We start from the raw sequence: 44837 nt of genomic DNA, 5'->3' as shown, positions 1-44837 counted from the left end.
GGGCAGGTGGCGGTGCAGAAGCCGCAGTGCACGCACTTGCGCAGGATGGCTTCGGCCTCGGCGCCGTCGGCGCTGCCTGCGTACTCGGGGGCGAGGGTGGTCTGCATGCGCTCAGGCCGGCACGGTGTGCGCGGTGGCTGGCAGGTAGGGCCGCACATGGCCCAGCGCACGCGCGACGTAGTCGTCCTTCTCGCCCACCGGCGCCACGTAGTGCAAGGCGCTGTGCGCTTCGCGCTCGCCTTCGTCTCCGCCGACCAGCCGCGCGATGAGCCACGCGGCCAGGTACTGCGACGCGAGACAGCCGCCGGCAGTGGCGACATTGCCGCGCGCGAAGAAGGGCTGGTTCAGTACCTCGACGCCGGCCTCCTGCACCCAGGGCCTGGTGATGAGGTCGGTGCAGGCCGGCAGCCGGTCGGCGCCCTGGCCCAGCAACCCCAACTTCGCCAGCAGCAGCGTGCCCGAGCACTGCGCGCCGATCAGCTGGCGCGACGGATCGAGCTTCAGCGCGCCGAGGATCGTTGCGTCCTGCGCGATCTCTCGCGTCTTGATGCCGCTGCCGACGATCACCGCGTCGGCCGCGTTCGCGTCGGCGAGCGTGGCCTGGGCCTGCAGTACCACGCCGTTCATCGACGTCACCGTCGGCGTCGGGCAGGCCAGCGACACGCGCCAGCCCGGCCGCTTGACGCGATGGAGGATGCCGAGCGCGACGATCGAGTCCAGCTCGTTGTAGCCGTCGAAGGTGAGGATGGCGATGTGCATGAGGGTCAGAACTCCGGATAGAGCCGGCCGCGATTGAAGATCCCGGCCGGGTCGAACTCGCGCTTGAGCTCGCGGTGGATGCGCATCAGCGGCTCCGGCAGCGGCGCGAACACGCCGGCCGACTTGTCCTTGCCGCGCAACAGCGTCGCATGGCCGCCCGCACGCTGCGTGGCCTCGCGCACCGCGGCCGCCGGCGCGGCGCTGCACCACCAGCGCTGGCCGCCGCCCCACTCGATCAGCTGTTCGCCCGGCAGCTTGATCGCAGGCGCGGTCTGCGGCAGCGACAGGCGCCACAGCGCCACGCCCGAGCCGGACTCGACCGCCGTGCGCGCCTTGGTGAAGAACTCGTCCTCGTGGTCGCGCAGGCCGTCCCAGAACGGCGTCGCCAGCGCGTCGTCGATGCGCTCGCCGCCCAGGCGCGCCAGCGCGGCATCGACTGCGGCCTTGGCACCGCGCAGTCGCAGCAGCAGCATGCCGGCCCACCAGGCGCTGGCGCTGATCGGCAAGGGCTGGCCGCCCCAGGCGTTGAGCTGCTTCAGCGCCGCGGCCTCGTCCAGCTCGAAGCGCAAGGTGGCCGAGGCCGGCTGCAGCGGCAGGACCTTCAGCGACACCTCGAGGATCGCGCCCAGCACGCCCATCGACCCGGCCAGCAGCCGCGAGACGTCGTAGCCGGCGACGTTCTTGATGACCTGGCCGCCGAAGCTGAGCACCTCGCCGCGGCCGCTGAGCAGCGTCGCCCCCAGCACGTGGTCGCGCAGCGAGCCCACCGACGCGCGGCTCGGGCCGCTGAGGCCGGCCGACATCATCCCGCCGACCGTGCCGCGCCCGCCCGGACCTCCAGCAAAGCGCGGCGGCTCGAAGGGCAGGCACTGCCCTTGCTCGGCCAGCGCGGCTTCGAGGTCGGTAATCGGCGTGCCGGCGCGCGCGGTGACCACCAGCTCGGTCGGCTCGTAGCTCGAGATGCCGGCCAGCGGCGTCATGTCCAGCGGCTCGCCCTGGACCGTGCCGCCGTAGAAGGATTTGCTGCCGTGCCCGGCGATGGCGAGCGGCGTGCCGGCGGCCTGCGCGGCGCGGACGCGCTCGACCAGGGCGGCGAGCGCGGGATCGTTCGGTGTCGTCATCGAGAGGGCGCTGCTTCAGAAGCGGGGAAGGTCGGGGAAGGGCAGCAGCCCCTTCTTCACGTGCATCTTCCCGTACTCGGCGCAGCGGTGCAGCGTCGGGATGACCTTGCCGGGGTTCAGCAGGCCGGCGGGGTCGAAGGCGCGCTTGAGGCCCAGCATCTGCTCGCGCTCGGCGGGCGCGAACTGCACGCACATGCTGCTGAGTTTCTCGATGCCGACGCCATGCTCGCCGGTGACGGTGCCGCCGAGCGCGACGCTGGTCTCCAGGATGTCGGCGCCGAAGAGTTCGGCGCGGTGCAGCTGGTCGGGGTCGTTGGCGTCGAACAGGATCAGCGGGTGCAGGTTGCCGTCGCCGGCGTGGAAGACGTTGCAGCAGCGCAGGCCGTACTTCGTCTCCATCTCGCCGATGCGCGTCAGGATCTCGGCCAGCTGGCGGCGCGGGATGGTCGAGTCCATGCACATGTAGTCGGGGCTGATGCGACCGCTGGCCGGGAAGGCGTTCATGCGGCCGGACCAGAACTTCAGGCGCTCGGCCTCGGAGCTGCTGATCGCGAAGCGCGTCGCGCCGGCGCCTTCCATCACCGCGACCATGCGCGCGATCTCCTCTTCCACCTCTTCCGGCGTACCGTCGCTCTCGCAGATCAGGATCGCCGCGGCGTCGAGGTCGTAGCCGGCGTGCACGAAGTCCTCGACCGCGGCGGTCATCGGCTTGTCCATCATCTCCAGGCCCGCCGGGATGATGCCGGCGCCGATCAGCGCGGCGACCGCGTCGCCGGCCTTGCGCAGGTCGTCGAAGCTGGCGAGGATGGCGCGCGCCAGGATGGGCTTGGGCACGAGCTTGACCGTGACCTCGATCGTCACCGCCAGCATGCCCTCCGAGCCGATCACCGCGGCCAGCAGGTCCAGGCCGGGCGCGTCGAGCGCCTCGCTGCCGAACTCGACCGGCGCGCCGTCGATGGCGAAGCCGCGCACGCGCAGCACGTTGTGGATCGTCAGGCCGTATTTCAGGCAGTGCATGCCGCCGGAGTTCTCGGCGACGTTGCCGCCGATGGTGCAGGCGATCTTGCTGCTGGGATCGGGCGCGTAGTACAGGCCGTGCGGAGCGGCGGCCTCGCTGATCGCCGCATTGCGCACGCCGGCCTGGACCACCGCGGTGCGGCTCACGGGGTCGACCTTGAGGATGCGGTTGAACTTGGCGAGCGACAGCGTCACGCCCAGCTCGTGCGGCATCGCACCCCCCGACAGCCCCGTGCCGGCGCCGCGCGCCACCACCGGCACCTGCAGGCGATTGCAGGCCTGCAGCACGGCGCTGACCTGGGCCTCGGTCTCGGGCAGCGCGACCGCGAGCGGCATCGCGCGGTAGGCGGTGAGGCCGTCGCATTCGTAGGGAATGGTGTCCTCGCGCTGCCACAGCAGGGCATGCGCCGGCAGCAGCGGCCGCAGCGCCGCGACCACCTCGGCCTGGCGGCGCTGGCGTTCCTCGCGCGACACGGGGGCATCCGACGCGCGGGCGTCGGCGGGGGCGTTCATGGTGGTCTCCTCGCGGGCCGGTCGCGCCTGCAGGCTGCGCCGGATCGGACGCTAGCTTAAGCGCTGGCAGGCCGGCCGGGCCGTGCGGTGCAGTCAGTGCGGCTTTGACGGCGATGTGCGCAATCGCGCCGCCGGTCCGGGCTCTCAAGTCGATCCGGCTTTGCCGGGCGACTTGAACCCCCGCGGGGGGCGGGCCGGGCTGGGCCGGCCCTGGGGGCGCTCAGGAGGCCGCAGCGGTCTCGCGGTTGGGGCCGGGCGGCGGCGTCGCACCCGGTCGCGGCGCGGGCTGGGGCCCCGGCTTGGGCGGCTTGATGTCGGGCGGCCGCGTCGGCGGCTCGGGCCGGGGGCGCCAGGGGCGGTGCGGCGGCAGGACCACCACCTGGGGCGCCTGCTCGGCCTCGGCGCGGGCGCGCGCGGCGTCGCGTTCGGCCTGCGCCTGCGCGGCCTTGACGCGGGCCAGTTCGAGTTCCTTGTCGCGCTCGCGCTGACGCTCGATCTGGCGCGCGATGCGTTCGCTGACGGCGTCGGACTCGCGCTGCGAGGCGGCACGTCGCGCGGCGGCCTCGGCCGGATCCTCGGGGGTCGTGGCCCAGCGGCGCTCGATCTTCGCGCCGGGCTGGATCTGGTCGCTGAAGATCACGCGGCCGTCGGGCAGGCGCTGCTGGACGATCTCGCGCGCGGGCGGCGGGCCGGAGGGTGGCGCCGACGCCGCGCTGGCGGGGGACGCTGCGGGCGCATCGGCCGCCTGCCCGGCGGGCACGACGGCGAGCGACAGCAACAGCGCGGCCAGGCGATGCATCGCCGCGCTCATACCGGGGTGGTGAACACCGTCAGCACGCCGGTGTAGCCGTAGAGATGGTGATGACCGATCTCGCCGGCGGCGAAGAAGCCGACCAGCGGCACGTCGCCCAGCGCATGCTTCAGCAGCTGCAGCTCGGCCGAGGGCGCGCCGAAGTGCGGGCCGCCGCGGCCGGTGCAGCTGACGTACAGCGCCCCGGCGATCTGGCGACCGCCCACCGGCGGCGGCGGCATGCCGGTGGCGGCCTGGGTCGCCAGCGCGAGCGGTTGCGCGACCAGCGGCAGGTCCTCGGGTTCGAGCGCGGCACGCACCTCGGTGGCGATGCGCACCAGGTCGCGCCGCGCGGCGTCGGTGTCGCGGCGGCAGAAGGCCAGCTGCTGGCCGCGCTCGGCGATGTCGGCGACCGCGATGCCGCGCCGCTGCGGGTCGATGCCGATCAGGTGGCGCACGCGGGTCTCGGTGCCGAAGGCGCCGCGCCGTGCCGGCGTCGCGAACTCGGGGTTCTGTGCCGGCAGGCCGAACTCGGCCGCTTCCTCGTGGTCGCTCAGGCCGACCAGCGTGCTGCGCAGGCGCGGCAGGGCCTCGCGCGGCGCGTGCTCGTCGACGCCCAGGTCACCGAGCAGGCAGTCGAGCGCCGGCTCGCCGTCGAGCGCATAGACGACGTTGCGCTCGACCTCGGTGATGCGCCGCGTCGGCCCGACCGGCTGGCAGCCCTGGGTGACGCGCGAGACGATGGCGACGTCGGCGTCGAAGGCCACGCCCGACAGGCCGCCTTCGAACACGCCGCCGCCCGCGCCGTCGGCGGCGAGCGTCAGCGTGCGTTGGCGTGCCGAGGCCAGGCCGCCGAACAGGTAGCCGCTGCCGACGCGCCGGCTCAGCTCGCCGATCAGGCTGGCGAGCTCGGTCGTCGACGGGTCGGCGTGGACCAGCGCCGTGTGCGGCAGGAAGCCGCGCTCGGCCTGCAGCGGCCGGCGGCCGGAGAAGACGCGGAACTGCTCGCGCGGCAGCTCGGACAGCATCACCGCGAGGCCGGGTTCGTCGAAGTACTCGACGCCGCCGGCGCACACGCCGACGCCCACCGCGCCGACCCAGGCCGTGCCGGGGTAGTGCTGACGCAGCGCGGCCAGCAGCGGCTCGGCCGCGGCGGCATGGGCTTCGCCGAAGTAGCACCAGCCCAGCGTCGGCGCAGGACGGCCGGCGCGTCGCGCGTCGAGATCGGCGGTGACGCGCGCCAGCGCGGTCCGCCAGTCGGGATGCGCTGCGTGGGCGTGGACGAAAGTCTGCATGGAAGGGAAGCTTCTGGCCGCCTTCTTCAGCGGCGGCGGGTGACTCGCTTGGCCGGCGTGCCCTTGCGGGCGGCCTTGGCCTGGGCCGCGGAGCGCGCCACGTTGTTGACGACGCCGCCGGCCACCTCGGCGGCCTTGCGGGCCGGGGCCATGCCGACCTTGATGGTCTGCTCGGCGGCGTTGAAGCTCTGCTTGACCAGGTTGCCGGCCAGCTGCCTGGCCGAGTCGGAGGCGGCGTCCTTCATGGCCGTCGCGGCGAGCTGCGTGAACTGCTTGGTGAGCGCGCCCCACCACTGCGTCGGGTCGACGACGCCGGGCGGCGGCAGCGCGGCGGCCTTGGACTTCGCGCTGCGCGCCGCGGCCTGCTTCTTCGCGGGGGCGGGCGTCGCGGGCGCGGGTGCGGCGGCCACTTCGTCGGGCATCTTGATGCGCAGCGACTCGCGCAGGTCGGCGACCTGCACGTTCATCGTCTTCAGCGTCGACAGCGTCATGCGCTGCACCTCGAGCGCCTGGATCGTCGCGCCCAGCATGCGCGCGTTCTGCTCCAGCCAGAACTGCACGGTGCGCAGTTCCTCGATGCGCTTCTCCAGCTCCTCGGGGTTGAGCGTCGGCGCGACCCACTGGCCGATGTTGGGCAGCACCGACCCGGCGTTCTTGACCAGGCCTTGCAGGAAGTCGAAGCCGGGAACCATCTTCGCGAAGTCGGGCGCGCTGGCGGTCATGGGAGTCTCCTCGTTGCTTTTATGGAAGGGCGATGACAGAGAGCGGAGCCATTGTGCGGCGGGGCGTGCCGCTTGTGGGCGGCGGTTACGCCGTTCACGGGGCGAACGTGACGCGTTCCACCCGGTAGCCGCGCGCGCCCAGCAAAGCCGGCAATCCTTGGGGTCCGATGAAGTGCAGGCTGCCCACGCCGACCAGGATCGGGCCGGACTCGCGGTGCAGGGCGTCGATGCGCTCGACCATCGCGAGGTTGCGTTCGTCGAGCAGCCGGCGCATCAGTTCCCGATCGGCCTCGCTGCCCATGCACTCGCACCACTGCGGATAGCTTTCCAGCGCGGCCAGGTCGCCGTCGGCCCAGACCTGCGCGACGCGCCGCAGCATCGGGCGCGCCCGGCCGCTGTCCAGTTCGTCCAGCGTCTGTTCGACGAAGCGCTCGACGCCGTCCGGCCCGTCGCCCTTCAGCGCCGTGAGCTGCAGGTCCAGGTTCTCGAGCGCGACGACGCGCTTGCCGGCCGCGTGGCCGAACGCGGCCAGCATCGCGTCGATCGCGTAGGCCGGATCGAGGCCGTCGCGCCGGCCCGCCAGCGCGCCCAGCGTGGCCGCCTGCAGCATCGCCGGCATGCCGTCCAGCGCGCCGGCCGGCAGGCATTCGGCGGCGAGGCGCTGCGCCAGCCGCCGCCGCAGCGGCGCGGGCAGCGCCGGCTCGCGGACCGGCGGGGGTTCGCGGAGTTGCTGGTGCAGGGCGGGATCGGTCAGGTCGATCTCGAGCGCGACGACGCGCGCTTCGCTCAGCGCCGCCGCGAGCCGCGGCCCGGGCAGGGCCCAGGCCAGGCGCGCGACGTGCACCGTGCCGTAGAGCCAGGAGCGCCGGCCGTCGCGCTCGACGCGCCACAGGAAGCCGCGGTCTCGGGCGGCGGCGCGGGCCGCGGCCAGGTCCTGCGCGGTCGGCAGCGTGGCGACCGGCGGGCAGTCCGCCTCGGCCGCGCGCAAGGGCGCGGCCAGCAGGGGCAGCGCTGCGAGCAGCAGGCTGCGGATGAACGACGAGATCAGGCGGCGACCCATGGCCGCACCAGCTTACGCCGGCTCAGCGTCCGGTGGCCGGCTCGATGCGCAAGACCCCGCCCTGCTGCTGCCAGCGCAGCTTGCCCAGCACGTCCATGCCGAGCAGGGGGTTGTCGCCGAGCGCCGGCAGCACGACCAGCGGCAGGCGCTCGACGCGCACGCCGCCGTCCAGCACGAGGTCGGCGCGCGCCACCTCGCCGCGCACCACGCCGCCGGCGGTGCTGGACTGCACGCTGCCGATCGCCTCGAGCCCGAGCTCGCGCGCCAGCGCCGTCGAGATCGCGGTCGTCGTCGCGCCGGTGTCGACCAGGAAGTCGACGTTGCGGCCGTTCAGGCGCGCCGGCCAGTGGTAGTGCCCGTCGGGGCCGCGGCGGATCTCGATCGTGCCGCCGTCGTGCGAGAAGCGCGACTTCTGCTGCTGCGCCTCGAGCGTGCGGAACCCCAGGAAGACGGCGATGCCGACCAGCAGCCAGACGGTGGCGATCTTGAGCGTGCGCGGGAACTCGCTCACCGCGGGCTCAGCGGGCGTGCACGGCCACGGTCTGCTCGATCGCGCCGAACACGCTCTGGCCGTCGGCACCCTTCATGTCGATGCGGATGCTGTCGCCGGCCTTCATGAAGGCGGTCTGCGGGCTGCCGCCCTCGATGGTCTCGATCGCGCGCTTCTCGGCGATGCAGCTGTAGCCGTGGGTCCAGTCCTTGTTGCTGACGGTGCCGCTTCCGACGATGCTCCCGGCGCGCAGGTTGCGCGTCTTGCCGACGTGCGCGATCAGCTGGCCGAAGTGGAAGGTCATCTCGGGGCCGGCCTCGCACAGGCCGACACGCCGGCCGTTCCACACCGACTCCAGGCTCAGGTGCAGGCGCCCGCCTTTCCAGGCGCCGCCCAGCTCGTCGGGCGTCACCGCGACCGGGCTGAAGGCGGTGGCCGGCTTGCTCTGGAGGAAGCCGAAGCCCTTGGCCAGCTCGGCCGGGATCAGGTTGCGCAGGCTCCAGTCGTTGGCCAGCATCACGAGGCGGATCGCGTCGATCGCGGCCTCGGGCGTCACGCCCATCGCGACGTCGCCGGTGACGACCGCGACCTCGGCCTCGAAGTCGATGCCCCAGTCTTCCGACAGGAAGGACGCCGTGTCGCGCGGGCCCAGGAAGTCGTCGCTGCCGCCCTGGTACATCAGCGGGTCGGTGTAGAAGCTTTCGGGCACCTCGGCGTTGCGCGCCTTGCGCACCAGCTCGACGTGGTTGATGTAGGCCGAGCCGTCGGCCCACTGGCAGGCGCGCGGCAGCGGCGCCATGCACATCGCGGGGTCGAAGGGGAAGGCATGGCGTGCCTTGCCGCCGTTGAGCGTCTCGTACAGGTCCTGGAGCTGCGGCGCGACGAAGTTCCAGTCGTCCAGCGCCTGTTGCAGGCGGGTCGCGATGCCGGTGGCATGGTGCGCGGTGGACAGGTCGCGCGAGACGACGACCAGCTGGCCGTCGCGCGAGCCATCCTTGTAGGTGGCGAGTTTCATGGTGGGGGCTTGCCGCAGCGCGCGGTCCGCGCGGCGGGGATTCGCTACAGTGAATCGAGGCCAGGATTGTAGATTTGCCCCCATGACCCCGCGTTCTCCCCTCGCACCCGCGCCGCTGCGGCGTCGCGCCGGTCTCGCGCTGCTGGCGCTGGCTGCCGTGGTGGCGCTGCTGCACGGCTGGGTGATCGACGGCGTGGCGCGCGCAGCGCCTCCCGCGGCCGCCACCCGGCCGCCGGCGGCGGTGATGCTGGCCGCGCTGCGGCCCGAGACCGTCGCTATGACGCAGACAGCTGCCGAGCCCGAGCGCAGCGAGCCGGCAGCGGTCGAGCCGCCGCCTGTCGCACCGCCCAGGCCCCGTGTGGCACCACGACCGCTGCCGGCGCTGCCCCCGACCGAGACTCCGGCCATGCCGAGCGACGCCGCACCGACGCCCGCAGTGCCCGCCGAGCCTGCCGCACCGACACCCGCCACGCTGCCCGCCGAGACCGAGCCGCCGCTCATCCTGCTTGCGGCCGCCGCGACGGCCGCCCCGGCCGCCGCCGGAGTGCCGCCGCCGATCTACCGCACGCGCATTCCCGCGGCGGCCCAGGTCAGCTACCGCCTCAGCCGCGGCGCGCTGGCCGGCACCGGCGAGCTGGACTGGCGGCCCGAGAAGGGCGGCTACAGCCTCAAGCTCGAAGGCCGTCTGCCGCTGATCGGCACCCTCATCACGCAGACCAGCCGCGGCGGCTTCGACGCGGCGGGCCTGGCGCCCGAGCGCTACACCGACCGCCGCCTGAAGCGCGGCGAGCAGGCCGCCAACTTCGAGCGCGCCAGCGGCCGCATCAGCTTCTCGGGCCAGAACCCCGAGCTGCCGCTGTCGCCCGGGGTGCAGGACCGCCTGAGCGTGATGCTGCAGCTGGCGGCGATCGTCAACGCCTGGAGCAAGCCGCCGGCGGCCGGCGAGCACCTGCGCATCGAGGTGGTCGGCGCGCGCGGCGACTCGCACCAGTGGTCGCTGCGCTTCGAGGGGCCGCAGGCCATCGACACGCCCGACGGCCGCGTGGCGGCGCTGCGCTTCCTGCGCGAACCCGAGAACCCGCAGGACACGCGGGCCGAGTTCTGGCTCGACCCGGCGCGCCAGCACCTGCCGGTGAAGGTGGTGCTGACTGACGGCAAGGGCGAGCCGCTCGAACTGCTGCGCATGAAGTGAGTCGAACGCCCTGGGTGCCCGGGACGGGCTGGCTTGAAACCTGCAAGCCGGCCCTCAACTGGGCTTCGAAGGGGAAACCATGCAGATGCTCTACAACTCCGCGAACTTCGCGGTCGTGCAGTTCGAGGTCGCGACCGGCGAGACCGGACGCGCCGACACGCCGCCGCTGACCCGCGGCGGCTACGAGATCGTCGACAAGTTCGCCCGCAAGGAGATCTTCATCGAAGGCGCGCTCGCGGCCAGCTTCCGCGAGGGCGTCGACGCGCTGATCGAGACCTCGCCCTCCGAGGAAGAGATCGACGCCTACGTCGGCCGCTACGCCGCGCTGATGCAGCAGCCGTTGACACTGCACTGAGCGGCCGCGCAGAGGGGCCCCGGGCCCGCCCGGGGATCGAAGCCCGGCGAAGTGCAGCGTCGCACGACGCCACGGCGGCGGCATCCGATCGTCCAGTCGCGAGGGCACTGCACTGAGCGGCTCCGGGCTTGTCCCGGAGATTCGTGCGGATACCACCTCTCGCCGGCAGGGCTTGCCGCGACGGCTGGCCTGGGTCAAGATGAATCGTCACCCTGATCCCAGCCGGAAGCCGATCCATGGCGAGGAGTCCTGCCGAGTCGCGTCCCCTGCTGTCCCCCGGCCTCGCCGAAGCGCCGGTGCTGGACCGGCTGTGCTCGCAGTTCGTGCTGACGCTGGCGCTGCGCCACCTGGGGCGCTTCAACCTGCGGCGCGACTGGAATGCGCTGCTGTCGCTCACCGGCCGCCACCTGGTCTGGCCGCCCAGCGTGCTGCGGCGGCTGCGCGACTACCTCGCCACGCGGGTGCGCCAGCACGAGGCCTGGAACGGCCACGACGCGCTGGGCGACGCGGCCTTCGTGGCGCGCTTCGGTGCCTGGCGCGGGCCCTATGAGGAAGGCACGCTGTTCTTCTACATCGACGAGTACCTGAAGGACGCGCCCAAGGACCTGCTGGCGGTGCTGGGCGCCACCTGCGAGTGGCTGCAGCGCAGCGTCAAGAAGGAATCGACGCTGGTGCAGAAGAACATCGACGCGCTGGCCGGGCTGCTGCAGCTCAACCCGGCCGAGCGCGCGCTGCTGCTGTACGGCACGCTCGCCCGCTATCAGCGCGACCTGCGCGGCCTGCTGGTCGAGTTCAAGGTCTCGTCGGCCCAGGAGGCCTACGCCGCGATCGCCGAGGTGGCGGGCGTCGACCAGCGCGAGGTGGCCGAAGCGCTGCGCGCCGGCTCGCGGCTCGAGCGCATCGGCATGGTCGAGAACCTGATCTCCGAACACAACATCACCGACCTGGCCGACCTGATGAAGGTCAGCGAGCAGCTGCCGCCGGTGCTGATGCGCGAGTACGCCGGTGCCAGCGACCTGATGGCCGTCTTCACCAAGCCGGCGCTGCCGACCGAGCTGGGCCTGGCCGACTTCGAGTTCGTCGCCGAGGACGCGAAGGTGCTGGTCGCGCTGCTGAAGAACGCGGTCGCGCGCAAGGAGCCCGGCGTCAACGTGCTGCTCTACGGCCCGCCCGGCACCGGCAAGACCGAGCTGGCCAAGGTGGCGGCGCAGGCGGCGGGGCTCGAGCTGTACGAGGTCGAGTCGGCCGACCGCGACGGCCATTCGCTGTCGGGCCGCGACCGCTACCGCTCGCTGCAACTGAGCCAGGTCTTCCTGAAGGGCAGCCCCAGGGTCGCGCTGCTGTTCGACGAGGTCGAGGACGTGTTCCCGCCGCTGTCCAGCGACACCGCGCAGCTGATGGCGCGCATGGAGCTGAGCGACAGCGGCACGCCCAACTCGGTGGGCGGCAAGGCCTGGGTCAACCAGATCCTGGAAACGAACCCGGTGCCGGTGGTCTGGGTCACCAACCGCATCGAGCAGATCGACCCGGCCTTCCGGCGGCGCTTCCAGTACCACCTGGAATTGAACTCGCCGCCGCCCGGCGCGCGCGAGGCCATCGTGCAGCGCGCGCTGGCCGGCGTGGACGCGGCGCCCGAGTTCGTCGCCAGGCTCGCCGGCCGGGCCGGGCTGACGCCGGCGCAGATCCGCACCGCGGTGCGCTTCGCCCGGCTGGCCTGCGCCGACGACGCGCCGTCCCAGACGCTGATCGAGCGCCAGCTCGGCAATGCCGACAAGGCCCTGGGCCTGCGCCCGCGCGACGGCGCGACGCGGCCGGTGGTCACGCACTACGACCTGGGGCTGCTGAACGTCGACACGCGCTTCGAGGTGCCGCGCATCGTCGAGGCGCTCAAGCGCCGCGGCTGCGGCACCTTGTGTCTCTACGGGCCGCCGGGCACCGGCAAGACGGCGCTGGCCGAGCACATCGCCGCCGAGCTGGGCAAGCCGCTGGCCATCAAGCGCGCCTCCGACCTCGTCAGCAAGTACGTCGGCGAGACCGAGCAGAACCTCGCGCGCATGTTCGACGAAGCCGAGCGCGAAGGCGCGGTGCTGCTGCTCGACGAGGCCGACAGCTTCCTGCGCAGCCGGCTGCGCGCCGAGCGCAGCTACGAGGTGACCGAGGTCAACGAGATGCTGCAGGGCATGGAGCGCTTCGGCGGCGTGTTCGTCTGCACCACCAACCTGTTCGAGGAGCTGGACGAGGCGGCGCTGCGGCGCTTCTCGTTCAAGATCCGCTTCAAGCCGCTGGAGCCGCCGCAGCGCGAGCGCATGTTCGTCGCCGAGGCGCTGGGGGGCGATGCGAGCGCGCTGACGGACGAGCAGCGCGGGCGCCTCGCGCAGCTGGACCTGCTGACGCCGGGCGACTTCGCGGCCGTGCAGCGCCAGGTCGAGATCCTGGGCGCCCCCTTCGAGCCCGATGCCTTCCTGTCGCAGCTGGAGGCCGAGCACAGGGTCAAGCCCGGCGTGCGCGACCGCCGCAGCATCGGCTTCCTACAATCCGGGGCATGAAGACCCTGCCCTACACCCGCGCCGCGCTGCTGCCCGAGCTGCTGAAGCAGCGCATCCTGATCCTCGACGGCGCGATGGGCACGATGATCCAGCGCTACAAGCTCGGCGAGGCCGACTACCGCGGCACGCGCTTCGCGGACCATGCCAAGGACCTGAAGGGCAACAACGAGCTGCTGCAGTTCACGCGGCCCGACGTGATCAGCGAGATCCACGAGGGCTACCTCGCCGCCGGCGCCGACCTGATCGAGACCAACACCTTCGGCGCGACCTCGATCGCCCAGGACGACTATGGCCTGGGGGCCGTCGCGCGCGAGATGAACGTTGCCGCGGCCAGGCTGGCACGCGCCGCGGCGACCAAGTTCAGCACGCCCGACAAGCCGCGCTTCGTGGCGGGCGCCTTCGGGCCGACGCCGCGCACCGCCAGCATCAGCCCCGACGTCAACGATCCCGCGGCGCGCAACGTGAGTTTCGACGAGCTGCGCGCGGCCTACCGCGAGCAGGCCGAGGGCCTGCTGGAAGGTGGCGCCGACCTGTTCCTGGTCGAGACCATCTTCGACACGCTCAACGCCAAGGCCGCGATCTTCGCGATCGACGAGCTGTTCGAGGCCACCGGCGAACGCCTGCCGGTCATCATCAGCGGCACCGTGACCGACGCTTCGGGCCGCATCCTGAGCGGCCAGACCGTGGGCGCGTTCTGGAACTCGGTCCGTCACGCGAAGCCCATCGCCGTGGGCCTGAACTGCGCGCTCGGCGCCGCACTGATGCGGCCCTACATCGAGGAGCTGGCCAAGGTCGCCGGCGACACCTTCATCTCCTGCTATCCCAACGCCGGCCTGCCCAACCCGATGAGCGACACCGGCTTCGACGAGACGCCGGCGATCACCGGCGGTCTGGTCGAGGGCTTCGCGAAGGAAGGCTTCCTCAACATCGCCGGCGGCTGCTGCGGTACGACGCCCGAGCACATCGCCGAGATCGCCAGGCGCGTCGCGGCCTACCGGCCGCGGGCGCGCCAGGAGCGCTGGATCAGCGCCCTGGCCGACGAGGCGCAGGCGGCCTGAGCCGCACCGCCTGCGCTGCCCTTGTCAGGGCCGCAGCACCGAGACGCTGAAGAAGCCGTTGGTCGGCGCGCCGCCGGACACCACGGTGAAGCCGGTGCCCTGGGTCGGCAGGAAGATGCCCTCGGCGCAGGCCAGGGTCGGGCCGCCGATGCCGGTGGTGCAGCTGTTCAGCGCGCGGTAGAGCATGCCGGTGCGGGGCGCGTTGAACGCCCGCACGTCGACCCGGCTGTCACCGGCCCGGATGCGGGTCACCGTGTTGGGCGTGACCGTGGTGTTGATCGAGGTGATCTCCACCGACTGGGCGTTGATGGCACTGACGCCCGTGGCGGTGTAGACCATCTCCCAGAACGGCGTGACGGTGCCCACGATCTGCGCGCTCGCATCCACCGGGGTCTGGCGCCGCAGGATGGCCACGCCGGGCAGGCCGTCGTCGATTCCGATGATGAAGATGGTCACGACGCCGTCGGCCGTCTTGTGCGGCAGCCAGCGCGTGACGCTGGTGACGTTGGTCGTGAGGTCGCGATCGTTGTAGGTGCCGTCGGGCCGCTGGATCAGGCGCCGCGGGGTGGCGTCGCCGGGCTGGGTGTCGTCGACCAGGTTGATGAAGTTCTGGCTGTTCGACAGGGTGCCGTCGGCCGCGATGGTGACGGTGCCGTTGATCGGCACGAAGGCCGCGCCCTCCTGTCCGTAGCCGACGTAGTTGTAGCTGCCTGCCAGCTCGGCCGTGGTCAGCGTCGTGCGGGGGAAGCCGATCGTGCCCTTGAACGTGCCGGCCTCGGGGAAGCGCGTGGCGAAGATGCCCGAGGAGGAGACGACGATCTCGTCGCCGCCGCCGCCGCCGCCGGCCGGGCCGCTGACGGGGATGGTGAAGCGGCACGGCTCGCCTGCCACCGGCGTCAGCGTGGCCACGGTCGGCGTGGGCTGGTCGGTGTCGAAGGTGGCGGTCAGCGCGGTCGCGTCGACCACGACCAGCGAGCTGTTGCCGATCGAGAGCTGCGGGTCGCGCGGCTCGATGTTCCAGTACTCGCCGCTGCGCAGCGACGGGCAGGTTGCCGAGGCCGGCGCGACCAGGTTGCGGACCGGGTCCGGGCTGCCGGGGTTGGCGACCAAAGCCGCCGCCACGGCCTGCAGGTCGGTGCCGGCGGCGGCCAGCACGTCGCCGAACTGGTCGAGCCGCTGATCGGTCGCGTCGCCGATCGCGAAGGCGGTGGTGATCGGGTCGAAGCCCGAGATGTCGACGCGCCCGTTCAGCGCCGTGGTGAGCGCGGTGCGCGCGCTGGCGATGTTGGCCGCGGTGAGGCGGGCCTGGATGTCGGGCGTGAGCGTCGTCGAGGTCGGCACGGCGCCCAGCACCTGAGCCGTCATCAGCGTGGTCAGCGGCGTGAGGTTGACCGTGCTCGGGTTGGCGCTGCCGGCAGCGACCATCGAGTAGTAGGTGCTGCCGCCGCCCGTCACCTGCACCAGGCAGGGCGCGACGCCGGAGGTGATGGTGACGCTGTAGCTGCCGTTGGCGGCCGTGGTGGCCTGGCCGCTGCCGCTGGCGCAGGTGACCGACACGGCGCCGCCGGCGATCGGCGCGCCGGTCGCGGCGGTGCCGCCGATGCCGACGCCGGTGGCGGCCGGCGGCTGAGCTGGTGCGTCGTCCCCGCCTCCGCCGCCGCAGGCGCCGAGGGCGAGCAGGGCGGCCACGGTCACCGGGCCAAGAAGGTGTGCATGTCTCATGGAGTCCTCCGGGTTGTCGTGCGATGTCGAGAGCGATGGCGAGGGCGACTCGATGTCGACCTCGACAGGCACGAACGGTAGGAAGGGCATCCGAGCTGCGCATCCTCCAGACGGATGAGGATCGCGGCGCCACCCCGGGGACTGGGGCTACTTGTTGATCGGCCGGTCGCTCAGCACGATCTCCAGCCCCGCGCCGGCGGCGCGATCCACGCCGGCGATGCGTGAGATCGGCACGCCGCGCGCCACCAGGTAGTCGCGCGCGCTCGCGCCGCGGTCGACGGCCAGCTGCGGCGAGGCCTTCTCCTCGGTGGGTGCGGCGATGCGCAGCTCGGTGACGGCGGCGTGGGGCTTGAAGCCGGCCGCGATCTGGTCGAGCACGGCCGCCGCGGCGGGCTTGACGGCCGAGCGGCCGGGATCGAAGGCGTGGCGCAGCGGCACCTCGACGCGCAGGCGCTTGTCGCCGGTGGACTCGACCACGACCGGCGTGCCGCGCAGCACGTCCTGCAGGCGCGTGCGCTGCGCTTCCAGGGCGGGCGACAAGCCGGAACCGAACAGGCCACCGAAGATCGACGGCGATGACGGTGCAGGCGCCGGGTCGGCGCCGGGGGCGGCGGGCGTGCCGGGCCGGTTGGCGCAGCCGGCCAGGCCGGCCGCCAGGGCGGTGCAGAGGGCGAGCGAGCGGAGCGGGGGCGTGTTCATGGCCGCGCATTCCACCCGCTGCGCGATTCCGGCACAAGCGGGCTGCCCCGCGAGCGGGTGAGGCTTTGTAAGCGGCGCGCCCGGGCCCTTAAAATCGGGGCACTCGAGGAGCGTTGCGACGGCCCGGCCCCTGGCCCGGTCGCCAGGCTCGGGTCGGCGGTGGGGCAACCCGCTGCCTTGGCAACGGCGCTCACCGACCCGCTGCCCGGCGGGCTGCGGGTGGGCCGCAGCACCGGGCGCGGCCTAGGGCCCGAACGCCATGACTGCTGCCGACCATCCCGACCTTGCCGGTGTTCCTCCGATGCGCCTGTCCGGCCTCGAGCCGGTGGCGATCGGCGAAAGCTCCCTGTTCGTCAACATCGGCGAGCGCACCAACGTCACCGGCTCCAAGGCCTTCGCGCGGATGATCCTGAATGGTCAGTTCGAGGAGGCGCTGGCGGTCGCGCGCCAGCAGGTCGAGAACGGCGCCCAGGTCATCGACGTGAACATGGACGAGGCCATGCTCGACAGCGTGGCGGCGATGGAGCGCTTCCTGAAGCTGATCGCCTCCGAACCCGAGATCGCGCGCGTGCCGATCATGATCGACAGCTCGAAGTGGAGCGTCATCGAGGCGGGCCTCAAGTGCATCCAGGGCAAGGGCATCGTCAACTCGATCTCGATGAAGGAGGGCGAGGCCGAGTTCAAGCGCCAGGCCACGCTGGTGCGCCGCTACGGCGCCGCCGCCGTGGTCATGGCCTTCGACGAGCAAGGCCAGGCCGACACCTTCGCGCGCAAGACCGAGATCTGCGCGCGCGCCTACCGCGTCCTGGTCGACGAGGTCGGCTTCGCGCCCGAAGACATCATCTTCGACCCCAACATCTTCGCGATCGCGACCGGCATCGAGGAGCACGACAACTACGCGGTCGACTTCATCGAGGCGACGCGCTGGATCAAGCAGAACCTGCCGGGCGCGAAGGTGTCGGGCGGCGTCAGCAACGTGAGCTTCAGCTTCCGCGGCAACGACCCGGTGCGCGAGGCCATCCACACCGTGTTCCTGTACCACGCGATCCAGGCCGGCATGGACATGGGCATCGTCAACGCCGGCATGGTGGGCGTCTACGACGACCTCGACGCCGAGCTGCGCGAGCGGGTGGAAGACGTGGTCCTCAATCGGCGCAAGGACTCCGGCGAGCGCCTGATCGAGATCGCCGACCGCGCCAAGAGCGCCGGCAAGGACGACTCGGCCCGCCTCGCCTGGCGCGCCGGCGACGTGAACGCGCGCCTGAGCCATGCGCTGGTGCACGGCATCACCGACTTCATCACCGAGGACACCGAGGAGGCCTGGGCAGCGATCCGCGCCGCCGGCGGCCGGCCGCTGCACGTGATCGAGGGTCCGTTGATGGCCGGCATGAACATCGTCGGCGACCTGTTCGGCGCCGGCAAGATGTTCCTGCCCCAAGTGGTGAAGAGTGCGCGCGTGATGAAGCAGGCGGTGGCCCACCTGCTGCCCTACATCGAGGCCGAGAAGCAGGCGCTGATCGACGCCGGCGGCGAAGCGAGGTCCAAGGGCAAGATCGTCATCGCCACCGTGAAGGGCGACGTGCACGACATCGGCAAGAACATCGTCACCGTCGTGCTCCAGTGCAACAACTTCGAGGTGGTGAACATGGGCGTGATGGTGCCCTGCCAGGACATCCTGGCGCGCGCCAAGGTCGAGGGCGCCGACATCATCGGCCTGTCCGGCCTGATCACGCCGAGCCTGGAAGAGATGCAGCACGTCGCCGCCGAGATGCAGCGCGACGACTACTTCCGCATCAAGAAGATCCCGCTGCTGATCGGCGGCGCCACCACCAGCCGCGTGCACACCGCGGTGAAGATCGCGCCGCACTACGAAGGCCCGGTGGTCTATGTGCCCGACGCCTCGCGCAGCGTGGGCGTGTGCAGCGAGCTGCTCAGCGACGAGCGCGCCGCGAAGTACATCGACGAACTGAAGGCCGACTACGACAAGGTGCGCGAGCTGCACGCCAGCAAGAAGGCCACGCCGATGGTCACGCTGGCCGAGGCGCGGGCGAACAAGGCGCCGGTCGACTGGAGCGCCTACACGCCACCGGCGCCGAAGTTCACCGGCCGGCGCCTGTTCAGGAACTACGACCTGGCCGAACTGGCGCAATCCATCGACTGGGGCCCGTTCTTCCAGACCTGGGACCTGGCGGGGCGCTTCCCGGAGATCCTGCGCGACGAGGTCGTGGGCCACGAGGCGCAGCGCGTGATGAGCGACGGCAAGCGCATGCTGCAGCGTCTGATCGAGGGCCGCTGGCTGCAGGCGCACGGCGTGATCGGCCTCTATCCGGCCAACACCGTGAATGACGACGACATCGAGCTCTACACCGACGAGTCGCGCACCGAGGTGCTGATGACCTGGCGCGGCCTGCGCATGCAGACCGAGCGGCCGGTGGTCGACGGGGTCAAGCGGCCCAACCGCTGCCTGGCCGACTTCGTGGCGCCCCGGGCCAGCGGCAAGGCCGACTACGTCGGCCTGTTCGCGGTGACGGCCGGGCTGGGCGTGGAGAAGAAGGTTGCTCAGTTCATGGCCGACCACGACGACTACTCATCGATCATGCTCAAGGCCCTGGCCGACCGTCTGGCCGAGGCCTTCGCCGAGCGGCTGCACCAGCGCGTGCGCACTGAGTTCTGGGGCTATGCGGACGGCGAGGCGCTGAGTCACGAGGACCTGATCGCCGAGAAGTACCGCGGCATCCGGCCGGCGCCCGGCTATCCGGCCTGCCCGGACCACCTGGTCAAGGCCGACATGTTCCGCGTGCTGCAGGCCGACGAGGCGCAGATGGCCCTGACCGAGAGCATGGCGATGACGCCGGCCGCCAGCGTCAGCGGCTTCTACCTCGCGCATCCCGACGCGACCTATTTCAACGTCGGCAAGATCGGCGAGGACCAGCTGGACGACTGGGCCCGGCGCACGCAGCAGGACGCCGAGCAGGCGCGGCGTGCGCTGTCGGCGCTGCTGTGAGCTGAGCGCGGCGGCGTTGCCGCCGCTTACAACGCTCGCATCCGCTCGCAGCTGCGACGGCGGGCGTCATGGTGTCATCTGCGACCGGAGGTAAGCCGCGCGCGAGGTGCCAACTATTGCCGCCCGCGCGCGACGGAATGCCGTGAAGAATGACCGTGCCGGTCGGGCATGCGGCTCGCATGTCGCGGCTGCAAAGAGCGACCGCGCTGTCACACGAAGAACAGGGAGAACCGACGTGAGTACGCACCGTACGACGACGAACGCGCCTGCGCGCGCGCTGCGCCTGGCCGGCGGGCTGCTGCTGGCCGCCGTGCTGGCGGCCTGCGGCGGCGACAAGGACGAAGCCGAAGATCCGAACGCGATCTCCAACCAGCCGCCGGTGCCGACGACGCAGGGCGAGGCGGCGCGCTTCCTGGCGCAGGCCAGCTTCGGGCCGACGGAGGCCGAGATCAACAGCGTGGCGCAGTACGGCTACGCGGCCTGGCTGACCTCGCAGTTCGCGCGGCCACAGAGCCTCCACCGCGACTACATGGATGCCCGCCAGGCAGCGCGCACCGCGGCCAACGAGGGCGGCGTCGACCAGAACGACTTCTTCGAGTCGTGGTGGCAGCAGGCCGCCACCGGCCCCGACCAGCTGCGCCAGCGGGTCGCCTTCGCGATGTCGCAGATCTTCGTGATCTCCTTCGTCGACGGCACCGTCAGCCAGTACCCGCGCGGCGTCGCGTCGTACTACGACATGCTGGGGCGCAACGCCTTCGGCAACTTCCGCGACGTGCTGCGCGACGTGAGCCTGCATCCGATGATGGGCATCTATCTCTCGCATCTGCGCAACCAGAAGGAGAGCACGACGCGGGTGCCCGACGAGAACTACGCGCGCGAGGTCATGCAGCTGTTCTCGATCGGCCTGTATCAGCTGAACCAGGACGGCACGCCGCAGCTCGCGGGCGGCCTGCCGGTCGAGACCTACACGACCGCCGACGTGCAAGGCCTGGCCAAGGTCTTCACCGGCTGGAGCTGGTATGCCGGCCCCAACCAGAGCGACCGCACCAACAGCCGCTTCTACGGCGGCAACGCCAACGCCGACCGCGACTGGCAGGCCATGGTGGCCTACAACAAGTACGCATCGAACACCGACTTCCACTCGGCGTCGGAGAAGAGCTTCCTCGGCCGCACGATCGCCGCCCAGGGCAGCAACCCCGACCCCGAGGGCGACCTCAACACCGCGATCGACACGCTGTTCAATCATCCCAATGCCGGGCCCTTCCTGTGCAAGCAGCTGATCCAGCGGCTGGTGAGCAGCAATCCGTCGCCGGCCTACGTGGGGCGCTGCGCCGGCGCCTTCGCCGGGGCGGCGGGCGGGGTGCGCGGCGACATGCAGGCGGTGATCCGCGCCGTCCTGCTGGACACCGAGGCACGCAGCTACAGCGTGGTCGACGTGCAGTACGGCAAGCTGCGCGAGCCGGTCCTGCGCCTGGCGCACTGGATGCGCGCCTTCAAGGCCAGCGCGGCCGACACCGGCGGGCGCTTCCGCGGCATCGGCAACACCGACGACGTGGCCACCGCGCTGGGCCAGACGCCGATGCGCTCGGGCTCGGTCTTCAACTTCTACCGGCCCGGCTACACGCCGCCCAACACGACGATCGCGACGGCCGGCCTGGTCGCGCCCGAGCTGCAGATCGCGCACGAGGTGTCGGTCGCCGGCTACCTGAACTACCTGCGCGGCTGGGTGCCGATCAGCACCTCCGCCTCGCGCTACGTGCGGCAGGACTACACGGCCGAGCTGGCGCTGGCCGACAACCCCGCGGGGCTGGTGGACCGCATGAACCTGCTGCTGATGTCGTCGCAGATGAGCGACGCGCTGCGCACGACGATCGTCAACGCCGTCACCTCGCGCACGGTGCCGGCGCCGGTCACCAACAGCAGCGGTGTGGTCACCAACCAGACCACCATCGACAACGCGAGGCGGGACCGCGTCTACATCGCGATCTTCCTGTCGATGGCCTCGCCCGACTACCTGATCCAGAAGTGAGCCGGAGTTCGCCATGACGAAGATCAACGCCTCGCGCCGCGAATTCCTGCGTGCCGCCTCGGTCCTGGGCGGCACGGTCGGCAGCGCCGCTGCGCCGCTGGCGCTCAACCTGTCGATGATGGGCAATGCGGCGGCGCAGTCGACCGGCTACCGCGCCATCGTCTGCCTGTTCCTCTACGGTGGCAACGACTCGGCCAACATGGTGCTGCCGACCGACGCCACCTCCTGGAGCGCCTACACGTCGACGCGGTCGACGGCGCCCGACCCGATCGCGCTGCGGCCGGTGGGCACGGCGCGCGACCTGGGCGCCAACTCGGCGCTGCTCGACTACCTGGGCGGCGTGCTGCCGGTGACGCCCGACTTCACGCAGTTCGCGTCGCCGAACAACACGCGGACCTACGCGGTGCACCCGGCGATGCCCGAGGTGCAGTCGCTGTTCAGCCAGGGACGGCTGGGCATCGTCGCCAACGCCGGCCCGCTGGTCGAGCCGCTGGCCAACAAGGCGGCCTATCGCTCCAGCGCGACGCGCAAGCCGGCCAAGCTGTTCTCGCACAACGACCAGCAATCCACGTGGCAGGCCCTGGCGCCCGAGGGTGCGCGCGTCGGCTGGGGCGGGCGGCTCGGCGACCTGGTCGCGTCCGGCAACGGGCAGGCGATCTTCACCAACATCTCGGCGGCGGGCAACGCGGTCTTCATGGCCGGCAACACGGTCTTCCAGTACCAGGTGGGCAGCGGCGGCGCGACCGCGATCCGCGGCCTGCCCGGCGTCGATGCCAACCTGTTCGGATCGGCCGCGGCCGGCACCGCGCTGCAGAACATCGTCACCGCCGACAACCAGCACCTGTTCGCGAAGGAGTACGCCGCGATCACCCGGCGCTCGGTCGATGCGCGCGTGCAGTTCCAGGCCGCCTACACGCCGACCGACACGGTGGTGCCGGCGATCACGCAGTACACGAGCCCGCTCACGCGCCTGCCGGCGAACAACGCGCTGGCGACGCAGCTGCGCACCGTGGCGCGCATCATCGCCGCGAGCACGGCGCTCGGCGCCACGCGGCAGGTGTTCTTCGTCAGCATGGGCGGCTTCGACACCCACGACAACCAGAACCGCAGCCATGCGGACCTGATGGCGCGGCTGTCGCACGCGATCGGCGAGTTCGACCGCATCCTCGGCACGGCGCGCGGCCAGGTCACGCTGTTCACCGCGTCGGACTTCGGGCGCACCTTCACCAGCAACGGCGACGGCACCGACCACGGCTGGGGCTCGCACCACTTCGTCTACGGCGGCGCGGTGCGCGGCCGCGAGATCTACGGCCGCTTCCCGACCGTCGGCCTCAACCACGACGACGAAGTCGGCTCGGGCAGCTTCCTGCCCGGCGTCGCGGTCGACCAGATCGGTGGCACGCTGGGGCGCTGGTTCGGCGTCAGCGACAGCAACCTCGACACGGTGTTCCCGAACCTGAACCGCTTCCAGCGCGACCTCGGCTTCATCGTCTGAGGCCGCGGCACGGCGAAACGCCGGCTTACATCTGAGAGGCGGCGTCTCGAAACGCCGGGCATCGACGCCCGTCCAACCGAGCGGAAGGAGTCGAGATCATGGAAACTACACAAGCCGGTCCCGCGCCGGCGAACCTGCCGCGCTGGATCTGGGTTGCAGGCGGCGCGGTCGCGCTGACCATCGCCGGCATCGCCAGCGCTCTGGCGCTGCAGAACGTCCGCCAGGCCGAGGCGCCACCGGTCGAGAAGGCGGCGGTTGTCGCCGCGACGACAGCGCCTCGTGCGGCACCGAAACCCGTCGCGGCGACCTGCGCCCAGTGCGGCGTGGTCGAGTCGGTGCAGGCCGTCAAGCTCAAGGGCGAGGCCAGCGGCGTCGGCGCCGTGGCCGGCGGCGTGCTGGGCGGCGTGGTCGGCAACCAGTTCGGCAAGGGCAACGGGCGCACCGCGATGACGGTGCTGGGTGCCGTCGGCGGCGGCGTGGCCGGTCACGAGGTCGAGAAGAACGTCAAGGCGAAGACCGTCTTCAACGTCAAGCTGCGCATGGACGACGGCACGACGCGCACCGTGCAGCAGTCCCAGGCGCCCGCGGTCGGCGCGCGCGTGCAGGTCGAGGGTTCGACGCTGCGCGCCCTCTGAGCGGGGCGCTCAGCCCGTGCTCAGAACGCGCCGGTACTGGATGGCCTCGGCCATGTGCGCGACGGCGATCGTGTCCGCACCCGCCAGATCGGCGATGGTGCGGGCGACGCGCAGCAGCCGGTGCTGGCTGCGCGCCGACCAGCCGAGGCGGCCGGCCGCCTTCTGCATGAACTGACTCGCGGCGCTGTCGACGGCGGCGTGGCGGTCGAGCGCGTCGCTTTCCAGCAGCGCGTTGGCGCAGCCCTGGCGCGCGTGCTGGCGCTCGCGGGCGCGGGCCGCGCGGGCCGCGACGGCGTCGCCGGGTTCACCGTCGGGCGCGGCCGCCAGCGCCTCGGGAGTGACCGCCGGCACCTCGATCTGCAGATCCACGCGGTCCAGCAGCGGGCCGCTGATGCGCCGCTGGTAGCGGGCGATCTGGTCGGGCGAGCAGCGGCAGGCCTTCAGCGGCGAGCCCGCGTGGCCGCAAGGGCAGGGGTTCATCGCCGCGATCAGCTGGAAGCGTGCCGGGAACTCGGCCTGGCGCGCCGCGCGCGAGATCGTGATGCGGCCGGTCTCCAGCGGCTCGCGCAGGGCCTCGAGCGCGCTGCGCGGGAACTCCGGCCACTCGTCGAGGAACAGCACACCGTGGTGGGCCAGCGAGATCTCGCCGGGGCGCGGCGGCGATCCGCCGCCCACCAGCGCCGCCGCCGATGCGCTGTGATGCGGCGAGCGCACGACGCGCTGGCGCCAGCGCCCGACGTCGAAGCAGCCGGCGAGGCTCAGCACCGCCGCGGACTCCAGCGCCTGCTGGTCGTCGAGCGCAGGCAGCAGGCCGGCGAAGCGCTGCGCCAGCATCGACTTGCCGGTGCCGGGCGGACCGACGAGCAGGACGCTGTGGCCGCCGGCCGCCGCGACCTCGAGCGCGCGCTTGGCGGCCGCCTGGCCCTTGACCTCGCGCAGGTCGGGCATCGGCGGCCGCGAGCCGGCCAGCGGCGTCGCGCGAGCGATCGGCAGCGGCTCGCGATCGGCTTCGGGGAGCAGAGAGCGCACCACGTCGAGCAGGTGCCGTGCGCTGCGGACCTGCAGGCCGTCGACGAGGGCCGCCTCGCCGGCGCTGTCGGCGGGCAGCACCGGCGTGCGCGCCGAGCCCCGCCGCCGGGCCGCGAGCGCCATCGCCAGCGCGCCGCGCACGGGACGCAGGTCGCCGGCGAGCGACAGCTCACCGGCGAACTCGAACTCCGCCAGCCGCGCCGCGTCGATCTGGCCGGCGGCCGCCAGGATGCCCAGCGCGATCGGCAGGTCGAAGCGGCCCGACTCCTTGGGCAGGTCGGCCGGCGCGAGGTTGACCGTGATGCGCTTGTTGTGCGGGAACTCGAGCCCGCTGTTCAGCAAGGCGGCGCGGACCCGCTCGCGCGCCTCCTTCACCTCGGTGTCGGCCAGGCCGACCAGGGTGAAGCTCGGCAGGCCGTTGGCCAGATGCACCTCGACGGTGACCTCGGGGGCCTCGAGCCCATCGAGGGCGCGGCTGTGGACGACGGCAAGCGACATGGTCTCGTCATGATGGTCGGCGACCGCGCGATGCCGTGCCCACCGTGGAAGGGATCGCGGGGGTTGCGCACCGGGCAGGTGCCGAATGTTTCAGGAAGCCCGTCTTTGGGGCGCAGAAGAAACAAGCCTCCCCGTCGAGGCTCGCGCCTCCCTGTTATGGCGCAGTGGCACAGAACGTGCAAAGCCACGCTGGCGCTCTGTTCTGACCATCCCACCTACCGCAGGAGAACCCATGAGACAAACGAAGTTGGCCTTGGCGGCCGTGCTCGCCCTGAGTGGCATGTCCGCGTTTGCCGCCGATGAGCCGAAGTCCGACTGGACGATCACCGGCAATGCCGGCCTGTACAGCGACTACCGCTTCCGCGGCATCTCGCAGACCAACAAGAAGCCGGCCTTCCAGGGCGGCTTCGACATCGGTCACGCGTCAGGCTTCTATGCCGGCAACTGGAACTCCAACGTCGACAGCGTCTTCTTCGGCGGCGCCAACATCGAGATGGACTTCTACGGCGGCTACAAGGGCAGCCTCGGCGACCTGGGCTACGACATCGGCGGCCTGTACTACTACTACCCGGGCAGCGACGCCCTGGTCGGCTCGCCCAAGATCAAGAACACCGAGATCTACTTCGGCCTGAGCTACGGCCCGATCAGCGGCAAGCTCTACTACCCGGTGTCCGACTTCTTCAGCGCCGAGAAGCTCACGACCTTCTTCGGCGGCACGGCCGAGAACGCGGCCGGCTCGTACTACCTCGACGTGTCGGGCGGCTACGACCTCGGCGGCGGCTTCGGCCTGACCGGCCACGTCGGCTACCAGAAGCTCAAGGGTTCGGCCCGCCTCATCGAGATCGGTGGCACCACGCCGGTGGAGAGCTACGTCGACTGGAAGGTCGGCGTCACCTACACGTTCAGCAATGCCTTCGTGCTGGGGCTGTCGTACATCGACACCAACCGGGACTTCACCGGCGGCACGGCGGCGCTGAGCAACCGCAAGATCAGCAGCAGCGCCGCGGTGCTGTCGCTGAGCAAGACCTTCTAAGCCCCCCGAAGGAGAGACCGTCATGAAGATGGTGACTGCGATCGTCAAGCCGTTCAAGCTGGACGAAGTGCGCGAGGCCCTGAGCAGCATCGGTGTGCAGGGCATCACCGTGACCGAAGTCAAGGGCTTCGGTCGCCAGAAGGGCCACACCGAGCTGTACCGCGGTGCGGAATACGTCGTCGACTTTCTGCCGAAGGTGAAGATCGAGGCAGCCGTCGACGACGCGATCGTGGACCGCGTGATCGAGGCCGTGGAGGCCTCGGCCCGCACCGGCAAGATCGGCGACGGCAAGATCTTCGTCACCAGCCTCGAGCAGGTCATCCGCATCCGCACCGGCGAGACCGGCAAGGACGCGCTCTGAGCGGCCTCACCAGGAACGAGACAACCATCATGAGAAAACTCTTTGCTTCCCTCGCCGCTGCGCTCGCAGTCGGCGTGGCGACGCTCGGCTTCGCCGGCGCCGCCTTCGCGCAGGACGCGGCGTCCGCGCCGGCCGTCGCGGCTTCTGCCGCGGCGGTCGTCGAGGCCGCCGCCTCGGCTGCGGCGCCCGCGGCTGCGGCTTCCGAAGCCGCTGCGGCTCCGGCTCCCGTGGCCAACAAGGGCGACGTCGCGTGGATGATCGTCGCCACGCTGCTGGTGATCCTGATGACCGTGCCCGGCCTCGCGCTGTTCTACGGCGGCCTGGTCCGCAGCAAGAACATGCTGTCGGTGCTGATGCAGGTGATGGTCACCTTCTCGCTGATCGTCGTGCTGTGGTTCGTCTACGGCTACAGCCTGGCGTTCACCGAAGGATCGGCCTACATCGGCGGCCTGGATCGCCTCTTCATGAAGGGCCTGTTCGACCCCGCCACCGGCGCGTTCGCGATGGGGGCGACCTTCAGCAAGGGCGTCTACATCCCCGAGCTGCTGTTCGCGGCCTTCCAGGCGACCTTCGCCGGCATCACCTGCTGCCTGATCGTCGGCGCCTTCGCCGAACGCATCAAGTTCGGCGCGGTGCTGATGTTCATGGTGCTGTGGTTCACCTTCAGCTACCTGCCGATCGCCCACATGGTCTGGTACTGGATGGGCCCGGACGCCTACGCCACCGCCGAGGTCGTCGATGCGATGAACGGCAAGGCCGGCCTGATCTGGCAGTGGGGCGCGCTCGACTTCGCGGGCGGCACCGTGGTGCACATCAACGCCGGTGTCGCCGGCCTGGTGGGCGCGTACATGATCGGCAAGCGCGTCGGCTACGGCAAGGAGGCGTTCACGCCGCACTCGCTGACGCTGACGATGGTCGGTGCCTCGCTGCTGTGGGTCGGCTGGTTCGGCTTCAACGCCGGCTCGGCGCTGGAAGCCAGCAACAGCGCGGTGCTCGCCTTCGCCAACACCTTCTCGGCCACGTCGGCCGCGGTGCTGGCCTGGTGCATCGGTGAAGCGATGATCAAGGGCAAGGCCTCGATGCTGGGCGCCGCGTCCGGCGCCGTCGCGGGCCTGGTGGCGATCACCCCGGCGGCCGGCAACGTCGGCCTGATGGGCGCGATCATCGTCGGCTTCGTCGCCGGCTTCGCCTGCCTGTGGGGCGTCAGCGGCCTGAAGAAGCTGCTGGGTGCCGACGACGCGCTGGACGTGTTCGGCGTGCACGGCATCGGCGGCATCGTCGGTGCGCTGCTGACCGGCGTGTTCAACACCCAGGCGCTCGGCGGCCCGGGCCTGGTCACCGACTGGGTCACGGCCACCGTCGGCTCCAACGCCATCGGCACGCAGGTGTGGATCCAGGCCAAGGCGGTGCTGCTGACCGTGGTCTGGTCGGGCGTCGTCGCGGCCATCGCCTTCAAGATCACCGACCTGGTGGTGGGCCTGCGCGTGGCCGAGGATGCCGAGCGCGAAGGCCTCGACATCACCTCGCACGGCGAGACGGCCTACCACGGCTGATCGAGGCGGGTGCGTTTCACGGCAGGGGCCGCCTTCGGGCGGCCCTTGTCTTTGGGGCCGGCGGCGCGGGGCCGGGCGGGCTTGCAAGCCGCGGGGCGATCACCACCTGCCTAGAATTCCGCTTCCCCCCGGCAAAGGCCTCGCCATGGTCCCCCACCTCATCACCGCGCTCACCGGCCCGATCAACGAGCTCGAGCAGCGCATCCTGGAGTCCATGCCGGCCATCGAGCGCTGGTTCCGGCTCGAGTGGATGGAGCACACGCCGCCTTTCTACACCTCGGTGGACGTGCGCAACGCCGGCTTCAAGCTGGCGCCGGTCGACACCAACCTCTATCCCGGCGGCTTCAACAACCTGACGCCCGAGATGCTCCCGCTGGCGGTGCAGGCGGCGATGGCGGCGATCGAGAAGATCTGCCCCGAGGCCAAGAACCTGCTGCTGATCCCCGAGAAGCACACCCGCAACAGCTTCTACCTGCAGAACGTGCAGCGGCTGATCCAGATCTTCGGTGCGGCCGGCCTGAATGTCCGCCTGGGCTCGCTCGACGACACGGTCACCGAGCCGACCACGCTGCCGTTGCCGGACGGCAGCGAGCTGCGCATCGAGCCGCTGCTGCGAACCAAGCGCCGCCTGGGCCTGAAGGACTTCGACCCCTGCACCATCCTGCTCAATAACGACCTGTCGGCCGGCATCCCCAAGGTGCTGGAAGGCCTGCACGAGCAGTACCTGCTGCCGCCGCTGCACGCCGGCTGGGCGGTGCGGCGCAAGAGCCAGCACTTCCAGTCCTACGAGGAGGTCGCCAAGAAGTTCGCCAAGCTGCTGGGCATGGACCCGTGGCTGATCAACCCGATGTTCGCCAGCTGCGGCAAGGTCAACTTCCAGGACGGCACCGGCCAGGAATGCGTGCAGAGCCATGCCGACGCGCTGCTGGGCAAGATCCGTCGCAAGTACAAGGAGTACGGCATCCAGGAGAAGCCGTTCGTCATCGTCAAGGCCGACGCGGGCACCTACGGCATGGGCATCATGACGGTGCGCGACGCGAAGGACCTGGACGAGCTGAACCGCAAGACGCGCAACAAGATGAGCACGATCAAGGACGGCCAGGAGGTCTCCGAGGTCATCATCCAGGAAGGCGTGCCGACCTACGAGCGCGTCAACGACGCGGTGGCCGAGCCGGTGGTCTACATGATCGACCGCTATGTCGTCGGCGGCTTCTACCGCGTGCACGCCGACCGCGGCATCGACGAGAACCTCAACTCGCCCGGCGCCAGCTTCGTGCCGCTGGCCTTCGCCGAGAGCAACCACCTGCCGCGCCCGGGCGAGAAGCCCGGCGCCAGTGCCCCCAACCGCTTCTACATGTACGGCGTGATCGGCCGGCTGGCGATGCTGGGTGCGAGCTACGAACTCGAGGCGACCGACCCCGACGCCGAGGTCTACGAATAGCGGCCCGGCCGCGGTCAGCCTGACCGCGGGGGTTGTTGCTGCACCGCAACATCGCCGCGCGCAGCGGCGCAGGTCGGCGGCGCACAATCGGCGCCTCCCCGCCCCGGCCCCCGCTTCGTGCAGCCCCGTTCCTCCGACCCGCCGTCCGGCGCCAAGCTGGCGGCCCTGACCCTCGGCGCCATCGGCGTCGTGTACGGCGACATCGGCACCAGCCCGCTGTACGCGCTGAAGGAGGTCTTCCTCCACGGCAAGATCGTCATCACGCCCGACAGCATCCTCGGCGTGCTGTCGATGTTCTTCTGGACGCTGACGGTCATCGTCTCGCTGAAGTACGTGCTGCTGATCCTGCGCGCCGACAACAACGGCGAGGGCGGCCTGATCGCGATGCTGGCGCTGGCCTCGACGGCGGTGAAGGAGCGGCCCGTGCTGCGCCGCCGCCTGCTGATGCTGGGCATCTTCGGCACCGCGATCTTCTTCGGCGACGGCGTCATCACGCCGGCGATCTCGGTGCTGTCGGCGGTCGAGGGCCTGGACGTCGCCGCGCCGGGCCTCAACAAGTACGTGATCCCGGTGACGCTGATCGTGCTGACGCTGCTGTTCGCGGCGCAGCGCTACGGCACCGGCCTGGTCGGCCGCTTCTTCGGGCCGATCTGCGCCTTGTGGTTCCTGGCGCTGATCGCACTCGGCCTGCCGCACATCGTGCGCGCCCCCGAGGTGCTGTGGGCGCTGAGCCCGCACCACGGCCTGGCCTTCATGGCGCAGAACCCGGGCGTCTCGTTCATCGCGCTCGGTGCCGTGGTGCTGTGCGTCACCGGGGCCGAGGCGCTGTATGCCGACATGGGTCACTTCGGCAAGCGGCCGATCCGGCTGGCCTGGTTCATCCTGGCGATGCCGGCGCTCGCGATCAACTACTTCGGCCAGGGGGCGATGCTGCTGCGCGAGCCGCACAAGGTGAACAACCCCTTCTACGAGATGGCGCCGGACTGGGCGCTGTACCCGCTGATCATCCTGGCGACCTGCGCGACGGTGATCGCCTCGCAGGCGCTGATCTCGGCGGCCTTCTCGGTCACCAAGCAGGCGATCCAGCTCGGCTACTTTCCGCGGCTGCGCGTGACCCACACCTCGGTCCGGGAGACCGGCCAGATCTACGTGCCCTTCGTGAACTGGGGCCTCTACGTCTGCATCGTGCTGGCGGTGGTGGCCTTCGGCTCCAGCAGCAAGCTCGCGGCGGCCTACGGCATCGCGGTGACGACCGACATGCTGATCACGACCACGATGACCTTCTTCGTGATCCGCTACGGCTGGAAGTACCCGCTGTGGCTGTGCTTCGCCGCGACCGGCTTCTTCTTCGTCGTCGACGCGATGTTCTTCGCCGCCAACGCCATCAAGATCCTCGACGGCGGCTGGTTCCCGCTGGCGATCGGCGCGGTGATGTTCACGCTGATGATGACCTGGAAGCAGGGCCGCAAGCTGCTGAGCGCCCGCCTGCGCGAGGAAGCGATCGACCTGAAGAGCTTCCTCGCGGCGGTCTTCGTCAGCCCGCCGACGCGCGTCGAGGGGACGGCCGTGTTCCTGTCGGCCGAGGCCGGCAGCACGCCCAACGCGCTGCTGCACAACCTCAAGCACAACAAGGTGCTGCACGAGCAGAACCTGTTCGTCACCGTCAGGCACCACGAGGTGCCGTGGATCAGCTTCGACAAGCGCGTCGAGGTCGAGTCGCTCGGCCACTGCTGCTGGCAGGTCACGCTGAACTTCGGCTTCAAGAACGAACCCGACGTGCCCGAGGCGCTGCAGCTGCTGGGCGGCCGCGGGATCCAGCTCGACGACATGGAGACCAGCTATTTCCTGTCGCGCGACATCGTCATCCCGACCATCGGCAGCGGCATGGCGCTGTGGCGCGAGAAGCTCTTCGCCAGCATGCACCGCAACGCCGCGGCGGCGGCCGACTTCCTGAACCTGCCGACCAACCGCGTCGTCGAGCTCGGCTCCAAGGTCGAGATCTGAGCGGTCGGCCTCAGCCGCCGAGCTGCTGCTTCAGGAAGTCCAGCAGCGCGCGGTTGCGCGACAGGCGCAGGCGCTCGGGCGTCGCGACCGCCGTGATGCGCGTGCCGTACTTCGTGTCGGGCGTCCACTCGGGCAGCACGCGCAGCAGGCGGCCGTCGGCCAGCGCCTCGTCGCACACATAGGCCGGCAGCAGCGCCACGCCCAGCCCGGCCAGCGCCGCGTCGGCGACCGCCTCGGCGCTGTTGGCGTGGTAGCGGCCGCGCACCTGCAGCTGGTGGCGGCGCGTGCCGTCGCCCAGCACCCAGCGGTCGTCGGACCGCTCGCGCCAGTAGCAGATGCAGCTATGGCCCGGCAGGTCCTGCGGTCCGGCCGGCGTGCCGGCGGCGGCCAGGTAGGCCGGCGCGGCGACCACCACCCAGGCGACGCTCGCCACCGACTCGGCCGCCAGTCCCTGCGGCGGCTGGTGCGTCCAGCGCAGCGCGAGGTCGATGCGCTCGGCGGCGAGGTCCATCATGCGGTCGGCCAGCAGCAACTCGATCTCGATCGCCGGGTGCTGGCGCAGGAAGGCCGGCAGGTGCCGCGCCAGCACGCGCGTGCCCCAGGAGGCGGGCGCGGTCAGGCGGATCTGGCCGCTCAGCTCGGCGCGCAGCTCGCGCAGCCGTTCCTCGGCCAGCGCGACCTCGGCCAGCGCGCGCCGGGCATGGTCGAGGTAGGCGTCGCCGGCCGGCGTCAGCGCGATCTTGCGGGTGCTGCGGCTGAACAGCGTCGACCTGAGCGCCGCCTCGAGCTGGGCGACGCGCTTGCTGGCCAGGCTCTTGCCGATGCCCAGCTCGGCGGCCGCGGCGCTGACGCTGCCGAGTTCGGCGACCTTCACGAAGGCGGCCAGCATGTCCGTCGAGAGCGCCATTGTTTCCAGATCGTGGACAAAACGTTCGCATTCGAGCAGCTGCGCCCGGTGCGGTCAATCCATAGACTGAGCTGAAGGCGGCGACTGACTGCCTCATCAACCCAGGAGACAGTCATGATGAAGGTGTACGCCGACCCGATCACGGTCAATTGCCGCAAGGTGCTCGCGGGTCTGGATCTGCTGGGTGCGCCCTACGAGCTGGTCCACGTCGACTACTTCAAGGGCGAGCAGAAGTCGCCGGCCTACCTGGCCATCAACCCCAACGCCTCGATCCCGGCCCTCGTCGACGGCGATCTGGAGCTGTGGGAGTCGAACGCGATGCTGCAGTACGCCGCCGACCGTGTCGGCAACGAGGAGGCCTACCCGCGCGACCTGAAACTGCGCGCCGACATCAACCGCTGGCTGCTGTGGGAGTCGTCGAGCTGGTTCCCGAGCTGCTACGTCTTCCTGGTCGAGAACTGCGTCAAGCCGCTGCTCGGCTCGCAGGCCGACCCGGCGGTGCTGGACGCCCAGGCCGGGCAGTTCCACAAGCTGGCCGGCATCCTGGACCGCCGCCTGTCCGACCGCACCTGGGTCGCCGGCACGCGCGGCCCGACCATCGCCGACATCGCGCTGGCCGCGCCCATGCACCTGCACGGCTGGCAGAAACTGCCGATCGCCGACCATCCGAACCTGAGCCGCTGGCTGTTCGACGGCGTCGAACAGCTGCCCTGCTGGAAGAAGACCTGGGTCGGCGAGGGCTTCATCACCCGCAAGGCCGAGGCCGCTGCCTGAGTTCCATCACCCGCACTTCCACGATGACGACTCCCGCCTCCGTCCGCACCACGCTGAACTACACCGTCGACAACGGCGTGGCGCCGGACTACTACTTCTACGAGCCCGACGCGACGGTCAAGCTCAACCCGCCGGGCACCGACCTGCGCGAGGTCGACGTCCACGACGGCTGGCCGGAAGTGGCGCGCCTGTCGGCCGATCGCGAGGGTTTCGAGCTGCACGACTTCGAGGGCCACTTCGACCAGTTCGACGACGACGCGTCGGTCCACCGCGAGTTCTACGCGCAGGTGATCACCTTCGTGAAGCGCCACAGCGGTGCGAGGCGCGTCGTCGTGTTCGACCACACCATCCGCAAGCGCCTGCCGGCCGACCTGAAGGCGCAGACCACGGTGCAGCGCCCGGCCGTGCTGCTGGTGCACAGCGACTACACGGTCAAGAGCGGGCCGCAGCGCGTGCGCGACATCCTGCCCCACGAGGCCGATGAACTGCTCGCGCGCCGCGTCGCGTTCTACAACGTCTGGAAGCCGCTGTACCGGCGCGTCGAGGAGCTGCCGCTGGCGATGTGCGACGCGACCACGCACGACCCGGACGACATGCTGCTGATGGACCTGAAGTACCGCGAGCGCACCGGCGAGATCTACGTGATGCGCTGGTCGCCGAAGCACCGCTGGGTCTACTTCCCGCAGATGGAAGCGAGCCAGGCGCTGCTGCTCAAGACCTACGATTCCGAGACCGACGGCCGCGCCCGCTTCATGGGCCACACCGCCTTCGAGGACCCGACCACGCCGCCCGGCGCGCCGAAGCGCGAGAGCATCGAGGTGCGGACGATGGCGTTCTTCTAGCGACGCTGTCGACCCTCGGGCGTTAGCATCCGCGAACAGTGCGCGCAGACAGCGCGCCGGGGGAGGGATGTGATGCTTCGATCGATCGGCTCGCTGGCCTGGGCCTTCCTGACCTGCGCGGCCTGGGCCGGCGGCGGCGACGTGCCGACGGCGGTGATCGCCGACAGCGCCGTCGGCGGCGGCAAGGAAGGCGCGGCCTTCTACTACCTGTCCGAGTTCGAAGGCGAACCGGTGCGCGTCAACATCCTCTTCGCGAGCATCGATGCGAGCCGTGGGCGCGGCGCCGACCTGCGGCTTGCCCCCGTGGAGCGACGCGTCCGCGCCGGCCGCGTCAAGCTGAAGATGGCCGGCCAGGTCGGCTACGCGGCGCCGGTGCAGAGCCTGTTCAAGTCGGCCGCCGCGTTCAAGGCGGACGGCGTGCTCGAAGCCGATCTCCAGCCGAACGCCCGCTACCGCGTCAAGGGCGCGCTCGATGCCTACCGGCGCGAAGTCTGGCTCGAGGAAGAGGACACGGGTCGCATCGTGGGCCAGAAGTTCGTGGCGCCCCCAGACCCGGCCGCGGTGGCCAAGGCGGTCGGGCACGCGGCCTACACCTGCTGCAACCTGCGCTACCAGGACGACTGGATCAGCGATGCCAACTGGGCCACGCTGCCCTTCATTCCGGCCGGGGCCCGCATCGCGGTCGGCGAGTACGGGCGGCACCGGGCCACCGTCGTCATCGACGGACGGGTGATGCGCGTCGGACACGACTACGGGCGTGCGCAGGAGAGCAAGGAACAGTTCGTCGCCAAGCTGCTGGTCCATGAAGACCCCAAGCTCAGGATCGCGGGCTTTCCCGCCGCCATCCAGGCCGCCATCCACGAGGGCAAGGTGATGCCGGGCATGACGCGGGAGCAGGTGATCATCTCGCTCGGCCACCCTCGGACCGACGTGACGCGGTCGGCGGATCTCGCGGAGTGGACCTACTGGACGCTCAATGGCGACGAGTACGTCGTCATCTGGGGTAGCGACCAGCGCGTCAAGGAGATCGACGCCCCGCGGAGCATCAAGCGCCTCGTGGTTCAGTCCGAGTAGCCACGGCCCGACCAGGCCCGACCGGGGCGGCCGATACTTCGTCCGATGCCGTCCTTCGTCCGCGACCTCTCGCTCTCCTCCGCGACCGCCGGCTTCGTGGCCGTGCTGGTCGGCTTCACCAGCTCCGTCGCGATCGTCTTCCAGGCCGCGCAGGCCTTCGGTGCGACGCCGGGCGAGATCAGCTCGTGGATGTGGGCGCTGGGCCTGGGCATGGGGCTCACCAGCCTGCTGGCCTCGCTGTGGTGGCGCCAGCCGGTGATGGTGGCCTGGTCGACACCCGGCGCCGCGGTGCTGGCGACGGCCGGCGTGGGCTACGGCATGGCCGATGCGGTCGGCGCCTTCCTCGTGTGCGGCGCGCTGATCACGCTGTGCGGCGTGACCGGCTGGTTCGAGCGCGTGATGAACCGCCTTCCGATCGCGATCGCGTCGGCGCTGCTGGCCGGCGTGCTGGCGCGCTTCGGCATCGAGGCCTTCGCCGCGGCGCGCAGCGCGCTGCCGCTGGTGCTGCTGATGCTGGCCAGCTACCTGCTGGCGCGCCGGTGGTGGCCGCGCTACGCGGTGGTGATCGTGCTGGCGGTGGCGACCGCCTTCGTCGCGGCACGCGGCGAACTGCGCACCGAGGCCATCCAGTGGTCGCTGGCGCAGCCGGTCTTCACAATGCCGCGCTTCAGCCTGGAGGCCACCGTCAGCCTGGCGCTGCCGCTGTTCGTCGTGACCATGGCCTCGCAGAACCTGCCTGGCGTGGCGGCGATCCGCGCCGCGGGCTACACGACGATGCCGATCTCGAAGGTGATCACGATCACCGGCGTGGCGACGCTGCTGCTCGCGCCCTTCGGCGCCTTCGCGCTCAACCTGTCGGCCATCACCGCCGCGATCTGCATGGGCCGCGAGGCCCACGAGGATCCGGCGCGGCGCTACACGGCGGCGGCCACCTGCGGTGCGATCTACGTCGTGATCGGCCTGTTCGGCGCCGCGGTCACCGGCGTGCTGACAGCCTTCCCGCGCGAGCTGGTGGTGGCGATCGCCGGCCTGGCGCTGCTGGGCACGATCGGCAGCGGCCTGGCCGTCGCGCTGAAGGACGAGGCGCACCGCGAGCCGGCGCTGATCACCTTCCTGGTCACGCTGTCGGGCGTGGTGATCGCCGGCATCGGCGCGGCCTTCTGGGGCGTGGTCGCCGGCACGATCGCGCTGCTTGTGCAACAGTGGCGCCGGAAAGGACTTGCCGCATGAAGCTGCTCTTCGTCGCCGACCCGCTGGACACCTTCAAGACCACCAAGGACACGAGCTTCTCGATGATGCGCGAGGCGGCGGCGCGCGGCCACGCGCTCGCGGCCTGCGAGCCGAAGGACATCCACTGGCAACGCGGTGCGGCCGTCACCGCGCGGGCCGTCGACCTGACGCTGACCGGCGACGCGAGCGACTGGGTCCGCACTTCCGACCCGCGGGCGCTGGCGCTGCGCGAGGTCGACGCGGTGCTGATGCGCAAGGACCCGCCCTTCGACAGCGAGTACTTCTACGCCACCCACCTGCTGGAGCAGGCCGAGCGCGAAGGCGCGCGTGTCTTCAACTCGCCGCGCGCGCTGCGCGACCATCCGGAGAAGCTGGCGATCCTCGAGTTTCCGGACCTCATCGGCCCCACGCTCGTGACGCGCGACGCCGGCGACATCCGCGCCTTCCATGCCGAGCACCGCGACATCATCCTCAAGCCGCTGGACGGCATGGGCGGCATGGGCATCTTCCGCGTGCGCGAGGACGGCCTCAACCTCGGCAGCATCACCGAGACGCTCAACAAGTTCGGCGCGCAGACGGTGATGGTGCAGCGCTTCCTGCCCGAGATCGCGCAGGGCGACAAGCGCATCCTGGTGATCGGCGGCGAGCCGGTGCCCTACAGCCTGGCGCGCATCCCGCAGGGCAGCGAGGTGCGCGGCAACCTGGCCGCCGGCGGCAAGGGCGTGGCGCAGCCGCTGTCGCCGCGCGATCGCGAGATCGCGGAGACGCTGGGTCCGGTGCTGGCCGCACGGGGCCTGCTGCTGGTGGGCCTGGACGTGATCGGCGACTGCCTGACGGAGATCAACGTCACCAGCCCGACGGGCTTCCAGGAGATCACGCAGCAGGCGGGCTACGACGTCGCGAAGCGCTATGTCGATGCGCTGGAGGCCGCGCTCGCCGACTGAAGTGCGCCGGGGCGGCGACAATCCCGCTCCCCATGGCCCTCCTCACCCTCACCGCCGCCCACCTGGCCTACGGCCACGTCGCGCTGCTCGCTCACACCGACTTCGCGCTCGAGACCGGCGAGCGCGTCGGCCTGATCGGCCGCAACGGCACCGGCAAGTCCTCGCTGCTGAAGATCATCGCCGGCCTCGAGAAGCCCGACGACGGCGAGCTGCGCCTGCAGACCGGTCTGCGCCTGGCGCTGGTGGCGCAGGAGCCGCAGCTCGACGGCGCCACGACCGTGTTCGATGCCGTCAGCCAGGGCGTCGCCGAGGCCAAGGCGCTGCGCGAGCGCTATGAGGCGCATGGCGCCGACGACGACCTCGACGCGCTGCAGACCCGCATCGAGGCACTCGACGGCTGGACCTGGGAGCAGCGCGTCACCGAGACGATCGAGCGCCTGCAACTGCCGCCCGAGGCGCGCATCGGCGACCTGTCCGGCGGCACCAGGAAGCGCGTCGCGCTGGCCCAGGCGCTGGTGGCCGCGCCCGACGTGCTGCTGCTCGACGAGCCGACCAACCACCTCGACCTCGATGCGATCCGCTGGCTGGAGGACCTGCTCAAGGCCTTCCGCGGCAGCGTGCTGCTGATCACCCACGACCGTGCCTTCCTCGACGCGGTAAGCACCCGCATCGTCGAGCTCGACCGCGGCATCCTGCGCAGCTACCCGGGCAACTTCGCCGCCTACGAGGCCACCAAGGCGCGCGAACTGGCCGACGAGGCGCTCTACAGCGCGCGGCAGGACAAGCTGCTGGCGCAGGAGGAGGTCTGGGTGCGCCAGGGCGTCGAGGCGCGCCGCACCCGCAGCGTCGCACGCATCAAGCGGCTGGAGGTGCTGCGTGCGGCGCGCGCCGCGCGGCGCGACTCGATCGGCCGGGTGGCGCTCGAGGTCGATGCCGGCTCGCGCAGCGGCAAGATCGTCGCGGAGCTGGAAGCGGTCTCCAAGTCCTATGGCGACAAGGGGGTCGTGCGCGACTTCAGCGCCACCATCCTGCGCGGCGACAAGGTCGGCCTGATCGGCGCCAATGGCGCCGGCAAGACCACGCTGCTGAAGCTGATCCTCGGCCTGCTGCCGCCCGACCGCGGCACGGTGCGCAACGGCAGCAACCTGCAGGTCGCCTACTTCGACCAGATGCGTGAGGCGCTGAACCTCGACGCGACGCTGGCCGACACCATCAGCCCCGGCAGCGAGTGGGTCGAGATCGCCGGCCAGCGCAAGCACGTGATGAGCTACCTCGGCGACTTCCTGTTCGCGCCGGCGCGCGCCAACTCGCCGGTGGCCAGCCTGTCGGGCGGCGAGCGCAACCGCCTGCTGCTGGCGCGGCTGTTCGCCAGGCCGGCCAACGTGCTGGTGCTCGACGAGCCGACCAACGACCTCGACATCGACACGCTGGAGCTGCTCGAGGAGCTGCTCGCCAACTACCCCGGCACGGTGTTCCTGGTCAGCCACGACCGCCGTTTCCTCGACAACGTGGTCACCAGCACGATCGTCAACGAGGCGCCCGGCGCCTGGCGCGAGTACGAGGGCAGCGTCGAGGACTGGCTGCTGCAGTCCGAGCGCGCGAAGTCGCTGCAGACCGCGGCGGCGAAGCGCGGGGCGGCGGCCGCGTCGCCCGCACCGGCCGTCGCTGCGCCGGCTCCCGCCGTCAAGCGTGCCAAGCTGAGCTTCAAGGACCAGCGCGAGCTGGACGAGCTGCCGGCGCGCATCGAGGCGCTGGAGACCGAGCAGCGTGAGCTGGGCGAGCGCCTGGCCGACCCAGCGCTGTACGCCGAGTCGCCGCCGGGCCGCATTGCCGAGCTGCAGTCGCGCTACGCCGTGATCGACGGCGAGATCACCGAGGCGATGGAGCGCTGGGAGGCCTTGAGCAGCCGCTGAGGTTCAGCGAGCGTCCGCGGCGGAGGCCGAGCCGCCGCCGGGCCGCCCCAAGGCGGCGAGCGCCCCCTCGGGGGGCAGGAGCGCGCGACGCGCGCGACGTGGGGGCGGCGCTACCACTTGCTGAGGCTGCTGAACCAGGAGTCGCCGGTCGCACCAGGATGCGTACGGCTGACGATCAAGCCCGCCTGCAGGTACAGCCCGTTCAGCAGCCGCGCCGCGCGTTCGCGGTCGAAGCCGGGCCAGGCCGCCAGCGCGCGCAGCGACACCGGCTCCTGGCGCAGCCGCCCCACGGCCGCGGCCAGCGCGCCGGTCAGCACGGCCGGGATCTCCAGGTCGGGGGCGACGCGGTAGACCGCCGGTCCGGCCAGCTCGGGCAGCAGCTCGAAACGCGGACCGTGCAGCGCCAGGTGCCACAGCAGCGGGCCGAGGGGATGGCACTGCTCGGGCGGCGCGACCAGGTCGTCGGTGCGACCGCCGGGCGCGCGCAGCACCGCCCGCTCGACCTGCAGCAAGCGCACGCTGTCGAAGCGCGTCGCATAGAGCGTGTCGAGCGGCAGGGGCGTGTGGAACAGGCGCTCGCGCGGGAACACCGTCAGGGGCAGCACGTGCTGGTCGCGGTCGAGGTGCAGGGCCATGTCCTGCGAATGGCGCAGGCAGGCGGCCAGCACCTCGAGCACCTCGCTGCCGCTGCCGCTGCCGCTGTTCTGGAAGCGCTGCAGGTCGGCCAGCAGCGACGGGCTCAGCGAGCTGAGGTGCGAGCCGTCCTTGGACGTGCCCTCCATCGCCCGGCGGAAGGCGCTGACTCTCCAGAGTTCAGGCTCGCCGAGCGGTACGGTGGGTTCATCCATGGCGTCGACTTTAGGGGGGCGTTCTCGGGCTTGTCACCTGACAGGAGTGCCACCCCCAAGGTAAGGGGGGCGCTGTGGCTCAGGCCTTGACGCCGCGTCGCTGAAGCTGTGCACGGCGCTCGGCCAGGGCTCGCCAGAAGGCGGCGTCCTGCGAGGTCGCGACGTTGATGCGCATCAGCGGGCTGGGCCGGCGCGTCGCGTGGAACAGCGAGCCGGGCGCGATCAGCCAGCCGTCGTCGAGCAGGGCCTGCGCCAGCCGGTCGGTGTCGACGCCGGTGTGGACCCAGGCGAACAGCCCCTGCGCCGGCGCGGCGGGCGGGCAGTCGTGGCGCAGCGCGAGCGCGACGCTGCGCGCCCGCGCGGCGTCGAGTCGCAGCCGCACGCGCTCGGCGTGGCGGCGCAGCGCGCCCTGCTCGAGGCAGGCGGCGACGGCCTGCTCGGTGAGCGCCGGCGTGGTCAGCGAGGTCAGCAGCTTGACGTCGACGAGGCGTGCGCGCAACGCCGACGGCGCGGCCATGTAGCCGACCCGCCAGCCCGGTGCCAGCACCTTGGAGAACCCCGAGATGTAGAGGCAGCGCTGCAGGCCGTCGAGCGCGGCGATGCGCGGCGCGTGCGGCGGCGCGAGCCAGGCGTAGGTGTCGTCCTCGACGATATGAAAGTCGTGCGCATGCGCCAGGTTCAGCAGTTCGTGGCACTGCGCCAGGCTCAGGCTCGAGCCGGTCGGGTTGTGCAGCACCGAGACGGTCATGTACAGCCGCGGCTTGTGCTCGATGACCAGGCGCCTGAGCACCGCGAGGTCGGGTCCGTCGGCGCCGCGCGGCACCGGCAGCACCCGCATGCCCAGCAGCGGCAGGCGCGCGAACTCGACCGCCCAGCCGGGCTCGTCGACCAGCACCGCGTCGCCCGGCTGCAGCAGCGCACGCGAGACGATGTCGAGCGCCTGCGTCGCGCCCAGCGCGGTCACGATCTGCTCGGCGCCGCAGGCGATGCCCAGGTCGGCGAGCCGCAGCGCCAGCGCTTCGCGCAGCCGCAGGTCGCCGGCCGGATCGCCGTAGCGCAATGCGCCGGCGGCGCCGCCGGCCGCCTCGGGGCGCAGTGCGCGTCGCAGCGCGGTGTTGAGCAGCGGCAGGTCCAGCCAGTCGGCCGGCAGCGTGCCGCCACCGGGCGCCGGCTTGCCGCCGGGACCGTGGAACATGCTGCGGATCAGCGCGGCGGCGTCGACCGGCGCGTCGACCGGTGTCGACGGCGCGACCGCCTCGGCGCGCGCCTTCGCGGCCACCGGACGCGCGCTCGCCGGACTGCGCACGAAGAAGCCGCGCTGGCGACGCGCCTCGATCAGGCCCTGGGCCAGCAACTGGTCGTAGGCCGCGACCACGGTGTGCGGGCTCACGCCGTGGCGCTGCGCACAGTCGCGCACCGAGGGCAGCCTCGCGCCGGGTGCGAGCAGGCGCTCGCGGATGCGCGCGGCGTAGCGCTCGGCGAGCTGCTCGGTCAAGGTCTGGCTGGCATCGCGGGTCAGCATCGCGGTCTCGTTCGCTGTGTCGCTCCGTTCACCGGTACAGGGCGATGCTTGCGCCGGCGTTCTGTACTGGCCGTGTATTGGTTGCGAGCCTACAGTCGATGCCATGCAAGCGCAACCCCTGCCGATGCCGTCTCCCGCACTCGACCGCCACGAAGCGCGCGGCCTGTGGCTGGGCCTGCTGGGCGTCGCGATCTTCGCGGTCACGACGCCGATGACGCGGCTGGCGGTCGGAGATGCCGCCGCGCCGCAGCTGTCGCCGCTGTTCGTGACGGCCGGGCGCGCGGCGCTGGCCGGCCTGCTGTCGGCGCTCTACCTGGGGTTCACCCGCGCGCCGCGCCCGCAGCGCGCGCAGTGGCGCGACTTCGCGATCACCGCGGCCGGTGTCGTCGTCGGCTTTCCGCTGTTGCTGGCGCTGGCACTGCGCGAGGTGCCGGCGGTGCACGCGGCCGTCGTGACCGGCGTGCTGCCGCTCGGTACCGCGGTGGTCGGCGCGCTGGTGCTGCGCCAGCGGCCCGGCGCCGGCTTCTGGCTGTGCGCGCTGGCGGGCTGCGCGCTGGTGCTGGGTTATGCGGCCTGGCAGGGCGGCGGCGCGCTGGTGCCGGCCGATGCCTGGCTGCTGGCCGCGGTGGCCAGCGCCTCGGTCAGCTATGTCTACGGCGCGCGGCTGTCGATCGTGTTGCGGCCCGAACACGTGATCTGCTGGGTGCTGGTCGGCACGCTGCCGCTGAGCTTGCCGGTCGCGCTGTGGGCGGCGTCGAACACGGACTTCGCGGCGGTGCGGCCGGGCGCCTGGCTGGGCTTCGGCTACGTGGCGCTGTTCTCGATGTGGCTGGGCTTCTTCGCCTGGTACCGCGGCCTGGCGCTCGGCGGCACCTTGCGCGTGAGCCAGGTGCAGCTGCTGCAGCCCTTCCTGTCGCTGCTGGCGGCGGTGCCGCTGCTGGGCGAGACGCTGGACCTGCCGACCGTCGCCTTCGCGCTGGCCGTGATCGCCACCGTCTTCATCGGCAAGCGCATGCCGGTGCGCGTGCGCGCCTGAGCGCAGCATCGTTTCGACTTCCGAGGAGAGCTTGACCATGACCTGGACCCTGGCCGCGCGCACCGCGCGCATGAACCCGTCGGTGATCCGCGAGATCCTCAAGCTGACCGAGCAGCCCGGCGTGCTGTCGCTGGCCGGCGGTCTGCCGTCGCCCGACAGCTTTCCGGCCGAGGCGGTGCGCGCCGCCGCCGAGAAGGTGCTGCGCGACACGCCGAAGGAAGCCCTGCAGTACGCCGCCAGCGAGGGCTACGGTCCGCTGCGCGAATGGGTCGCGGGGCAATTGCGCGCGCAGGGCCAGCGCGTCGAGGCGGGCCAGATCCTCATCACCACCGGCTCGCAGCAGGGCCTGGACCTGGTCGGCAAGCTGCTGATCGACGCGGACAGCGTCGTCGCGGTCGAGACGCCGACCTACCTGGGCGCGCTGCAGGCCTTCGCGCCCTTCGAGCCGCAGTTCGCGGCCATGGCCTGCGACGCCGAAGGACCGACACCGAAGGCCGTGGCCGAAGCCCGGGGCGCGCGCTTCGCCTACCTGCTGCCCAACTTCCAGAACCCGACCGGCCGCGTGATGGGCGAGGCCCGGCGCGACGCGCTGGTCGCGGCAGCGCAGTCGACCGGCCTGCCGCTGGTCGAGGACAACCCCTATGGCGAGCTGTGGTTCGACGCCCCGCCGCCGGCGCCGCTGGCGGCGCGCTGGCCCGAGGGCACGATCTATCTCGGCTCGTTCTCCAAGGTGCTGGCGCCGGGCCTGCGCCTTGGCTACGTCGTGGCGCCGCCGCCGCTCTACCCGAAGCTGCTGCAGGCCAAGCAGGCCGCCGACCTGCACTCGCCGGGCTACAACCAGCGCGTCGTGCACGAGGTGGTGAAGGACGGCCTGCTCGACCACCACCTGCCGCGCGTGCGTGCGCGCTACGCGGCCCAGCGCGACGCGATGGCCGCAGCCTTGCGTGCCCATCTGCCGGCCGCCACCGAGTGGAGCACGCCGCAGGGCGGCATGTTCTTCTGGCTGCGGCTGCCGGCCGGACTGGACGCGATGGCGCTGCTGCCGCGCGCGGTGGCCGCCGGTGTCGCCTACGTGCCGGGCGCGCCCTTCTTCGCCGGCGAGCCCGACGCGCGCAGCCTGCGCCTGAGCTTCGTCACGCTGGCGCCCGCGCAGATCGAGCAAGCCGTCGCCGCGCTCGGCCGCGTGCTGCACGAGGCCCTGGCCGAGACGCCGGACCGGCTGCGGCGGGCCGCATGAGGACCTGGCGCTACGCGCAGGTCGACGTCTTCACGGCGCAGCCCCTGCGCGGCAACGCGCTCGCGGTGGTGCACGACGCCGCGGGCCTGAGCGATGCGCAGATGCAGGACTTCGCGCGCTGGACCAACCTGAGCGAGACCACCTTCCTGCTGCCGCCGACACAGGCCGGCGCCGACTACCGGCTGCGCATCTTCACGCCCGGTGGCGAACTGCCGTTCGCCGGCCATCCGACGCTGGGCAGCTGCCACGCCTGGCTCGAGGCCGGCGGCGCGCCGCGCGGCGAGGTCGTGGTGCAGGAGTGCGGGGTGGGGCTCGTGCGCGTGCGTCGCGACGGCGCGCGGCTGGCCTTCGCCGCGCCGCCGCTGCGTCGCCACGAGCCGGCCGACGCGGCCACGCGCGAGCAGCTCGCGCGCTCGCTGCGGGTGGCGCCGTCGGCGATGCTGGACGCGCAGTGGATCGACAACGGCCCCGGCTGGATCGGCGTGCGGCTCGCCGATGCGGCGGCGGTGCTGGCGGTGGAGCCTGACTTCGCGGCGATGGACGCCCTGAAGGTCGGCGTGATCGGCGCCTGGCCCGCGGGCAGCGAGTGCGCCTTCGAGGTCCGCGCCTTCGTGCCGACGATGGGCGTGCCCGAGGACCCGGTCACCGGCAGCCTCAACGCCGGCTTCGCGCAGTGGCTGGTCGGCGCCGGCCTGGCACCGCCGCAGTACGTGGCCGCCCAGGGTGCGCGCCTCGGCCGCGCCGGCCGCGTGCACGTGCAGCAGCGCGGCGAGGACCTCTGGATCGGCGGCGAGTCCGTCACCTGCATCGAAGGCAGCCTGCGGCTGTGAACACCGGTACCGCGGCCCGGCTCGATCACCTGGTGATCGGCGCCGACACGCTGGCGCAGGGCGTGGCGTGGTGCGAGGCCGAGCTGGGCATCACGCCCGGGCCGGGCGGGCGCCATGCCTTGATGAGCACGCACAACCGCGTGTTCACGATCGCGTCCGACGGCTACACGCGCGCCTATGCCGAGATCATCGCCATCGATCCCGACGCGCCGCCGCCCGGCCGCGCGCGCTGGTTCGGGCTCGA

At 71.5% G+C, this 44837-nt stretch carries 38 protein-coding genes and 1 riboswitch; of the genes, 23 read left to right on the top strand and 15 right to left on the bottom strand.

All coding sequences use genetic code 11. The features are described 5' to 3' along the window. Window positions 1-111: 111 nt before the first annotated feature. The 9 genes from QZV97_RS12195 to QZV97_RS12155 form a co-directional block, all read right to left on the bottom strand. On the bottom strand, window positions 112-759 hold the full coding sequence (locus QZV97_RS12195) for a DJ-1/PfpI family protein (RefSeq protein ID WP_295642265.1): 648 nt from the start codon (window positions 757-759) through the stop codon (window positions 112-114). 5 nt (window positions 760-764) lie between these two features. Next, the gene (glcE, locus tag QZV97_RS12190) at window positions 765-1880 is read right to left on the bottom strand and encodes a glycolate oxidase subunit GlcE (RefSeq protein ID WP_295642263.1); all 1116 of its coding nucleotides are present in this window, start codon (window positions 1878-1880) and stop codon (window positions 765-767) included. A gap of 15 nt (window positions 1881-1895) precedes the next feature. Beyond that, window positions 1896-3410: an FAD-linked oxidase C-terminal domain-containing protein gene (locus tag QZV97_RS12185; RefSeq protein ID WP_295642261.1), complete on the bottom strand. Its 1515-nt coding sequence runs from the start codon at window positions 3408-3410 to the stop codon at window positions 1896-1898. 220 nt (window positions 3411-3630) lie between these two features. Further along, window positions 3631-4209 (bottom strand): hypothetical protein, encoded by a 579-nt coding sequence (locus QZV97_RS12180; RefSeq protein ID WP_295642260.1) that lies wholly within the window; start codon window positions 4207-4209, stop codon window positions 3631-3633. A gap of 8 nt (window positions 4210-4217) precedes the next feature. Further along, entirely contained in the window at window positions 4218-5495 is a 1278-nt protein-coding gene (locus QZV97_RS12175) for an FIST N-terminal domain-containing protein (RefSeq protein WP_295642258.1), read from the bottom strand. A gap of 26 nt (window positions 5496-5521) precedes the next feature. Next, complete coding sequence (locus tag QZV97_RS12170; protein ID WP_295642256.1) at window positions 5522-6217, bottom strand: PhaM family polyhydroxyalkanoate granule multifunctional regulatory protein; 696 nt, start codon at window positions 6215-6217, stop codon at window positions 5522-5524. Between the two features lie 94 nt (window positions 6218-6311). Further along, window positions 6312-7277: a TraB/GumN family protein gene (locus QZV97_RS12165; RefSeq protein ID WP_295642254.1), complete on the bottom strand. Its 966-nt coding sequence runs from the start codon at window positions 7275-7277 to the stop codon at window positions 6312-6314. A gap of 22 nt (window positions 7278-7299) precedes the next feature. Further along, entirely contained in the window at window positions 7300-7788 is a 489-nt protein-coding gene (locus QZV97_RS12160) for a retropepsin-like aspartic protease (protein WP_295642253.1), read from the bottom strand. Window positions 7789-7795: 7 nt separating this feature from the next. Further along, the gene (locus QZV97_RS12155) at window positions 7796-8782 is read right to left on the bottom strand and encodes a fumarylacetoacetate hydrolase family protein (protein ID WP_295642251.1); all 987 of its coding nucleotides are present in this window, start codon (window positions 8780-8782) and stop codon (window positions 7796-7798) included. 82 nt (window positions 8783-8864) lie between these two features. Here QZV97_RS12155 and QZV97_RS12150 point away from each other — a divergent pair, with 82 nt between their 5' ends. The 4 genes from QZV97_RS12150 (at window position 8865) to QZV97_RS12135 (ending at window position 13933) form a co-directional block, all read left to right on the top strand. After that, complete coding sequence (locus tag QZV97_RS12150) at window positions 8865-9974, top strand: DUF3108 domain-containing protein (protein ID WP_295642249.1); 1110 nt, start codon at window positions 8865-8867, stop codon at window positions 9972-9974. 79 nt (window positions 9975-10053) lie between these two features. Continuing rightward, window positions 10054-10329, top strand: coding sequence for a DUF3567 domain-containing protein (locus tag QZV97_RS12145; protein ID WP_295642247.1), 276 nt, complete (start codon window positions 10054-10056; stop codon window positions 10327-10329). A 236-nt stretch (window positions 10330-10565) separates the two neighbouring features. Then, the gene (locus QZV97_RS12140; protein WP_295642245.1) at window positions 10566-12875 is read left to right on the top strand and encodes an AAA family ATPase; all 2310 of its coding nucleotides are present in this window, start codon (window positions 10566-10568) and stop codon (window positions 12873-12875) included. Beyond that, on the top strand, window positions 12872-13933 hold the full coding sequence (locus QZV97_RS12135) for a homocysteine S-methyltransferase family protein (protein ID WP_295642243.1): 1062 nt from the start codon (window positions 12872-12874) through the stop codon (window positions 13931-13933). Before QZV97_RS12140 ends, QZV97_RS12135 begins: the two co-directional genes overlap by 4 nt. Before the next feature lie 24 nt (window positions 13934-13957). Here QZV97_RS12135 and QZV97_RS12130 read toward each other — a convergent pair whose 3' ends face one another. Both QZV97_RS12130 and QZV97_RS12125 read right to left on the bottom strand, forming a co-directional pair. Further along, window positions 13958-15655, bottom strand: a complete 1698-nt coding sequence (locus tag QZV97_RS12130) for a hypothetical protein (protein WP_295642241.1) — start codon at window positions 15653-15655, stop codon at window positions 13958-13960. Between the two features lie 147 nt (window positions 15656-15802). Further along, window positions 15803-16354: a hypothetical protein gene (locus QZV97_RS12125; RefSeq protein WP_295642239.1), complete on the bottom strand. Its 552-nt coding sequence runs from the start codon at window positions 16352-16354 to the stop codon at window positions 15803-15805. A 99-nt stretch (window positions 16355-16453) separates the two neighbouring features. Continuing rightward, window positions 16454-16553, top strand: a riboswitch (S-adenosyl-L-homocysteine riboswitch). A gap of 102 nt (window positions 16554-16655) precedes the next feature. On the opposite strand from QZV97_RS12125, the gene metH reads away from it, so the two are divergent. From metH to QZV97_RS12105, 4 genes are all read left to right on the top strand, one after another. Continuing rightward, a complete protein-coding gene (gene metH / locus QZV97_RS12120; protein WP_295642237.1) occupies window positions 16656-19358 on the top strand; it encodes a methionine synthase in 2703 nt (900 codons plus the stop codon). A 235-nt stretch (window positions 19359-19593) separates the two neighbouring features. Beyond that, window positions 19594-21387 (top strand): DUF1800 domain-containing protein, encoded by a 1794-nt coding sequence (locus QZV97_RS12115; RefSeq protein ID WP_295642235.1) that lies wholly within the window; start codon window positions 19594-19596, stop codon window positions 21385-21387. A 13-nt stretch (window positions 21388-21400) separates the two neighbouring features. Next, complete coding sequence (locus tag QZV97_RS12110; protein WP_295642233.1) at window positions 21401-22882, top strand: DUF1501 domain-containing protein; 1482 nt, start codon at window positions 21401-21403, stop codon at window positions 22880-22882. Between the two features lie 98 nt (window positions 22883-22980). Next, window positions 22981-23517: a glycine zipper 2TM domain-containing protein gene (locus QZV97_RS12105; RefSeq protein ID WP_295642231.1), complete on the top strand. Its 537-nt coding sequence runs from the start codon at window positions 22981-22983 to the stop codon at window positions 23515-23517. A gap of 9 nt (window positions 23518-23526) precedes the next feature. On the opposite strand, the gene QZV97_RS12100 is transcribed toward QZV97_RS12105, so the two are convergent. Continuing rightward, window positions 23527-25044 (bottom strand): YifB family Mg chelatase-like AAA ATPase, encoded by a 1518-nt coding sequence (locus tag QZV97_RS12100; protein ID WP_295642229.1) that lies wholly within the window; start codon window positions 25042-25044, stop codon window positions 23527-23529. A 232-nt stretch (window positions 25045-25276) separates the two neighbouring features. Between QZV97_RS12100 and QZV97_RS12095 the strand changes: the two genes are divergently transcribed. The 5 genes from QZV97_RS12095 to QZV97_RS12075 all read left to right on the top strand — a co-directional run bounded on the left by QZV97_RS12095 (window position 25277) and on the right by QZV97_RS12075 (window position 31436). Continuing rightward, the gene (locus tag QZV97_RS12095; RefSeq protein ID WP_295642227.1) at window positions 25277-26077 is read left to right on the top strand and encodes a TorF family putative porin; all 801 of its coding nucleotides are present in this window, start codon (window positions 25277-25279) and stop codon (window positions 26075-26077) included. A 22-nt stretch (window positions 26078-26099) separates the two neighbouring features. Continuing rightward, window positions 26100-26438: a P-II family nitrogen regulator gene (gene glnK / locus QZV97_RS12090; RefSeq protein WP_295642225.1), complete on the top strand. Its 339-nt coding sequence runs from the start codon at window positions 26100-26102 to the stop codon at window positions 26436-26438. A gap of 29 nt (window positions 26439-26467) precedes the next feature. Then, a complete protein-coding gene (gene amt / locus QZV97_RS12085; protein WP_295642223.1) occupies window positions 26468-27991 on the top strand; it encodes an ammonium transporter in 1524 nt (507 codons plus the stop codon). A gap of 145 nt (window positions 27992-28136) precedes the next feature. Beyond that, the gene (gene gshA, locus QZV97_RS12080) at window positions 28137-29432 is read left to right on the top strand and encodes a glutamate--cysteine ligase (protein WP_295642221.1); all 1296 of its coding nucleotides are present in this window, start codon (window positions 28137-28139) and stop codon (window positions 29430-29432) included. A gap of 117 nt (window positions 29433-29549) precedes the next feature. Further along, the gene (locus tag QZV97_RS12075; RefSeq protein WP_295642219.1) at window positions 29550-31436 is read left to right on the top strand and encodes a potassium transporter Kup; all 1887 of its coding nucleotides are present in this window, start codon (window positions 29550-29552) and stop codon (window positions 31434-31436) included. Between the two features lie 10 nt (window positions 31437-31446). Here the strand turns inward: QZV97_RS12075 and QZV97_RS12070 are convergent, their stop codons facing one another. Further along, the gene (locus QZV97_RS12070) at window positions 31447-32343 is read right to left on the bottom strand and encodes a LysR family transcriptional regulator (protein WP_295642217.1); all 897 of its coding nucleotides are present in this window, start codon (window positions 32341-32343) and stop codon (window positions 31447-31449) included. 114 nt (window positions 32344-32457) lie between these two features. Here QZV97_RS12070 and QZV97_RS12065 point away from each other — a divergent pair, with 114 nt between their 5' ends. The 6 genes from QZV97_RS12065 (at window position 32458) to QZV97_RS12040 (ending at window position 39120) form a co-directional block, all read left to right on the top strand. Further along, window positions 32458-33117, top strand: a complete 660-nt coding sequence (locus tag QZV97_RS12065; RefSeq protein WP_295642215.1) for a glutathione S-transferase family protein — start codon at window positions 32458-32460, stop codon at window positions 33115-33117. Window positions 33118-33140: 23 nt separating this feature from the next. Next, on the top strand, window positions 33141-33959 hold the full coding sequence (locus tag QZV97_RS12060; RefSeq protein ID WP_295642213.1) for a CmcJ/NvfI family oxidoreductase: 819 nt from the start codon (window positions 33141-33143) through the stop codon (window positions 33957-33959). A gap of 72 nt (window positions 33960-34031) precedes the next feature. Next, on the top strand, window positions 34032-35033 hold the full coding sequence (locus tag QZV97_RS12055; RefSeq protein ID WP_295642211.1) for a hypothetical protein: 1002 nt from the start codon (window positions 34032-34034) through the stop codon (window positions 35031-35033). 45 nt (window positions 35034-35078) lie between these two features. Then, window positions 35079-36263 (top strand): benzoate/H(+) symporter BenE family transporter, encoded by a 1185-nt coding sequence (locus QZV97_RS12050; RefSeq protein ID WP_295642209.1) that lies wholly within the window; start codon window positions 35079-35081, stop codon window positions 36261-36263. After that, on the top strand, window positions 36260-37207 hold the full coding sequence (gene gshB / locus QZV97_RS12045) for a glutathione synthase (RefSeq protein WP_295642207.1): 948 nt from the start codon (window positions 36260-36262) through the stop codon (window positions 37205-37207). Before QZV97_RS12050 ends, gshB begins: the two co-directional genes overlap by 4 nt. Before the next feature lie 32 nt (window positions 37208-37239). Then, window positions 37240-39120, top strand: a complete 1881-nt coding sequence (locus QZV97_RS12040; protein ID WP_295642205.1) for an ATP-binding cassette domain-containing protein — start codon at window positions 37240-37242, stop codon at window positions 39118-39120. A gap of 110 nt (window positions 39121-39230) precedes the next feature. On the opposite strand, the gene QZV97_RS12035 is transcribed toward QZV97_RS12040, so the two are convergent. Next, window positions 39231-39968 (bottom strand): hypothetical protein, encoded by a 738-nt coding sequence (locus tag QZV97_RS12035; RefSeq protein WP_295642203.1) that lies wholly within the window; start codon window positions 39966-39968, stop codon window positions 39231-39233. A 79-nt stretch (window positions 39969-40047) separates the two neighbouring features. Next, window positions 40048-41490, bottom strand: coding sequence for a PLP-dependent aminotransferase family protein (locus QZV97_RS12030; RefSeq protein WP_295642201.1), 1443 nt, complete (start codon window positions 41488-41490; stop codon window positions 40048-40050). Window positions 41491-41593: 103 nt separating this feature from the next. Between QZV97_RS12030 and QZV97_RS12025 the strand changes: the two genes are divergently transcribed. The 4 genes from QZV97_RS12025 to QZV97_RS12010 form a co-directional block, all read left to right on the top strand. Continuing rightward, window positions 41594-42526 (top strand): DMT family transporter, encoded by a 933-nt coding sequence (locus QZV97_RS12025; RefSeq protein ID WP_295642199.1) that lies wholly within the window; start codon window positions 41594-41596, stop codon window positions 42524-42526. Window positions 42527-42563: 37 nt separating this feature from the next. Further along, on the top strand, window positions 42564-43763 hold the full coding sequence (locus QZV97_RS12020; RefSeq protein WP_295642197.1) for a PLP-dependent aminotransferase family protein: 1200 nt from the start codon (window positions 42564-42566) through the stop codon (window positions 43761-43763). Further along, complete coding sequence (locus QZV97_RS12015) at window positions 43760-44593, top strand: PhzF family phenazine biosynthesis protein (protein WP_295642195.1); 834 nt, start codon at window positions 43760-43762, stop codon at window positions 44591-44593. The genes QZV97_RS12020 and QZV97_RS12015 overlap by 4 nt, the downstream gene beginning before the upstream one ends. Beyond that, the coding region (locus QZV97_RS12010) for a VOC family protein (protein ID WP_295642193.1) at window positions 44590-44837 on the top strand (248 nt) is incomplete at its 3' end. The genes QZV97_RS12015 and QZV97_RS12010, both read left to right, overlap by 4 nt.

Source organism: uncultured Methylibium sp., assembly GCF_902826655.1.
GTDB lineage: Bacteria > Pseudomonadota > Gammaproteobacteria > Burkholderiales > Burkholderiaceae_C > Methylibium.
Note: the sequence above shows the minus strand (reverse complement) of the source record. Positions and strands in the feature narration are given on the sequence as shown.

Bases quoted from the DNA above. Each gene is read 5' to 3' on its own strand.
- QZV97_RS12195 (WP_295642265.1), bottom strand. From the start codon at position 759: ATGCACATCGCCATCCTCACCTTCGACGGCTACAACGAGCTGGACTCG.
- glcE (WP_295642263.1), bottom strand. From the start codon at position 1,880: ATGACGACACCGAACGATCCCGCGCTCGCCGCCCTGGTCGAGCGCGTC.
- QZV97_RS12185 (WP_295642261.1), bottom strand. From the start codon at position 3,410: ATGAACGCCCCCGCCGACGCCCGCGCGTCGGATGCCCCCGTGTCGCGC.
- QZV97_RS12180 (WP_295642260.1), bottom strand. From the start codon at position 4,209: ATGCATCGCCTGGCCGCGCTGTTGCTGTCGCTCGCCGTCGTGCCCGCC.
- QZV97_RS12175 (WP_295642258.1), bottom strand. From the start codon at position 5,495: ATGCAGACTTTCGTCCACGCCCACGCAGCGCATCCCGACTGGCGGACC.
- QZV97_RS12170 (WP_295642256.1), bottom strand. From the start codon at position 6,217: ATGACCGCCAGCGCGCCCGACTTCGCGAAGATGGTTCCCGGCTTCGAC.
- QZV97_RS12165 (WP_295642254.1), bottom strand. From the start codon at position 7,277: ATGGGTCGCCGCCTGATCTCGTCGTTCATCCGCAGCCTGCTGCTCGCA.
- QZV97_RS12155 (WP_295642251.1), bottom strand. From the start codon at position 8,782: ATGAAACTCGCCACCTACAAGGATGGCTCGCGCGACGGCCAGCTGGTC.
- QZV97_RS12150 (WP_295642249.1), top strand. From the start codon at position 8,865: ATGACCCCGCGTTCTCCCCTCGCACCCGCGCCGCTGCGGCGTCGCGCC.
- QZV97_RS12145 (WP_295642247.1), top strand. From the start codon at position 10,054: ATGCAGATGCTCTACAACTCCGCGAACTTCGCGGTCGTGCAGTTCGAG.
- QZV97_RS12140 (WP_295642245.1), top strand. From the start codon at position 10,566: ATGGCGAGGAGTCCTGCCGAGTCGCGTCCCCTGCTGTCCCCCGGCCTC.
- QZV97_RS12135 (WP_295642243.1), top strand. From the start codon at position 12,872: ATGAAGACCCTGCCCTACACCCGCGCCGCGCTGCTGCCCGAGCTGCTG.
- QZV97_RS12130 (WP_295642241.1), bottom strand. From the start codon at position 15,655: ATGAGACATGCACACCTTCTTGGCCCGGTGACCGTGGCCGCCCTGCTC.
- QZV97_RS12125 (WP_295642239.1), bottom strand. From the start codon at position 16,354: ATGAACACGCCCCCGCTCCGCTCGCTCGCCCTCTGCACCGCCCTGGCG.
- metH (WP_295642237.1), top strand. From the start codon at position 16,656: ATGCGCCTGTCCGGCCTCGAGCCGGTGGCGATCGGCGAAAGCTCCCTG.
- QZV97_RS12110 (WP_295642233.1), top strand. From the start codon at position 21,401: ATGACGAAGATCAACGCCTCGCGCCGCGAATTCCTGCGTGCCGCCTCG.
- QZV97_RS12105 (WP_295642231.1), top strand. From the start codon at position 22,981: ATGGAAACTACACAAGCCGGTCCCGCGCCGGCGAACCTGCCGCGCTGG.
- QZV97_RS12100 (WP_295642229.1), bottom strand. From the start codon at position 25,044: ATGTCGCTTGCCGTCGTCCACAGCCGCGCCCTCGATGGGCTCGAGGCC.
- QZV97_RS12095 (WP_295642227.1), top strand. From the start codon at position 25,277: ATGAGACAAACGAAGTTGGCCTTGGCGGCCGTGCTCGCCCTGAGTGGC.
- glnK (WP_295642225.1), top strand. From the start codon at position 26,100: ATGAAGATGGTGACTGCGATCGTCAAGCCGTTCAAGCTGGACGAAGTG.
- amt (WP_295642223.1), top strand. From the start codon at position 26,468: ATGAGAAAACTCTTTGCTTCCCTCGCCGCTGCGCTCGCAGTCGGCGTG.
- gshA (WP_295642221.1), top strand. From the start codon at position 28,137: ATGGTCCCCCACCTCATCACCGCGCTCACCGGCCCGATCAACGAGCTC.
- QZV97_RS12070 (WP_295642217.1), bottom strand. From the start codon at position 32,343: ATGGCGCTCTCGACGGACATGCTGGCCGCCTTCGTGAAGGTCGCCGAA.
- QZV97_RS12065 (WP_295642215.1), top strand. From the start codon at position 32,458: ATGATGAAGGTGTACGCCGACCCGATCACGGTCAATTGCCGCAAGGTG.
- QZV97_RS12060 (WP_295642213.1), top strand. From the start codon at position 33,141: ATGACGACTCCCGCCTCCGTCCGCACCACGCTGAACTACACCGTCGAC.
- QZV97_RS12055 (WP_295642211.1), top strand. From the start codon at position 34,032: ATGCTTCGATCGATCGGCTCGCTGGCCTGGGCCTTCCTGACCTGCGCG.
- QZV97_RS12050 (WP_295642209.1), top strand. From the start codon at position 35,079: ATGCCGTCCTTCGTCCGCGACCTCTCGCTCTCCTCCGCGACCGCCGGC.
- gshB (WP_295642207.1), top strand. From the start codon at position 36,260: ATGAAGCTGCTCTTCGTCGCCGACCCGCTGGACACCTTCAAGACCACC.
- QZV97_RS12040 (WP_295642205.1), top strand. From the start codon at position 37,240: ATGGCCCTCCTCACCCTCACCGCCGCCCACCTGGCCTACGGCCACGTC.
- QZV97_RS12035 (WP_295642203.1), bottom strand. From the start codon at position 39,968: ATGGATGAACCCACCGTACCGCTCGGCGAGCCTGAACTCTGGAGAGTC.
- QZV97_RS12030 (WP_295642201.1), bottom strand. From the start codon at position 41,490: ATGCTGACCCGCGATGCCAGCCAGACCTTGACCGAGCAGCTCGCCGAG.
- QZV97_RS12025 (WP_295642199.1), top strand. From the start codon at position 41,594: ATGCAAGCGCAACCCCTGCCGATGCCGTCTCCCGCACTCGACCGCCAC.
- QZV97_RS12020 (WP_295642197.1), top strand. From the start codon at position 42,564: ATGACCTGGACCCTGGCCGCGCGCACCGCGCGCATGAACCCGTCGGTG.
- QZV97_RS12015 (WP_295642195.1), top strand. From the start codon at position 43,760: ATGAGGACCTGGCGCTACGCGCAGGTCGACGTCTTCACGGCGCAGCCC.